This window comes from Maridesulfovibrio spiralis (SeqCode) (genome assembly GCF_048571135.1).
GTDB lineage: Bacteria > Desulfobacterota > Desulfovibrionia > Desulfovibrionales > Desulfovibrionaceae > Maridesulfovibrio > Maridesulfovibrio spiralis.
This window is the reverse complement of record NZ_CP182344.1, coordinates 2,066,240-2,123,910: the sequence shown is the minus strand read 5'-3', so window position 1 is coordinate 2,123,910 and position 57,671 is coordinate 2,066,240. Positions and strand designations below refer to the sequence as shown.

46 protein-coding genes and 1 riboswitch (2 of these 47 running past the window's edge) are annotated in these 57,671 nt (G+C 49.6%); of the genes, 19 read left to right on the top strand and 27 right to left on the bottom strand.

The genetic code is table 11. From position 1 onward, the window contains the following. The 5 genes from rodA to ACNI29_RS09465 all read right to left on the bottom strand — a co-directional run. On the bottom strand, nt 1-676 hold the 5' portion of the coding sequence (gene rodA / locus ACNI29_RS09485; RefSeq protein WP_419781965.1) for a rod shape-determining protein RodA. The gene continues 440 nt to the left of window position 1, outside the view; only the first 676 of its 1,116 coding nucleotides appear in the window; the start codon lies at nt 674-676; the stop codon falls past the left edge of the window. Then, a complete protein-coding gene (mrdA, locus tag ACNI29_RS09480; RefSeq protein ID WP_419781964.1) occupies nt 676-2,472 on the bottom strand; it encodes a penicillin-binding protein 2 in 1,797 nt (598 codons plus the stop codon). The genes rodA and mrdA overlap by 1 nt, the downstream gene beginning before the upstream one ends. Beyond that, a complete protein-coding gene (locus tag ACNI29_RS09475) occupies nt 2,459-2,920 on the bottom strand; it encodes a hypothetical protein (protein WP_419781963.1) in 462 nt (153 codons plus the stop codon). Before ACNI29_RS09475 ends, mrdA begins: the two co-directional genes overlap by 14 nt. A gap of 3 nt (nt 2,921-2,923) precedes the next feature. Next, nucleotides 2,924-3,814, bottom strand: coding sequence for a rod shape-determining protein MreC (gene mreC / locus ACNI29_RS09470; RefSeq protein WP_419781962.1), 891 nt, complete (start codon nt 3,812-3,814; stop codon nt 2,924-2,926). 222 nt (nt 3,815-4,036) lie between these two features. Continuing rightward, on the bottom strand, nt 4,037-5,077 hold the full coding sequence (locus ACNI29_RS09465) for a rod shape-determining protein (protein WP_419781961.1): 1,041 nt from the start codon (nt 5,075-5,077) through the stop codon (nt 4,037-4,039). Nucleotides 5,078-5,307: 230 nt separating this feature from the next. Between ACNI29_RS09465 and mnmL the strand changes: the two genes are divergently transcribed. Continuing rightward, entirely contained in the window at nt 5,308-6,303 is a 996-nt protein-coding gene (mnmL, locus tag ACNI29_RS09460; protein ID WP_419781960.1) for a tRNA modification radical SAM protein MnmL/YtqA, read from the top strand. Nucleotides 6,304-6,556: 253 nt separating this feature from the next. Here the strand turns inward: mnmL and ACNI29_RS09455 are convergent, their stop codons facing one another. The 6 genes from ACNI29_RS09455 to ACNI29_RS09430 all read right to left on the bottom strand — a co-directional run bounded on the left by ACNI29_RS09455 (nt 6,557) and on the right by ACNI29_RS09430 (nt 14,693). After that, the gene (locus tag ACNI29_RS09455; protein WP_419781959.1) at nt 6,557-7,741 is read right to left on the bottom strand and encodes a glycosyltransferase family 4 protein; all 1,185 of its coding nucleotides are present in this window, start codon (nt 7,739-7,741) and stop codon (nt 6,557-6,559) included. A gap of 27 nt (nt 7,742-7,768) precedes the next feature. Next, nucleotides 7,769-9,082 carry a nucleotide sugar dehydrogenase gene (locus ACNI29_RS09450; RefSeq protein ID WP_419781958.1) on the bottom strand — a complete coding sequence of 438 codons (1,314 nt, stop codon included), beginning with the start codon at nt 9,080-9,082 and terminating at the stop codon, nt 7,769-7,771. Nucleotides 9,083-9,092: 10 nt separating this feature from the next. Further along, nucleotides 9,093-11,078: a heparinase II/III family protein gene (locus ACNI29_RS09445; protein WP_419781957.1), complete on the bottom strand. Its 1,986-nt coding sequence runs from the start codon at nt 11,076-11,078 to the stop codon at nt 9,093-9,095. Between the two features lie 335 nt (nt 11,079-11,413). Further along, the gene (pstA, locus tag ACNI29_RS09440) at nt 11,414-12,262 is read right to left on the bottom strand and encodes a phosphate ABC transporter permease PstA (protein ID WP_419782101.1); all 849 of its coding nucleotides are present in this window, start codon (nt 12,260-12,262) and stop codon (nt 11,414-11,416) included. Between the two features lie 133 nt (nt 12,263-12,395). Beyond that, entirely contained in the window at nt 12,396-13,262 is an 867-nt protein-coding gene (gene pstC / locus ACNI29_RS09435; RefSeq protein ID WP_419782100.1) for a phosphate ABC transporter permease subunit PstC, read from the bottom strand. A gap of 612 nt (nt 13,263-13,874) precedes the next feature. Continuing rightward, nucleotides 13,875-14,693, bottom strand: a complete 819-nt coding sequence (locus tag ACNI29_RS09430; protein ID WP_419781956.1) for a PstS family phosphate ABC transporter substrate-binding protein — start codon at nt 14,691-14,693, stop codon at nt 13,875-13,877. Between the two features lie 227 nt (nt 14,694-14,920). Between ACNI29_RS09430 and ACNI29_RS09425 the strand changes: the two genes are divergently transcribed. From ACNI29_RS09425 to ACNI29_RS09405, 5 genes are all read left to right on the top strand, one after another. Then, nucleotides 14,921-16,273: a protoporphyrinogen/coproporphyrinogen oxidase gene (locus tag ACNI29_RS09425; protein ID WP_419781955.1), complete on the top strand. Its 1,353-nt coding sequence runs from the start codon at nt 14,921-14,923 to the stop codon at nt 16,271-16,273. A 4-nt stretch (nt 16,274-16,277) separates the two neighbouring features. Continuing rightward, the gene (locus ACNI29_RS09420) at nt 16,278-17,354 is read left to right on the top strand and encodes a M24 family metallopeptidase (RefSeq protein ID WP_419781954.1); all 1,077 of its coding nucleotides are present in this window, start codon (nt 16,278-16,280) and stop codon (nt 17,352-17,354) included. Nucleotides 17,355-17,364: 10 nt separating this feature from the next. Further along, nucleotides 17,365-17,646: a DUF4911 domain-containing protein gene (locus tag ACNI29_RS09415; protein WP_419781953.1), complete on the top strand. Its 282-nt coding sequence runs from the start codon at nt 17,365-17,367 to the stop codon at nt 17,644-17,646. Between the two features lie 219 nt (nt 17,647-17,865). Continuing rightward, nucleotides 17,866-18,639 carry a ParA family protein gene (locus tag ACNI29_RS09410; protein WP_419781952.1) on the top strand — a complete coding sequence of 258 codons (774 nt, stop codon included), beginning with the start codon at nt 17,866-17,868 and terminating at the stop codon, nt 18,637-18,639. 130 nt (nt 18,640-18,769) lie between these two features. Then, a complete protein-coding gene (locus ACNI29_RS09405; RefSeq protein ID WP_419781951.1) occupies nt 18,770-19,252 on the top strand; it encodes a methyltransferase family protein in 483 nt (160 codons plus the stop codon). Between the two features lie 101 nt (nt 19,253-19,353). Here the strand turns inward: ACNI29_RS09405 and ACNI29_RS09400 are convergent, their stop codons facing one another. Continuing rightward, nucleotides 19,354-20,121, bottom strand: coding sequence for a class I SAM-dependent methyltransferase (locus ACNI29_RS09400; RefSeq protein ID WP_419781950.1), 768 nt, complete (start codon nt 20,119-20,121; stop codon nt 19,354-19,356). Nucleotides 20,122-20,261: 140 nt separating this feature from the next. Continuing rightward, nucleotides 20,262-21,788 (bottom strand): YifB family Mg chelatase-like AAA ATPase, encoded by a 1,527-nt coding sequence (locus ACNI29_RS09395; RefSeq protein ID WP_419781949.1) that lies wholly within the window; start codon nt 21,786-21,788, stop codon nt 20,262-20,264. A 205-nt stretch (nt 21,789-21,993) separates the two neighbouring features. On the opposite strand from ACNI29_RS09395, the gene ACNI29_RS09390 reads away from it, so the two are divergent. Continuing rightward, the gene (locus ACNI29_RS09390) at nt 21,994-23,523 is read left to right on the top strand and encodes a B12-binding domain-containing radical SAM protein (RefSeq protein ID WP_419781948.1); all 1,530 of its coding nucleotides are present in this window, start codon (nt 21,994-21,996) and stop codon (nt 23,521-23,523) included. A gap of 98 nt (nt 23,524-23,621) precedes the next feature. On the opposite strand, the gene ACNI29_RS09385 is transcribed toward ACNI29_RS09390, so the two are convergent. From ACNI29_RS09385 to ACNI29_RS09355, 7 genes are all read right to left on the bottom strand, one after another. After that, nucleotides 23,622-24,053, bottom strand: a complete 432-nt coding sequence (locus ACNI29_RS09385) for a bacteriohemerythrin (RefSeq protein WP_419781947.1) — start codon at nt 24,051-24,053, stop codon at nt 23,622-23,624. Between the two features lie 85 nt (nt 24,054-24,138). Further along, complete coding sequence (locus ACNI29_RS09380; RefSeq protein WP_419781946.1) at nt 24,139-26,799, bottom strand: cobyric acid synthase; 2,661 nt, start codon at nt 26,797-26,799, stop codon at nt 24,139-24,141. 252 nt (nt 26,800-27,051) lie between these two features. Next, nucleotides 27,052-29,331, bottom strand: a complete 2,280-nt coding sequence (locus ACNI29_RS09375; protein WP_419781945.1) for an ATP-binding protein — start codon at nt 29,329-29,331, stop codon at nt 27,052-27,054. A gap of 130 nt (nt 29,332-29,461) precedes the next feature. Then, entirely contained in the window at nt 29,462-30,562 is a 1,101-nt protein-coding gene (locus ACNI29_RS09370; protein ID WP_419781944.1) for a tetratricopeptide repeat protein, read from the bottom strand. A 144-nt stretch (nt 30,563-30,706) separates the two neighbouring features. Next, nucleotides 30,707-31,309, bottom strand: a complete 603-nt coding sequence (gene lepB / locus ACNI29_RS09365) for a signal peptidase I (protein ID WP_419781943.1) — start codon at nt 31,307-31,309, stop codon at nt 30,707-30,709. A gap of 64 nt (nt 31,310-31,373) precedes the next feature. Next, nucleotides 31,374-33,179: a translation elongation factor 4 gene (lepA, locus tag ACNI29_RS09360; protein WP_419781942.1), complete on the bottom strand. Its 1,806-nt coding sequence runs from the start codon at nt 33,177-33,179 to the stop codon at nt 31,374-31,376. Between the two features lie 418 nt (nt 33,180-33,597). Beyond that, nucleotides 33,598-34,017 (bottom strand): hypothetical protein, encoded by a 420-nt coding sequence (locus tag ACNI29_RS09355; RefSeq protein ID WP_419781941.1) that lies wholly within the window; start codon nt 34,015-34,017, stop codon nt 33,598-33,600. A 131-nt stretch (nt 34,018-34,148) separates the two neighbouring features. Here ACNI29_RS09355 and ACNI29_RS09350 point away from each other — a divergent pair, with 131 nt between their 5' ends. The 5 genes from ACNI29_RS09350 to ACNI29_RS09330 all read left to right on the top strand — a co-directional run bounded on the left by ACNI29_RS09350 (nt 34,149) and on the right by ACNI29_RS09330 (nt 40,522). Continuing rightward, complete coding sequence (locus tag ACNI29_RS09350) at nt 34,149-34,325, top strand: hypothetical protein (RefSeq protein ID WP_419781940.1); 177 nt, start codon at nt 34,149-34,151, stop codon at nt 34,323-34,325. A gap of 98 nt (nt 34,326-34,423) precedes the next feature. Continuing rightward, on the top strand, nt 34,424-35,269 hold the full coding sequence (locus tag ACNI29_RS09345; protein WP_419781939.1) for a sulfide/dihydroorotate dehydrogenase-like FAD/NAD-binding protein: 846 nt from the start codon (nt 34,424-34,426) through the stop codon (nt 35,267-35,269). Next, nucleotides 35,259-36,674: an NADPH-dependent glutamate synthase gene (gltA, locus tag ACNI29_RS09340; protein ID WP_419781938.1), complete on the top strand. Its 1,416-nt coding sequence runs from the start codon at nt 35,259-35,261 to the stop codon at nt 36,672-36,674. Before ACNI29_RS09345 ends, gltA begins: the two co-directional genes overlap by 11 nt. A gap of 290 nt (nt 36,675-36,964) precedes the next feature. Beyond that, on the top strand, nt 36,965-39,355 hold the full coding sequence (cutC, locus tag ACNI29_RS09335; protein ID WP_419781937.1) for a choline trimethylamine-lyase: 2,391 nt from the start codon (nt 36,965-36,967) through the stop codon (nt 39,353-39,355). A gap of 159 nt (nt 39,356-39,514) precedes the next feature. Further along, nucleotides 39,515-40,522 carry a sensor domain-containing diguanylate cyclase gene (locus ACNI29_RS09330; RefSeq protein WP_419781936.1) on the top strand — a complete coding sequence of 336 codons (1,008 nt, stop codon included), beginning with the start codon at nt 39,515-39,517 and terminating at the stop codon, nt 40,520-40,522. 55 nt (nt 40,523-40,577) lie between these two features. Here the strand turns inward: ACNI29_RS09330 and ACNI29_RS09325 are convergent, their stop codons facing one another. Both ACNI29_RS09325 and ACNI29_RS09320 read right to left on the bottom strand, forming a co-directional pair. Further along, complete coding sequence (locus ACNI29_RS09325; protein ID WP_419781935.1) at nt 40,578-41,402, bottom strand: TatD family hydrolase; 825 nt, start codon at nt 41,400-41,402, stop codon at nt 40,578-40,580. Between the two features lie 194 nt (nt 41,403-41,596). Beyond that, nucleotides 41,597-42,580, bottom strand: coding sequence for a glycosyltransferase family protein (locus tag ACNI29_RS09320; protein WP_419781934.1), 984 nt, complete (start codon nt 42,578-42,580; stop codon nt 41,597-41,599). A gap of 314 nt (nt 42,581-42,894) precedes the next feature. On the opposite strand from ACNI29_RS09320, the gene ACNI29_RS09315 reads away from it, so the two are divergent. The 7 genes from ACNI29_RS09315 to nhaB all read left to right on the top strand — a co-directional run bounded on the left by ACNI29_RS09315 (nt 42,895) and on the right by nhaB (nt 50,508). Further along, nucleotides 42,895-44,259, top strand: a complete 1,365-nt coding sequence (locus ACNI29_RS09315) for a sigma-54 interaction domain-containing protein (protein ID WP_419782099.1) — start codon at nt 42,895-42,897, stop codon at nt 44,257-44,259. A gap of 3 nt (nt 44,260-44,262) precedes the next feature. Continuing rightward, a complete protein-coding gene (locus tag ACNI29_RS09310) occupies nt 44,263-44,598 on the top strand; it encodes a NifB/NifX family molybdenum-iron cluster-binding protein (RefSeq protein WP_419781933.1) in 336 nt (111 codons plus the stop codon). 258 nt (nt 44,599-44,856) lie between these two features. After that, nucleotides 44,857-45,219: a response regulator gene (locus ACNI29_RS09305; RefSeq protein WP_419781932.1), complete on the top strand. Its 363-nt coding sequence runs from the start codon at nt 44,857-44,859 to the stop codon at nt 45,217-45,219. A gap of 41 nt (nt 45,220-45,260) precedes the next feature. Next, the gene (locus ACNI29_RS09300) at nt 45,261-45,806 is read left to right on the top strand and encodes a CBS domain-containing protein (protein ID WP_419781931.1); all 546 of its coding nucleotides are present in this window, start codon (nt 45,261-45,263) and stop codon (nt 45,804-45,806) included. Between the two features lie 27 nt (nt 45,807-45,833). Then, a complete protein-coding gene (locus ACNI29_RS09295) occupies nt 45,834-47,315 on the top strand; it encodes an SLC13 family permease (protein ID WP_419781930.1) in 1,482 nt (493 codons plus the stop codon). Between the two features lie 142 nt (nt 47,316-47,457). Then, nucleotides 47,458-48,897: a transferase gene (locus tag ACNI29_RS09290; RefSeq protein WP_419781929.1), complete on the top strand. Its 1,440-nt coding sequence runs from the start codon at nt 47,458-47,460 to the stop codon at nt 48,895-48,897. A 120-nt stretch (nt 48,898-49,017) separates the two neighbouring features. Then, entirely contained in the window at nt 49,018-50,508 is a 1,491-nt protein-coding gene (gene nhaB / locus ACNI29_RS09285; protein ID WP_419781928.1) for a sodium/proton antiporter NhaB, read from the top strand. 88 nt (nt 50,509-50,596) lie between these two features. Here the strand turns inward: nhaB and ACNI29_RS09280 are convergent, their stop codons facing one another. The 5 genes from ACNI29_RS09280 to ACNI29_RS09260 all read right to left on the bottom strand — a co-directional run. Further along, a complete protein-coding gene (locus tag ACNI29_RS09280) occupies nt 50,597-51,478 on the bottom strand; it encodes a DMT family transporter (protein ID WP_419781927.1) in 882 nt (293 codons plus the stop codon). Nucleotides 51,479-51,608: 130 nt separating this feature from the next. Next, nucleotides 51,609-53,921 (bottom strand): methyl-accepting chemotaxis protein, encoded by a 2,313-nt coding sequence (locus tag ACNI29_RS09275; protein ID WP_419781926.1) that lies wholly within the window; start codon nt 53,919-53,921, stop codon nt 51,609-51,611. Between the two features lie 197 nt (nt 53,922-54,118). Continuing rightward, nucleotides 54,119-54,349 (bottom strand): hypothetical protein, encoded by a 231-nt coding sequence (locus ACNI29_RS09270; protein ID WP_163351445.1) that lies wholly within the window; start codon nt 54,347-54,349, stop codon nt 54,119-54,121. Nucleotides 54,350-54,516: 167 nt separating this feature from the next. After that, nucleotides 54,517-56,574 (bottom strand): ribonucleoside triphosphate reductase, encoded by a 2,058-nt coding sequence (locus tag ACNI29_RS09265; protein ID WP_419781925.1) that lies wholly within the window; start codon nt 56,572-56,574, stop codon nt 54,517-54,519. 262 nt (nt 56,575-56,836) lie between these two features. Next, nucleotides 56,837-56,996: riboswitch (cobalamin riboswitch) on the bottom strand. Between the two features lie 264 nt (nt 56,997-57,260). Then, nucleotides 57,261-57,671, bottom strand: partial view of a methyl-accepting chemotaxis protein gene (locus ACNI29_RS09260; protein WP_419781924.1) — the end only. It continues 1,824 nt past the right edge of the window; only the last 411 of its 2,235 coding nucleotides appear in the window; its start codon lies off the right edge, out of view — the gene reads right to left on this strand; it ends in the stop codon at nt 57,261-57,263.

Sequence of the window (57,671 nt, the reverse complement as noted above, 5' to 3'; positions counted from 1 at the left end):
CGCCGAGCGGATCGCTGGCCGGGTTCATGAACGAGACAATTCGCCGTTTCTGATAATCATGCAGAAAAAACCAACCGACAGGAATCAGACAGGGGCCGACTATAGCAAGGGTCTTAAATAGCTTGGGCGTCAACCCGCGGTAAAGGATCATCCCGCCCAGAATGAGCAGGATATTCAGGCCCGATCCAAGATCCGGCTGAGTAATGACCATCCCAGCAGGAACCAGCCCAACCGCGACCACATAAGCAAGCTTCTTGATATCCAACGGATCACTGCTGCGGGAAAGAATCTTGGCCCCGATGACCAAAATGGTAATCTTGGCCATCTCACTGGGCTGAAAGTTAAAAAATCCCAGATCCAGCCAGCGACGTGCGCCGTAGATGGTCTTACCTATAACCGGAACACACGCCAGCAAAGCCACAGTAACCCAGAACAGGGGCCACGCAATGGTCCGCAGATGCCGGTAATCAAAAAGCATAAACGTGATCATTCCGGCAAAACCCATCAGGCCCCAGATAAGCTGTTTCTGATAGAATGAACTTACGCTCATCCCTTCCTCCAGCCGAAAGCCACTGGCGGAATAAAGGTTCAAAACACCAACAAAGAAAAGCATGGCCGCCAGCCCGAGCAGGAACCAGTTCATATGAATAAGTAATCTGCGGTCAACGGGAGACATTACTTCCCTTCCTTTTTTTCTTTAAAAATATGATCGTAAATGGCTTTAACAATAGGGCCTGCGCCGGAAGATCCATGCAAGCCATGCTCAACCATACAAACCACCACGTAACGCTTGGTCCCTTTCTCAGCGAAACTGGCCATCCATGCGTGGTCACGATATTTGTATGGAATATCTTCATCTTTCATTTTCTTAAGCTCATCAGTGAGCTTAACAACCTGCGCTGTCCCGGTTTTGCCGCCGACAACCACCCCTTTCATACGCAGCCTGCGTGCAGTACCACGAGGTTTATCAACAGTGGCGATCATGGCATCCCGTATCAGCTCCCGCTGGGCGTCAGTGAGAGGAATCAGCCCCTGCTCTTCTGCAGGCTCTCCGGCAAGAAGTTGCGGCCTAAGCAACCTGCCGCCATTGACCAAAGAAGAAATGGACCGGGCCACCTGCAAGGGAGTAACAAGAGTGTAGCCCTGTCCGATGGAAAAGTTCAAATTTTCTCCGGGATGCCAGATTTCACCGAACCTTTTACGTTTCCATTGGCGGGTCGGAATCAAACCTGCTTTTTCATGAGGCAGTGAAATACCGGTAGGCTTGCCGTATCCGGCGGCAAAAGCAAATTCACTCATCCGGTCTACGCCGAGTTTTTTTCCAAGTTTGTAGTAGTAGACGTCACAGGACTCCACCAACGACTTTTCGAGATCAGTCTTGCCGTGTCCGCCCTTTCGCCAGCAACGGAATACATATTTACCCAACTGCATATGGCCGGGACAGAATACAGTATCTTCGGGCTTAACCACCCCGTAATGCAAACCGGCTCCTGCTATAGTCATTTTGAAAACCGAGCCCGGAGGATAAACTGACTGGATCACCCTGTTCTGAAGCGGAGTGCGCGGATCATCCCGCAGTGCGACCCACTCTTTCTGGGAAAGTCCGTCGGTAAAAGAATTGTTATCGTAGGAAGGAGCACTAACAAAAGCCAGAATCTGGCCATTATCCGGATTCATAACCACAATAGCTCCGGCTTTTCCTTCAAGCAGCTTGCCACCCAGTTCCTGTAAATCCAGATCAATGGAAAGGTCGATATCTTCCCCGGCAACGGGCGGAGTCAGGATACGCTCTTTAAGCCTGCGCCCAGTCGCATCCACCTCATTCTGCCTACGGCCCTTGATGCCCCGGAACCTTTTTTCCAACACAGACTCAAGCCCCTGCTTGCCGACATAGTCGCCGACAGCAAGATCCGAATCCGTTTCAAGCTCCTCTTCATCAACTTCGGACACATAGCCGAGCACATGGGAAAGCAGCGGCCCCTGCAAATACTTTCGCCTTGGGCGGACAACGATTTCCAATCCGGGCCAATGCAATGAGTTCGCCTCGATTATCGCCACCTGCTCAAAGGTCAGGTTGGGAACAAGGATCAGTGGTTCAAAGGGTTTTACCCTGCGTCTTAATTTTTTAAAAACTTTTTTGATTTTGGCTAGATCGACCCCGGTCCACTCGGATACGGTCTTCAAGGTTGCATCAAGGTCCTTGCTGTCCTCGCGGACAATGCCCAACGCGTAGGCAGGCTCATTGACCGCAAGCAGGTTCCCGTTCCGGTCCCTGATCAGACCGCGCGGGGCGTAAAGATTATCCTGACGCAGCTGGTTATTTCGCGCCTGTTCAGAAAAATATTCGCCCTTATGTATCTGGAGGAACCAGAAACGCAGGGCAAAAATACAAAACAAGAGCAGGATAAGCCCCTGCAAGAGCAGCAGACCGTTTTTAGGCGGTTGCTGGGCCTTGGATTCATACAGGCTCATGTTTAAACCTTTCCGGATAGATGTATTTTAATAAAAGCCATTCAACAGGAAAAATTGCGGCTTGCAGGATGCCTTCAAAAATATAGCGGTCCGGTGCCCAGACCATGTCGGCCAGCAGGGACATCATCGCGGTCAGAGAAGGATGCAAAGCTCCCAAGACAACACCGCAAAGCAAAGCGAACATCAGAGACTGCACGTCGAAAAACATGGCTCCGCAACGGTATAAGAAATAAATTGATGAATACCAGACAACAGAATAACCGAAAGGAAGACCGCCAATACCGTCCTGAATCAAGGACCAGATCAGGATCATCCAGAAAACATGATATTTTTTATCCAGCTGGATGCACAGCAGCAACCCCGGTGCGAAAAAATCTATTCCGGGGACTATTTTCTGTGCCCAGATTGCTAAAAAGCTGAAACAGACCCACCAGAAGATGGAAGACATGACCTATCCCCCTTCGGTAAGAGTGGAGTTTCCGTCCGGCAGGATTGAATTGTCTACCCCGATAGAGAAATTACTTTGCGGCACAGCCCGGTGCATAAGCAGAACTTCTTCAATATTATCAATATCAACCAGCGGTTCGGCTTCGACAGTAAGGAAAAGAGAAATATCGGAACGCTCTACAGACGTAATTTTGGCTACAGGCAAGCCCGGAGGAAACAGCCCTGCAAGCCCGGAGGTAACCAGCACTTCGCCTTCAGTGACCGGGGCATTAAGCTTCATATACTTAACACTCAACGGTTCCCCTTCCCCTTTACCGATCAGTAATCCGGTAGAACGATGAATCTGGCCACGCACGGAAATTCTACTGTTCAGATCAGTAAGCAGCATAGCCTTGGAAGCACTCAGCCCCGGCTCAACCACACGGCCGACAACGCCCAGCGGATCAATAACGGGAGTATCCTGTTTCACCCCGGAGGCAATACCTTTATTGACTATAATCGAATCAAGGGCGGCAGTGGGCCCCATGCGATGGGCAATCACCCGTGTGCCGGAGGTTTCCCAATTTTCAACAGGTTTGATTCCTAGAAGCAAACGGTAGCGTTCGGCCTTTGCGGCCTTTTCACGCAACTGCATTATTTCAAGACGCATAAGATCATTCTGGGAACTCAATTGGTCGTTGAGCTGCTTCAAGCCCACCAGATAAACATACTTATCCAAGAAATCCATGGACTGATCATGAACCCATTCACAGGGCCACAAAACCCATTTTACGATTTCAAGTCCGGTGAACCCGGCCAGACGGTCCAGCTGTCCCGACCTCAGGTTCCATGAATAAAGACTGAGATAGACAAACAGGCCAATAATGACGGCTATAGCAGCACGCTTAAGCTTCACACTTAATCCTCTGTAAAAGAAAGCGGAAATTGAAAAAACAAATCAGAAAATTAAAGCTATAACCAAAAAGACGAACACCGGACAAGAGAATTGAAGTCAGTCTCAAGTCCGGGTGCGGTTAATTTTCTGAGGACATAGCTTTTTACAGATAGAATCTGTAAAAAACTATGCCCTCAGCCGTAACTGGTGCACTCGATTCATCCGCGGCAATAGGAGCGGAACTTAATCAATAGTCACGTCTTTATAGATGTTTATTTCATCTAAAGCTCTACCGGAGCCGATAACAACGGCATCAAGGGGAGTATCCACCACGGTGATAGGCAGGTGGGTTTCCTGGCTCAGCAGCTGATCCAGTCCCTTAAGCAGTGCCCCGCCGCCGGTAAGCACGATGCCCCGGTCAACGATGTCGGCTGCAAGTTCAGGAGGAGTCTGTTCGAGTGCAACACGCACACCCTGCACAATAGAATCCACCTGTTCGGAAATTGCTTTCCTGATCTCTTCGGAGGTAATCAGGATATTCTGGGGAATACCGGTTACAAGGTCACGACCCTTAACTTCCATCTCGATTTCTTCTTCCAGCGGGAAGGCGGAACCGATCTTGATTTTGATTGTTTCAGCAGTGGATTCACCGATGAGCATGGAGTACTTACGCTTAACATGCTGCATGATGGCTTCATCCATCTTGTCACCGCCGACACGGACGGAACGTGCGTAAACAATACCGGAAAGAGAGATAACCGCGATTTCGGAAGTACCGCCGCCGATGTCTGCGACCATGTTGGAGGTAGGTTCGGTAATGGGCAGGTTAGCACCGATGGCTGCTGCCATGGGTTCTTCAATGAGATAAACCTCACGGGCGCCAGCGCTCTGTGCACTTTCCTTGACCGCCCTTTTTTCAACCTGGGTAATCCCGGTCGGCACGCAGATCATAATCCGGGGACGGACCAGCCTGCGGCTGTTGTGGACTTTTGAAATGAAATGGCGCAACATGGCTTCAGTGACCTCAAAGTCAGCAATTACGCCGTCTTTCATAGGCCTGATGGCAACAATGTTGCCGGGAGTTCGACCAAGCATCCTCTTGGCTTCCAACCCAACGGCGAGAACCTTGCTACCGCCGTTTATGTCTCTTTTGACAGCGACCACGGAAGGTTCGCTGAGCATGACGCCTTTACCTTTAACATAAACCAGTGTGTTAGCTGTACCGAGGTCGATTGCAAGGTCACTGGAAAACGAACCGAGTATCTTGTCGAAAATCGATGCCATATTAAACTGGAAACTCCAAAAAAAATGTGATTCTAAAACACCTCACGAGAGGCGGACATAAAGTCTATCAAATGAAAATCCTAGGAATTAACTAGCAGAAGAAAGTGCGGCAGGCAACACATTAGAGCACTTCTGAGACTCGTTATCTCAAGCAGTCAGTGATCAGTAAATACATCCGGATTTCAATCATATAAATTAAAGGGCTTAACCTGCCTTCACAAGGAGAATTCATGCACCGTTTTTACGGGCTGGCCGCCCGGCTTCGCCAAAGCTTCGGCGAGCGGGTCCAGAAAATCCCCCTCGATTTCGGGTTCACCTGCCCCAACCGGGACGGGCATCTTTCCCGCAAAGGATGCATCTTCTGCAGCCCGCAGGGTTCCGGTTCAGGTCTACACAAACTTTCCATGTCCATCCCCGAGCAATGGGCCCACTGGCAGGAAAAGCTTTCCAAGCTCTACACAGCAAAGCTTTACCTTGCCTACCTGCAGTCTTATTCCAATACTTACTGCAGTATAGAAGAGCTTAAATGCGCTCTCGACCAGCTTAACGGCTTGCCCGGACTGGCAGGGCTCTGCATCGGAACCCGCCCGGACTGCCTTGATAATGAGAAGCTGGCCCTGATCAAAAGTCTGGGACTCAAGGAAACATGGCTGGACCTCGGCCTGCAAAGCTCCAACAATGCAACCCTTGAACGCATCAACCGTGGACACACCGCCGAGCAATTTGCCGAAGCCGTAATAATGACCCACGCCAATGGTATCGACGTCTGTGCCCACCTAATTGCAGGGTTGCCCGGAGAATCCACAGCCGATTTCCTCGAATCCGTGCGATTCCTCAACGAATTGCCCATCGCTGGGATCAAGTTCCACAACCTCTTCGTCGGCCAAGGCACACCGCTCAAAAAAATTTACGATGCCGGGGAATACACACCCATTGGAAAAGACGAATACATCGAAGCACTGGTCGAGGCCATCTCCATCCTGCGGACAGATATAGTCATTCACCGCCTCAAGGCTGACGCCGTGCCCGGGCAACTTGTAGCGCCCGAATGGGTGCGCCAAAAACGCACCGTGCTCAACGAAATAGAACAGGCCATGAAAGCAAAAGAAATCTGGCAGGGCTGCGCGCGGCCTGATGCACCGGATGAACCGCCACTTTGGTACGGCCCCGAAGGGATGCCTCCGGCGGGTCTACCGACGGTCACCACAGGTCTCAACAGCCGCTAAACTCGAAGCAAAGCTTCTCGTTAACCGACTGTAAGGCCTCCGGGGGCCAAAGAACCCTTTTTGTAAAAAGGGTTCTCTGGACTCTCCCAAAAAATTTTATCAAGGCTTCGCCGATCAGTTTCCAAAATAGCAAAAAACAAAGACCGTAATATCTTCAAAGATATTACGGTCTTTTTCACTGTTTTACTTTAAAAATATATATGCGAAGCTTATTAAAACGTCTTTGAAAGAGAGGGGATGGGGTCTGGGGGCATCACTCAAACACATCCGAATAAGCTTTTAGTAACTTTGGTTCTTCGTACTTCCATTCCAATTCATTTCGAACGCGGTCATACCCAAGTTTACCCATTTTCTCACGTATTTCCGGGTCATCCAGCAGCTGCAAAATCTTATCGCCCATATCTTTGGGATCATTCTTGGCGGCATACAGCGATGCACCCTGTGCGGAAAAACGGCCTTCGGTGAGGTCGAACTGCACGATGGGCTTCCCTAGAGCCATGTATTCCATGATTTTATTCATGGTGGATTTGTCATTCATGGCATTAGCCCGGTCAGGATTCACGCAGATGTCGGCAGTATTAAGCATCTCAAGCAGCTCCTGATCAGGAACACGCCCTGTGAAAGTAACGTAGTCGGAAACATTGAGTTCTTCGGCCAGTCTTTTCATTTCTTCCAGCGAAGTACCGCCGCCGACCAGACCGAAATGAACATCGTCCCGCTTCAGGTCATGGACTATGTAACTTACTGCTTCCAGGAGTAGGTCCAGACCTTCCTGCTTACCCATTACACCTACATAACCGACAAGATATTTACGGCCTTTTTTGAGTGAATCGACAGCAGGGATGGTCCGCAACCGTTCAAGCATGGGACCACTGCGAACCACATGTACTTTATCAGGTTCCATGCCGCCGCGCTGTATGGCAATTTCCTTGTAGGATTCGTTGGTAGCGATGGAAACATCGGCAGACATGAAAGTCGCCTTTTCCAGCCAGACCATCAGCTTCCAAAAGAAATCACGTTTATTGAACTTTGCTTCGTAAAGCTCGGGATTGATATCGTGATGATCAAAGATAAACTTGGTTTTGTAGAGCAGCTTGAAAACCAGCGCGACGAGAAAAAGCAGATCCGGGGGATTGCAGGCATGAATCACATCAAAGCCCTGCTCTCGGCGCACCTTCCAGGCCAATCGGAACGTATGCCAGAGTGCGGCACTGTATTCCACGGCATACCCTTTCGCACCTTCGCCTTCCACGGGCAGGTTGTAGCGGTAGATATGAATCCCGTCTATTTCTTCATAGAATTCTTCATAACCCTTACCTGTCGGGCAAATGATGGAAACAGTGTATCCCGCGCCATACAAAGACTTCGCTTCCTGCCAGACCCTGCGGTCAAATGGGGAAGGCAGATTTTCAACCAGAATTAAAACTTTTCGCGCCACAAGATGCTCCGCTTTTTTATCTCTATTTTACCAGCAAATTCCGTCGATTTCCCCGTTTTCAGAGGAAGGCTCAGTTATCCTGACCAGATCGACAACCACCTGTCCGGAACGGATTCGGGACCCAATATCTTTGAATTCAGGCGAATTATTCCCGATTACAATGGTTTCGGCATGCTCCAGCACACTGTCAATATCACCAACCATGAGCTTTGAAATGTGCGGGATACGATTCATAATGTAATCGCGGTTGGCACCGAGCAGTTTGGCGGTATTCACGTTGCGGTCATAGAGGCTGAGTTCGTAACCCTTGCCGATAAGCTGCTCAATGACAGCCACCAGCGGACTCTCACGCAGGTCGTCAGTTCCGGCCTTGAAACTGAAACCGAGGAAACCGACCTTGCGGTTGTCCTTATCCATAATCAGGGACAGACCGCGCTCAATGTGACGCCTGTTACTGCGCAGGACGTTGCTTAAAAGCGGCAGGTCAACACCCAGACGGTTGGCCTTGTAGGTCAGAGCGCGTACGTCCTTGGGCAGGCAGGAACCGCCGAAAGCAAACCCCGGCTTGAGATAGTATTTTGAAATATTGAGTTTCGTATCCTGACAAAAAATGTCCATCACCTTATGGCTGTCTATGCCGACCTCTTTGCAGATAGCACCGATTTCATTGGCAAAAGCGACCTTGACGGCATGCCAGTTGTTGTCGGCATACTTAACCATTTCAGCAACTTCCATCTCGGTCCTGATCAGGGGAGCATCAATGTCGGCATAAAGGGATGCCAGCATCTCGCCGCTTTTCGGGTCGCTCTCGCCGATAACCGTCTTCGGTGGGTTGTAGAAATCATAAACAGAGGTTCCTTCGCGCAGAAATTCAGGGTTGTTGCACACACCGAAATCAACGCCCGCAACCTTGCCCGAACCGGACTCAAGGGCAGGGATAACCACGGAACGCATCGAACCGGGAAGGATGGTGCTGCGGATAACAACCACATGAAATTCATCTTTACCTTTAAGAACAGCACCTATTTCCCCGCAGACCCTTTCCACGTAGGTCAGGTCCAGACTGCCGTTGGCCTTACTCGGAGTCCCCACACAAACAAGCGAGATATCGGATTCCATAACTGCTTCTTCAGCCGAAACTGTAGCCCGCAAAATCCCGTCCTGCACAGCATCCCGGAGGATATCACCGATCTGGTCTTCGATGATCGGTGTCTGCCCGCTGTTGATGATATCAACCTTGGTCTGGTTAGGATCAACACCGATAACGCTATGCCCTTCCTTGGCCAGACAACCTGCGGAAACAGCTCCCACGTACCCCAAACCGAAAACACTAACTTTCATTGCCGTTCCTCTAATCAAAATTATATTTAAATACGGTTAAGTACTCTGTTTTGCCCGTAAAAGTACCTTTCCAAACAATAGTCGGGCAAGGAACCTTGGAATCAAAGCGTCTGGAAATCCAACCCAAGGAAATTTCATCATCACCCTGATAAAGCTCCGGTTTCATGCCTGAGTCCGGCATTGATATTTCCAGATTCACATTGGCTGAACGCACCAGAACCCTGCTATCATCAATTTCCACCCCGCAGGACTCCGCCAAGTGCCAGAAAATCTCCATTTCATGGCTTTCAGAACAATCAAGACTGTCAGACACTTCGATTTCAGTACCATCTTTCAAAAAACTGATACTGCGCGAATGTGTAACCGGGTCATCCAAACGTGAATACCCGTCATGCGTACCGCTGAAAAAATCCTCTTCAGCCGACAGACCTAAAGAGACACAGGCGGCATTGGCATGTCTGGTCCACATGAAGTTCCCACCCGATACCGACTGGTCCAGACCGTCTATGCGCACCGTGTTGTGGGCCGAAGTACCTTTGAAGTAGTCCCGCCATTTGCGCTCAGTATGATAGGCATACGTTCCCGGATCAATTAGTAATTCATTGCCCCCGATGGATAATACCATGGACAGGGCATCAGCATGCCCGTGCGCGGCAATGGAGGTAAAGCCCAGCGGCCCGGCATCAACAATCAGCTTTACCTCCCGGTCAGTCTCAAAATCACACCCAAGAATGTAATAGCCACCGTCAGGATAGCTACGCCGAAAGCCTTCTGCCTCACTCTGCTCCGATTTCAGTAATTCATTGAATCTTGATTCACCATCTTTGCCTAAAAGGCAACGGCTTTTGTCATCAAATACCCCGGCCTTCTGCGCAAAATCAGCACGGGTAAAAAGAACAGCCCCGCTGGCCAGCAACGACCTGAAAACAGAAAAGTCTTCATCCGGCACAAAGCGGACCATGACCGCATCATCGGAATCGCCGATCATGGGAATATTTAGTTTCGTGTCCGCCATTGATCCGATGAATTCTATCATCGACTCAAGCTGCATCCAATAAGCATCAGAAAAAGAGACATCATTTGACTGACCGATGAGACCGCAAAGCAGCAGCATGTCGGCTACTTCATGATGATACCAGATGCCCTGCTCCCGATTGCAGCCGTCAGGAAAATTCTGCGTAATAGCTTCCGCCTCAAGTCCGGCTTTGGCTTTCTTCTGCCAGCCGGCACTTTCCTTCCAGCAGGGCCAGACCGTGGAGCCGGCAAAAAGCCCCATGTATTCACCGAGCAAGTGGTTGTTCGCCGAAGAAAAGCGCGAAAAATAACCATTGATAAAATGACAGTGCTGATAAACAGATTCCAGCCAGCGCGAGCGGAATTTCTGTCCATCTGGTCCGGCAAAGAGAAACGAATCATCACCCCCGAGCAACTGCCACGCTAAAGCCCAGTTTACCAGCCGCACGCCGAGTTCAAGGGAACTGGTCCAATTCACGCCAAGCAGATACGGACACTCCTCAAACCACGACTGCAACAACTCCCGGCAGCCGTTAGCATACTTCTCGTCACTGGAAAAACTGTAGGCCTGGGCAAGTGTAACCAACTCCAGATGACGGTTTGGTTCCCACAGGTATTTGATATTCCCGACCAGAGCTTCATCCCGGTAGTTGAGCTTTTTACCAAAACCAAGAGGGGCGGTAATCCCGGTCAGCGGATCGCGGTTCCACTTTGGGGGAAACCCCAGATCACAATCACGGAGGGCAAAAATATTAAAACGACCGTTCAAAACACTGTCTGCCGCCCGAAGATACAAATCAGCATCAGCCACAAATATGCCGCCGTCCACAGCAGGACGGCTCATCCCTTCGGCACTATTCGGCCTGGCAACAAAACAACCCTTAGCCTGCAACTCTGTCTGGCAGGCTTTGCGCACCCGGTAGAGCACCTCCGGCACACTCATCCGCATCAAGCGGGCAATCAACCATGATATATTTTTCATCTGCACTACAAAAGAACCCTGATTTATTAAAAGGACATATAATTGAGCCGCAAGATATCATAATCACCCAACACCCGCCATTGCTCTTTCCCGAGGCGAAATCACTAGCATATCCAATGATACAACACACTCTGCAAACTGAGCGGCAAAGCCCTGATAAAACGTCTTTGAAAGAGAGGGGATGGGGTCCGGGGAAGGGGAGAGAAAACTTTGGGCGTTAGCAAAGTTTTCTCTCCCCTTCCCCCGCCGCCGGAGGCAACCCACAAAATAGAAACGGCCCGTACGTATATACGCACGGGCCGCTTCAAGCACGGTCAAGAAGGTGAGGATGAAATCTATTTGCTGCCTTTTCTCTGCATCTTTGCTCGGATGTAGATAGCCAGCATGTTCATGCTGAGTACAAGAGTAATCAGGACGAGGGATGTTCCGTACTGGATGTGTCTTGTTTTTTCGATCTCGGTCCCGGCAGTAGCCAGAACGTAGATGTGATAGGGAAGAGCCATTACATCATCAAACAGGGATTCCGGCATTTCAGGGGTGAAGAAGACCGCAGCGGTAAACATGATCGCTGCGGTTTCACCTGCTGCCCTTGAAAGGGTCAGGATAGCACCGGTGAGCATTCCGGGCAGTGCGGCAGGCAGGACTACCCTGTAGATGGTCTGCCATTTGGTTGCTCCCAGTCCGAGGGAAGCTTCACGGTAAGTCTGGGGAACGGAACGCAGTGCTTCTTCGGATGCGCCGATGACAAGGGGAAGAGCCAGCGCACCGAGAGTACAGACCCCGGCCATGATACTTACGCCCATACCCATAACGGTAACGAACAGAGAAAGGCCGAACAGACCGAAAACAACGGACGGAACACCTGCAAGGTTATTGATACCCAGACGGATGACACGTACCAGTCTGGGGGAAGTAGCATATTCATTCAAATAAATGGCAGTGGCGATTCCCCAGGGCAAGGCAATCATAAGCGCCCCGTAACTAAGGACGATGGTTCCGACGATACAGGGAAAGATACCACCGGCTGTCATGGATTCACGGGGATTCTCAGTAAGGAATTCCCAACTCATGGCCGGAAGGCCGTAGTAAAGGACAAAGCCGACTATAATCAGAAGAGCGAGACCGTTGATAGCGGCAGCGGCTTTAAACAACATGAAGACCAATTTCTGGACCTTCTCTCTCATCGAATAATTGTCTTTGCCGGGTTCCATATTGGTCTCGGCCACTTCTGCATTGCTTGCCATTATGGAATCCACTTGTTCTATTGTTTCTGCGTTATTCATTTCTTTCACCGATTATTTATCCCGTGCGTTTAAGTTACAGGGTAGCGGATCCCACCTGTTTATATTTATGGGCCACATAATCCGCGATTAGGTTAAAGGCCATAGTGAACAGAAAAAGCACCATACCAATGGCGAAAAGTGCGTAATAGTGATCACTATGAAAAGGAGCTTCACCCATTTCCGCTGCAATTGATGCAGGCATGGGACGTACCGGATCGAAGATGGAACCGGGAAGCAGCCCCGCACCGCCGGCAACCATGAGTACAACCATGGTTTCACCTATTGACCGGGCCATGCCGAGGATAACCCCGGTGGAGATGCCGGACAGGGAAGCGGGCACGATAACCTTATAAATGGACTGCCAGTGCGTGGCACCAAGCGCGAGGGAAGCTTCCTTGAGTTCTGTGGGCACGGAGTAGAGGGCATCTTCGGAGATGCTGGTGATGGTCGGAACAGCCATGAATGCCAGCATTACCGATGCGTTAAAAAGGTTAAGACCGACAGCAATGTCAAAAGTGTCCTGCAGGAAGGGGGCAACGACAACCATACCGAAAAACCCGATAACAACGGATGGCAGGGCTGCAAGCATCTCAACTGCGGGCTTGATTATATTGCGGATCTTGAGTGGTGCAATCTCAGCAAGGTAGATTGCGGTCATTACACCGAGGGGGATGGCAATCAGGGAAGAGAGCAGGGTAACCGATCCGGAGCCGACAATCAGTGGCCAGATACCGAAAGCGGGATCATCTTCGTCGGTGGGATACCATTCATGACCGAAGAGGAAATCACTGACTGAAACATGCTTAAATATGGGCAAGCCCTCAACAAAGAGAAACACCATGATCAGAAAGAGAACCATAATAGATGTGAATGCAGTGATCAAAAATATGGAATGAATAATGCGTTCAGTAGTCCGCCTGCCAAGGGAAAGGAAAGAAAGACCCAAAACAGCCAATCCTACAACACCGAGAACCCCGCTCAACACGTACCAGCCAGAGGTTCTGGAAGAGACCATATTCTCGGCACTTGCTTTAATTGAGGTCAGGATTTCAATTTCTGTTTTACCCTTGGTCATCACCTCTGCATCTGTTCGCACATGGGTATAAATCCTGTTTAACTCCGCACTGAGTTCTTTGGAACGAAGCTCTATCTCAGCCCTGCTCAGGCCGGATTCTGCTGTGGTCTCAGCAATTTCATGGCTGGAAAGCATCATGACTTTCTTCAAAGCACCTACGGCACTCTTGGAATAGTCACCCCTATGAGCAACCTTTTCGGCTGAAGAAATAAAAATCTGTTCAGCTTCGGTTCTTACGCCCAGCTTGTATGCGTAGAATCCGGACACGACTGCAAGACAAAGAAGCAGTAAACAGATATTGCGGGACGTAATCACAACTTTTCCCCTGATATAAAATTTATTTTAACTGTTAGCTTTGGAGACTTGAAATTCCGGGGGGACTAGATGAATCCCCCCGGACGTTTTATTTATTCGGACCCGGTTTTCCGGTAGCTAGTACTATTTTACAGGGATAAAACCGGTGTCGGCAGCAAGCTTCTGACCTGCAGGGCTCATCATAAAGTCGAGGAGGGCTTTGCTTTCGCCGGTAGGCTCACCCGGGGTGTAGAGATTCAGACCACGAGAGATCGGGTAGGAACCGTCTTTAGCAGTAGCAACGGAAGCATGAATACCGTTTACTTCAACACCCTTGAGTTCTTTGTTCAGGTAAGCAAGGCCAACGTAACCGATGGCTTTTTTGTTCTTGGAAACAGCCTGTGCAACAGCACCGTTGGAAGCCTGAAGGAGAGCACCGGGAAATACACGGTGTTTTTTACCGTCTTTTTTCATAACTTTGCTCTTCCAGCAGTCGTAGGTACCGGAAGAAGTGTCACGGGAGATAACAACGATCTTTGCATCTTCGCCACCGAGCTCTTTCCAGTTGGTGATTTTGCCGGTGTAAACTCCCCAGAGCTGAGCTTTGGTAAGTTTGGAAACGGGGTTGCCGGGGTTTACAACAGGAACGATGCAGTCAAGAGCAACGATAAACTGTAAGGGCTTGCGGCCGTTGTCGGTAGCTTTCTGGATTTCAGCACCTTTCATGTCGCGGGACATCATGGCGATATCGGTAGTGCCGTCGATCAGTGCTTTAGCACCGTTGGAAGAACCGCCACCGGAGATGGAGATGGAAACATTGGGGTTGGCTTTCATGAAAGCTTCAGCAGCTTTCTGCATCAGGGGCAGTACAGTAGTGGAACCTTTAACCTGAATGGAACCTGCGAATGCGGAACCTGTAAATGCCATAACCATTACAGCGACGAGAGCAATAATTCTTTTCATTTTTTCCTCCAAAAATGGACTTTAAATTTCAGACTCAGTTCATATTTACCGCGTCCGTTTTCTATCGTTGAGCAATGGTCTATCTGAACTTGGTTACAAACCTGTTACGCCCAAAAGAAAGATCCGTTACAGTGCATTTTTCTTGAATCCTCTAGACAAAAACTAGATGGCATGCGGCTTGCTTCTGTTACATGAAAAATCCAATTTTTTATCACGGAGCAAAGCCCATGAAATCCAGATATGTCATAATTGGCGCGGGTCCAACGGGACTCGGAGCGGCCCGTAGGCTTTCAGAACTTGGGGAAAAATCTTTTATTGTACTGGAAAAAAATTCCTGGCCGGGCGGCCTTGCTTCCAGTTTCGAGGACGAAAAAGGCTTTACCTGGGATATTGGCGGACATGTCATGTTTTCCCACTACGAATATTATGACAATTTAGTGGAAGAGGTATTAAAAGGGGATTATACCGAGCATCTGCGCGAATCATGGGTGCGTCTTCTCAAAAGCTGGGTTCCCTACCCGTTCCAGAACAACATACGCTACCTGCCCAATCAGGAAAAATGGGAATGCGTGCGCGGTCTGCTGCCCGGAGAACGTTCAGAAGAGACTCCCGGAAACTTTCAGGAATGGATTCATTCCACCTTCGGCAAGGGCATAGCCAAGCATTTTATGGAGCCTTACAATTTCAAAGTATGGGCCACCAAGCCGGAAAACATGTCCTTCTCATGGATAGGTGAAAGAGTCAGTGTTGTAGACCTGCGCTCTGTACTTAAAAATATCCTGCTGGAACAGGATCATCTCTCATGGGGGCCGAACAACAAATTCAAGTTCCCGCTCAAAGGTGGAACCGGCACCATCTTCCGCAAACTTGCCGAAACGATTGCGTCTTACATTAAATATAATTCACAGGTCGTGAAAATTGACAGCAAGGCCAAAACCGTCACGGACGCCGAGGGAAATGTTTACGGATATGATTTCCTGCTGAACACCGCCCCCATTGACATTCTGAGTTCCCGCTGGCTGGTCAGTCCTGCGGAAAAACTCATCAATGCAGCAGCCAGCCTCAGGCACAACAGCGTTGTGGTTGCAGGAATCGGTCTGTCTTCATCACGCCCGGATTCCCGCTGCTGGATGTACTTCCCGGAAAAGGACAATCCTTTTTACCGGGTCACCAATTTCCACAACTACTCGCCCAACAACACCCCGGAACCGGGTCAAGGCCGGGCACTCATGTGTGAAGTTTCTTATTCAAAAGACAAAATTATTGATCAGCAGAATATTCTCAAAGAGGTGGAGGACGGGTTGGTCAATACCAGCATGATTAATGAAGAAGACCGCAAAGATATCATCTCCCGCTGGTCAATTAATGTGGATTACGGATACCCTGTCCCTTGCCTGCAACGCGATGAAGCGTTAAAAGTTCTACAGCCTGCGCTTGAATCCATGAACATATACTCCCGTGGCCGCTTCGGTGGCTGGAAATATGAAGTGTCAAACATGGACCACTCGGTGATGCAGGGCGTAGAATGGGCTGAACGGATGATTAACGGACAGCCGGAAACCACATACAGGATCAGCTAAGTACATGACAATTTCCACCGCCACCTACGAACTTCGGCGGGAGAATGTCCGCAAACGGCTTAAGGACCGCGGACATCCCCCTCTTCTGGTCAGCTTCGCAGCCAACCGCTACTACCTGAGCGGCTTTGAACTTCACGATCCCCAGTGCAATGAAACAGCCGGGTGGCTTATCATTGACCCTGACGGGCGCGATTTCCTGCTCACCGACCCGCGCTATCACGATGCAGCCCGCAAAGTCTGGAATGACGAAGACATATTCATTTATTCCGGGCGAAAATACGATGCCCTGCGTGAATTCTTCAAATCCAATGAAATCAAAAAGATTTCCTACGACCCCAAATCCATTAACATTTTCGAGCATGAAAAGCTCAATGAATTCTGCGAACTTAAGCCCGTATCCGGTCTTGTTGAAGACCTGCGTTTGATCAAGGATGAAACTGAAATCAAACTCATGGAAGAGTCATGCGCCCTGAACCATAAGGTTTACGAACTGCTCGAGCCCAAACTTCAGCCCGGACGAACCGAAGCCGAAATAGCATGGGACGTGGAGCAGCTTTTCCGTAACAACGGTGCATCCGAACTTGCATTCCCCAGCATCGTCGGTATCAATACCAATGCGGCCCTGCCCCACGCCATCCCCGGTAACGACAAGCTTACTGAAGGATCGCTGGTTCTCATCGATATGGGCGGACGCATGGGCGATTACTGCTCTGACCAGACCCGTACTTTCTGGGTCGGCGACAAGCCTTCAGACCGCTTTCTCGCCGTGCGCGACCAGGTTCAGGAAGCACAGATGGAAGCCATCAAAGTGCTGCGTCCCGGACTGCCCATCCAGCACGCCTACCATACCGCCCGTGCGGTTTTTGAAAAATACGGGGTGGAAAAGTACTTTACCCATTCGCTGGGACACGGTATCGGCCTTGAAACACATGAGCCGCCAAGTGTAAGCCCCATTGCTTCAGGTGAACTGAAGCCGGGTATGGTCATCACCATTGAACCCGGACTCTACTACCCCGACTGGGGCGGAATCCGCTGGGAATATATGGTATTGATTACTGAAGACGGTTATAAAATTTTATAAAACAAAAAATATGGCCCGTAGAAAAAGAAAACCACGTCCGCGTCCGCTGCCCCCGCCGCCGGAGAATTCCAGCCGCATGTATATCCAGATTGCGCCTTCCGACATCGCAATCTTCAGGTTTCTCATGGAGGCTGTGGACAACCTCGCCCTTTTTACCATTGCCGACCGGTTCAAAGGAATTCTGCTGCTGCGCTACAGTCCGCATCAGGAAAAAGAGTTCCGTCAATTCATGAACGGCCTGAAGCAGGAAATTGACATCAAATTCCTGCCCAACCCTTCAAATCCGGCATAGACTTAATCTGCAATCTCAATCAAGACAGCCCGGCACAGAAATGTGCCGGGCTGTCTTGCGTTGATGCCCTGCCTCTAAAAGACATTTCACCGTGCAGCAACCGCAGCAGCAGATTCCATACTGCATAAATTCAATAAAAAATTATATTTACGCAATACAAATGTAACAGAGACATAATAAACGAATAATTTTAATCAAATACTCTGGACGGATTCCCCAATGAAATCTATTGCCTGCTACAACATGAAAGGTGGTGTAGGAAAAACCAGTTCTGCTGTTAATTTTGCATACCTCAGTGCTGCAAACGGGCTGAGAACTATCATCTGGGACCTCGACCCACAGGGAGCGGCAACTTTTCATTTCGGGATAGCCCCGCTGCAAAAGGCCAAACTAAAAAAACTGGTCAAAGACAAAAAGATGATCAGGACGCTGGTCGAAGCTACTCCGTATGAAAATCTTTCCGCAATCCCGGCTGGTTTTGAATACCGCAACATGGATCTGGTCATGGAGGACAGCAAGAAATCACGCAAGAAACTTAATAAAATTATTGAGTCCTTTGCTGCGGATTATGATATTTTTATTTTCGATTGCCCGCCGAGCATTTCGAATCTTTCCGATACTGTTTTCAGCACCGTGGATTATATTTTCATGCCGGTGGTTCCCGCCGCCATGCCCCAGCAGACATTTCTGCGAGTAAAAATGTATCTCGAAGAAATGGACAACCCCGGTGCGGAACTGATTCCCTTTTTCAACATGGTCGACCGCCGCAAAAGCGGACACCGCAAAATCATGTGGGACAACAAGAAAGCCTTCCCGCAGATCTTTTGCGACAACTACATCCCGGCACGCGCAGACATAGAGAGAATGGGCATGAGGCAGGCCCCCCTCCATACTTTTGCTCCTAAATCTGATGCAGCACGGGCCTTCGCAGATTTGTGGAAAGAGCTGAGGGCTAGAACCAAAATTCAAGCCCCTTCCGGGACTCTCGCATAGCACCCCATTTCAACTCTCAGTTTTTGTTGACATTTTTGCAGGAACTATTCAATTATACTCACTCACACAAAATTTACATTTAACCACAGCTGTAATACGCTGCTTGAAACGGTAAAAAGTGGAGCAAAATATGGAAGAGCGTAAAATGACTATTTTCGGAGTCGGGCTGAAAATTTTCAAGCCCACAATCATCTACGGCCTTGCCGCGTTGATCATTACCTTGATTTTTCCAAGAATTTTCCTGATGACTTTTTTACCCAGCGCGGCATTTAATATCATGGGCGGCATGCTGCTCGGTATCGGCATTGCTTTTCTTTTCATCAGCGGCGTCACCGTGAAAAAAGCCATCGCTGAGGAAAGGCTGGAAACCACCGGAACTTTTTCCATCGTTCGTAACCCGCTCTACTTTGCGTGGATCGCATTCGTCTTCACCGGAAGTGCGCTTGCCACTCAGGCATGGCTGCTTTTCGGCATGAGCGTAATCGCCTACTACAAATTCCTGCACCACATCCCGGAAGAGGAAAACATGCTTGAGGAAACATTCGGCAAAGAATATCTTGAGTACAAAAAACGGGTTCCCTCAATTGTACCGAACCTGAAAGAATTGATTTAAATTTAAATCATCATAAGAAACAAAAAAGTCTGGTCGTTTGACCAGACTTTTTTTTATTCAAATTCATAATGCGCGCTTCAACTGAAACGCCGGTGCGGCTATCATGTCCCGCCGGGACAGTGATAATGTGCCCGGTTCCTTGAGAACGGGACTTTGTCAGTTCTACTGTTGCCAACAGCGCAGGATTCAAAAGTTGGCGCATAGCGGGTGGAGCATTTCTCCATCACAATGCAGAACAAGTCCCTCGGCAGCGCACCTTCTTCTACACGCTCAATAGCCCTGATCTTAAAACCGCTGGCCAGTCCGCGAAGTTTTTCCTCACTGAAAAAATGTACCGCGAACTTCCCTACCTCGTAAAGATTTTCACCCAGATGTTCCCCGGCCCGATAATGACGGTCAAAAATTGACCGCACAGAATAAACAGCCAACCCACCCGGCTTCAGCACACGGTGCAGTTCACTCAGTGCACAGGAAATTTCAGCCATGGTCAATTCCATGCAGAAAAGCATATGTGAATAACAGGCATCAAAGGATTCAGATTCAAAAGGAAGAGGCTTGCGAACGTCAAAACAACGGGGGTCGACGTAGGGAGTGAGGGAAGAAGAAGCGGCTTTGACCTTGATCTCATCAAGGGCTTTTATGGAGTAGTCCAGAGCGGTGACTTTTATCCCCTCTCCAGCAAACAGCAAGGTATCGCGCCCTTGACCGCATCCGGTCTCAATAATTGAGCGCACATCATTTTCACGAAAAAGCTCAAGCGTTTGTTGCGCAAAAACACTGGGATTCTCTCCGAAATAATTTTCGGATTCAGTAAAAACATGATCCCAAAGTTCCTGCTGTACAGTACAGGCATTCATTACCGGCTTCATTAACCCCTCCCGTTATACAACCAGTAGAACCCTGCTCATATTACAGCCCGGAAAACTTATCAACAGCGGAAAGGTGTCAATCGTCAGCCGCCAACGTCATTTACAATCTCATAGCCGTACACTTATTTTTAATTAAGAAACTATCCTTGCCTGTCCATACTGCGATAATTGATGGCTTCAGCTAAATGGGCAACCTGAATCATTTCCGCCCCGGCAAGATCCGCAATAGTCCGCGAGATACGCAGAATGCGGGTATAAGCTCGGGCGGAAAGGCCCAGACTGCGTACCGCCTGTTCCAGAAAACCATGCTCCGCTTCACCTATTTTACAGAACTTCTCCAGCGAGGAACCGGAAAGCTCACTGTTGGTCAGCATATCCATTCCCTTGTAACGCTCCGCCTGAATATTCCGCACCCGTTCAATGTTTGCACGCATGGAAGCGGAATCCAGCCCGGAAGAATCCCGCAGGTCTTTATATTCCACAGCCGGAACTTCAATCTGCAAATCAATGCGGTCGAGCAGCGGACCGGAAAGCTTGGAGCGGTAACGGTTCACTGCCTGCGCAGAACAGGTGCAGGCATGCCGCTCATCCGTTGAATATCCGCAAGGACAAGGGTTCATGGCCGCTACAAGCATGAAATCAGCCGGATATGAAAGTGACATTGCCGCACGTGAAATGGTCACTTCCCCGCCTTCAAGTGGCTGTCGCAGTACCTCAAGTACATTTTTTTTGAATTCCGGCATTTCATCAAGAAACAGAACACCGCGGTGGGCAAGGGAAACTTCACCGGGTTTAGGATAAGCACCGCCGCCGATAAGTCCGGCATCGGAGATAGTATGGTGCGGAGCGCGGAAAGGACGGGTGACCATCAGGGATTTATCTCGCTCCAGCTGTCCGGAAACGCTGTAAATCTTGGTCACTTCCAAGGCTTCTTCAAAAAGAAGCGGCGGCAATACGGTAGGAATACGCCGGGCAAGCATGGTCTTTCCGCTGCCCGGAGGGCCGATGAAAAGCAGGTTGTGGTTACCTGCTGCGCCGATCTCAATGGCACGTTTGGCGTGCTCCTGCCCTTTGACCTCGGCAAAATCCATCCCGAAGGACTGCCGCCCGGACCAGAGCAGCTCAGTATCCACAATGGCAGGCTCAAAGGACTCTTCTCCAATCAGGAAATTCACTAATTGCGAAAGGGTCGAAACACCGTAAACACTAAGCCCTTCCACTACAGCGGCTTCATTAACATTTTCGGGGCTGACAATCAGTCCCTTAGCTCCCTTGCGCCGCGCTTCAATGGCCAGAGGAAGCACGCCGTGAACAGCCTTGACTCCGCCGGACAAAGACAGCTCCCCGGCGAGGAACCAGCCTTCAAGCTGGGACTGGTCAATGACACCTGCCGCTCCGAGTAACGAAGCCGCCAAGGGCAGGTCATAAGCGGACCCGGCCTTGCGGATATCCGCCGGGGCAAGGTTTACGGTGATGCGTGAAGGAGGAATACGGTAGCCTGAATTCTTGAGGGCCGAAAACACACGTTCCTTACTTTCTTTAACCGCACCCTCGGCCAGCCCGACCATGGTGAAAGCAGGCATGCCCTGCCGGGTTAAATCCACTTCAAGATCAACTTTAAACGCATCAATGCCCATTAGGGCGCCGCAGGAAACTTTTGCTATCATTGAACTTCCAACCCTGAAAATTGGTATATAAATTTATAATCGGCTTTTAGATATATGGATTATCCCCTCAAAGCAAGAAGCAAAGAAAATTCCTGTCCATTTTGCGCATGATTAATCCCGGCAATGATAATTTTTGCCATTATCCGATCCACCATTTATACTATCTATTGAGGCAGACCGCTTAACCAAGCAAAGGATCATCGTAATGAAAGTTTATCTCATTAAGGCATCGGCTCCCGGCCTGTTCAAAGAATATAAAAAGTATATGGGTGCGCCACCCCAGAACATTTTTTCCCTTGCCGCCGCAACGCCACGCGGGGTGACCGTGGACATGTGTGATGAAACACAGGACATGAATCCCAAAATGAACAGTGACGCAGATATCATCGTCATCTGTTTTCATACCCCGGATGCAGTCCATGCTTACAAACTTGCGGACCAATACCGCAGTAAAGGTAAAACAGTCGTCCTCGGCGGACTGCACCCGACATTCATGCCCGACGAAGCCGAAATGCATGCCGATGCCCTGCTGCTCGGCGAAGTTGAAGGAATCTGGACCAAATTACTGAAAGACTTCAAAGCCGGAACCCTGCAAAAAAGATATCAGCGCAGCAGCCCGGTGGACATGGCCAAGTTGCGCCCCTATCCCATGAATATCATCCCGGCCTCCCGCTACAAGGGAATATGGTCCGTGCTGGTTTCGCGCGGATGTGTTCACAAATGTGAATTCTGCGTTATCCCACCATTTTTCAAAGGAAAATACAGACTGCGTCCCATTGAGAACATTGTTGAGGAAATTAAAGCAGCCCCGGCACAATGGTTCGAGCTGCATTCAGACAACCTCACTGCGGATCGCGACTACGCCATAGAACTTTTCAAGGCACTCAAGCCGCTGAATATCAAGTGGGTCGGGGAATCGACCATCAAAATGGCTCAGGATGAAGAGTTGCTGCGCCATGCAGCTGAGAGCGGTTGTGAGCTGCTGCTGGTCGGCATTGAAACACCCTCCAAAGACGCGCTAAGCAGCTCCGGCAAGAAATTTGTTTCCCCGGCAGAAGTACGCGCAGCAATTGATAAATTCCATGAATACGGAATCAAGATCACTTCTTCAATAATCTTCGGCTTTGATTCACACACCCCGGATATTTTTCAGGAAAGTGTCGACTTTGTTAATGAAATCGGCATTGATGAAGTGGAATCAGTCATCCTTTGCCCCTTTGCAGGAACACCGCTTTACAAAAGGCTGGAAGCAGAAGGCAGGCTGCTGACCAAAGACTGGTCCAAGTACGATTGCAGTCAGGCAGTTTTCGAACCTAAGAATATGACTGCCAAGGAATTGGATGAAGGGGCCACATGGTTCTGGAAGCAGGTAAAAAAAAAGTCGGGGCTTTCCGGTGGTGAAGTTACCTCCAGTAAAACTAATACATCCAGCCCCCCTAAGCCTAAACTCGCCAAGAACATGAAAAGCACTAATTTGAAGTGGAAATCCATGCTGGCACTGGCCCTGATCGCTACCGCAGTGGTAATGGATATGCCGTGGCTTTGGGGAGTTCTCTTCCTGCTCTGGGTAATCATGGACCTCAAGAACAGACAGACCTACTTGCTGGAAGAAATAACCAGGGACGGAAACCCGATCCTCTACTGGATAATCGTGACCATGTGGTTCGGGTTCACGCTGGTTACGCTTAGTTGGCATCCACAGGTTTACGGGTATTTATACAGCTATACCTACTAAACCAGAATCTTTGCCGTAATCATATTACGGCAAAGATACAGTCTTGCGGCTAAAGGACTACACCCTTGCTCTTAAAACAGACCGTCACAACGCCGAAATTACTCCTTAATATTTTCAGACCAATCTTTTCCCCCTCCGTCTTTCACAAACTTCACAATCTTATAGTCTACCCGCAAAATATGATCCACAAGCCAACCAGAAAGCAGCTCTTTAACCTCTTTCACGCTGATCTTTTCCATATGAAAACGTGCGGCCTGCAAGGATTTCACACTCTGCTTAAGTGCTGCGTGCATTCTCCTGTGTTCACCAAGATCCGGGTATCCAATTTTTTCCATATACCTTTCTTCAGCATTGAAATGGTGTACCGTGTACTCCTTCAACTGCTTTAAAAGTTTATCAATGGCCGTATCCTTTTCGCCCCTTTCAAAGGCTTCCAAAACGCCATTGACCATCTCGACCAACTCCTTATGCTGATCGTCTATTTCTTTGATCCCGAGATTTAAACCGTCGTTCCACTCAACTCTGCCCATAAATCCCCCTCGGCAAGTACACTGCAAACAAAGTGAGCATACACTACTATGCAAAGCCGTTGCAACCACCAAGCATAAAACCCTGCTACCTGCCAATCCCCAATGCAGCATAAACAGCCTTCATATCGACATTTTCCCGGACTGCGGCGGCGAGTCTGTCCAACCCTTCCTCCATATTGAATACCGACTGCACCTTGCCAAGCTTGGGCAATCCCCTGCGCGCACGCAGTGAATCCACAAACCAGCGTCTGAATTCGTCAGCATCAAAAATACCGTGCAGGTATGTTCCCCAGATCAGGCCGGATTTTGAGCCGAAACCGAGTGCCTTTGATACCGGAACACCTCCGGTAATTCCCTGCGGAACTATGGCTGCACGAACGGTCGGCAGAAGCGGTTCGGTCTTGCCGTGATGGATTTCATAACCCACAACTTCCAGCTTGCTTTGGGAATGCATGCCCACGGTCCGGGTCAAAGTCTTCTCCGGGGCAAGGGTCGTCTGCAAGGGCAGCAGCCCCAAACCTTCAGCTGAACCGCCGGATTCAATTTCATCCGGGTCACTGATGAACTGGCCCAGCATCTGAAACCCGCCGCAAATACCGACGATAACGGCCTTCTCACGCAGGGCTGAAACAGCTTCAGCCAGACCCGATTCCCGCAGATGGGCAAGGTCTGAAAGTGTGGATTTACTTCCGGGTAGAATAATTGCGTCCGGACTTCCGAGATCTTCGGGTCTATCGACAATCCGCAGGTTAACGTCCGGTTCCCCCTTTAGCGAATCAAGGTCGGTGAAATTTGATATGCGCGGCAGATCAATGCAGACGACATCTACACAGTCTTTGAGTTTTCCTGTTGAGCCGGATTTCCTCAAGTCTTCCTTGAATGAAACCGAGTCCTCATCCGGCAGCCCCAGATTCATGATAAATGGGATGGTCCCCAGCACCGGCTTTCCGGTATGGCTAAGAGTAAAATCCAAAGCTGGGGTAAGCAGGGAAGCGTCACCGCGAAACTTGTTCAACAGAAAACCACAGACCATATCCCGTTCTTTCGGGTCCAGCAGATCCATGGTCCCGGCAAGGGAAGCAAAAACTCCGCCCCGGTCAATGTCCCCGGCAATCAGAACTTTGGCTTCGGCATAATCTGCCATAGCCATGTTAACGATGTCATGCTGCTTGAGGTTGATTTCAGCCGGACTGCCCGCCCCTTCGATGACCATGATATCAGCTTCGCTGCTCAGGGAATCATATGCTTCTTTGACCGCTTCAAAGGCCGTAGGCTTATACTCCACGTACTTGCCGACCTTCATATTCCCCACCGGCTTACCCATGACGATAACCTGCGAACCGATGTCACTTCCGGGCTTCAGAAGTACCGGATTCATGCGTACGTCAGGAGCCATTTTACAAGCCGCGGCCTGAGTGACCTGCGCCCTGCCCATCTCCAGACCGTCATCAGTGACAAAGGAGTTGAGTGACATGTTCTGGGCTTTAAACGGCGCGACCTTGAACCCGTCCTGTAGAAAAATGCGGCAGAAAGCGGCGGCAAGGATTGATTTCCCGGCATTGGAACAGGTCCCTTGGATCATCAGAGCCGGGGTCTTTTCCTGAGGCGGATTTGAAACTTCCATACCGGAAAAAGAACGCAGCCCGTCAATTAATACCCGGTTCTCCTCTTCGGTACGCACGGCAATGCGGAAATAGGTAGAATCAAGCCCGTCAAAGTTATCACAATGGCGAACCGCCACCCGCTGCTTCAGAAGGTGTTCGATCAGCCCGGAAGCATCCATGCCCACCCGCTGCACCTGACAAAGCATGAAGTTGGCTTGCGACGGCAAAGCCCGGATACCGGGGACTTGCAAAATGCCCTTCTGCAACTCTTCGCGCAGGCGAACTGTTGTCTCAATGGTCTTGCGCTCATACTCATCATCCGCCAGACAACGCAGCCCCACCTTCTGGGCCAGAATATTCACCGACCAGCAGGGCAGCACATTCTTGATCTCCATTATGATATCCGGGGCGGCAAAGGCCAGTCCCAGACGCAGACCGGGGATGGCATAGAACTTGGTCATGGATACAACTGTAATCACGTTCGGCGGACGCTGCCCGGCCAGCCGTTCCAGTCCCGGTACAAAATCGGCAAAGGATTCATCAATCACAAAGCGGGAGTCGGGATGCTTGCGGGCAAGTGCTTTGAGTTCGGCGGGATCAAAAGCGGTCCCGGTGGGATTGTTCGGCTGGGCCAGAAAGACAAGAGCCGGAGACACCGCCAAGAAGGATGACAGGGTATCAAAATCAGGCGCAAAAGCCCGTTGCGGATCAAGGGGAATCTGTTCGGTTTTAAGTCCGGCCAGCTTACATGACCGTTCATAGTCCACATAGCAGGGAACCGGGATAACCGCCCGCTTGAATCCACCACACCTTGCAATAGCGGAAAGAAGTTCGGAAGCACCGTTCCCGGCCACACATTCAGTCGGCCAGACCGAAAATTTCTCACAGGCGGCCAAGGTAAGCTCGGAACATTCAGGATCGGGATAACGGTCCACCTCGGCAAGGGCTTTCACTATCTCATGCTGCAACCACGGCGGAGGTCCCAGCGGGTTGATATTAGCCGAAAAGTCCACAATATCAGAAGACGGACATCCGGCAATATCAGCCAGCTGACGCATATTCCCACCGTGGGTGTATTTCCTCTTTTCAGCTTCAATGTCAGCAAGTTGTTCTTTTAAGGACTGCTCATTAAAAGACTTCATAGGCTCTCTCCGTAGGATGAAGGAAATTTATATTCAAGATATAACCGGAAACTGGCGAGGGTTCAAATAGGAGTATTACAGCAAGCTTGGGATAAACAGAAACAGACCGGACAGCACCAGCACAAACTCACATACAGGCCTTAATCAGGGAACGCACAATGAAGTATGAAGCTATCAATTTCAAGAAGAAACTTCGGTATTTCGGTAACATTGATCCAAGATTGCCTAGTTCAAAGGATAGAAGCAAAGGACCTATTGAACAATTGAAAATTTTGTCAAAATCCTTACGACATCTTCTATCTGCGTCGGCTTGGACAGATAGTCGTCCATGCCCGCGGAAATAAACTCTTCCCTATCACCGGCCATGGCGTAAGCGGTGCAGGCAATAATCGGGATATCACTGTTTTCCGCACTGACCTCGCCTGCGCGGATACGGGAAGTGACTTCCACCCCCCCCATCTTCGGCATCTGGATATCCATGAAGATCAAATCGAACTCACCTTCATTGGAAGCCAGCTTATCAAGCACTTCCTGTCCATCACCGGCCACTGAGACATGGCAGTCATATCTTTCCAGAAAAGTCTTCAGGGCCAGCAGGTTAACCTTTTCATCTTCGGCGATGAGAACCTTAAACGGCTTGATCGCATTTTGTTTTGCGTTAGCAACATGATCTCCAACTGCTCTTTGCTCCACAAGCTCAAAATCAAGACAAAAGTATACTGCTGTCCCTATATTCACTTCACTGGCAACGGCGAGACTTCCGCCCATTAATCTCAATAGTTTTTTCACAATGGCCAACCCTAAACCGGCCCCTTCATAACTACGGGCCTTGCCGGCATTGACCTGACTGAAAGAATTAAAAACAGACTCCAGCTTATCGTCCGCAATCCCTACCCCGGAATCAGAAACAGAAAACAAAACCTTATACTTGTAGGGATCGCTACTACGCAGGGGGGAAACTTCCACGAGAATACTGCCTTCCTCGGTAAATTTAAGGGCATTCCCGATAAGGTTGTTAAGAATCTGATGCAAACGGTTGCTGTCACCTACAAGTTCAGACGGCATATTCTCCGCCATATGAATCGTAAGCTCTAGATTTTTTTGAACAGCAACAGGCTTAAAAAGTGCGTAAACGGAATCCAAAACATCTTTCAGATCGAATTCATCCTCAACTATTTCCAAATGACCGGATTCGATCATGGAAATATCAAGAACATCGCTTAAAAGACCGGTCAGACGTTTGCAGGATTGCATGGCAAAATTATAATGCTCACTTTGCTGGGGAGTTAAACCCTCCATATCCATTAATTGGAGCATGCCCATAATCCCGTTGAGCGGGGTACGGACTTCATGTGACATATTGGCCAGAAATTTTGACTTTGCAATATTGGCCGCCTCTGCTTCCAACTTTGCTGCAATGATTGCCTGTTCTCTTTCCTTTCGTTCCAGAACCAGTGCGATGTTCTTGCTGAACAGGGAAAGAATATCAATATCCTCGTCCGACCAGTGGCGGTGGGAACGAACCGAATCAAACCCGACAAAGCCGACAAGGCGATCATTAAGGTGCATGGGTTCTATAAGCACGGAACGGATGTCCTGCGATTCAAGTACCGCTTTATCCGGGAGTTCATCGGGCAAACCAGAAACATCCGGTATATGATAAACCTGCCTTGCGCAAAGCTTCCCCCAGAGCATGGTTTCAGGCTCTTTCAGTTCAATATTCTGAAGATTATGAATTTGCGGTTCAATATTCTCAGCGCACCATTCATGGCTATTATCACAGACGGAAGAGTTATTTCTCATGAGGAAAACATACGCCCGGTCAACCCCGGTGAAACGACATATCGCTTCAAAGCCACTGTTCAGCCCGGCATCAAGCTGCTCCACGGAGACATCCAGAAAATCAGAAGCAACGTTACTGACAAGATTTTCAAAAACAATACGTCTGGCAAGAGATTCTTCAGCTTCTTTGCGTTTAGTAATATTCAATGCCGTGAATGATACGCCCTTTGACCAGTCTTCTGCGTCCAAGGGTCTGGAACTTAAAATGACATGTATAATCCTACCATCCTTGCGCCTGAACTTTGTCTCGACTGTTCCGAACCCTTTCTCTTTAATCTGGGAATACTTGTGCTGGGTCACATAATCAAACTCGTCATCATTGGGATAAACAATACGGGAGGACACACCGATCAACTCATCACGCCCATAACCTGTCATTTCGCAAAAATAATCACTGACTTCCAAAAAGACACGATCTGCAACCAACCCAATGCCGATAGGGGCGGCTGACAATACCGTATTGAACTGATCCTCCCTTAATTTCAGCAGTTCTGCTTTCCTTTGTTGCTTGCGGCAGAATTCGGTGTAAATATAAAAAACACCACCGGTTAATGCACCGAACACAGCAGATACCATAAAAGACGGAAGGGCCAACGGCCAGCCCATATAGGTTTTCTGTGCCGCTGAAAGCAGACACAAAACCAAAGCCCCGAAAATGGCTGCGAAAAGAAAACGCAATGTTGAAAGCATAAAGACTCCTGACTTCAATCTAACAGCCATAGGCAGCTGCTTTCAACCTCAAGTGCATATTTTTTAAACAAAACGACCAAACCATAGAAACATCGCCTTATAACTTGGACCATTAGTCATTGAATCTTTTTTAGCTCTTACCTTTCCCGGCACATATATTTCGGGAACCTACTGTCTTGGGGTGGTTTTCCGGCAACAACTTCGAATATATTCCAAGTGCCCTGCTACAGAGTTCCGCAGCCTGACCATAATCCCCATGCTTTTCACGGCAGCTGGCAAGCCTCAAACAGGCATCAGCGACAGGAACAGACTCCTCACCGTAGATCGCCACAGCGGAAGAAAGAGCTGATTTATAAAGCGGCAGGGCTTCCTTGAACTTATTGTTATGCATCAAAACATCGCCCAGCCCGGTCTGGCATTTGCTGATCACATTACGTGTACATTCGTCGGAATCACAGGCCATGCCCAGCCCCTGCTTGAACAGGGCTTCCGCCTGCCAGAAATCTCCACTGATCAGAGCCAGGTTGCCGGCCTCATAAATATGCACTACCCCCGCTTTTCCGGTCTCAATGCCCTTAACCAGCGCATCCATTGCCTGAGCATAATTAAGGTCATTTTTAGCCAATAATCCCAGATGGTAGTAAGCATCAGCCTCGCGCCGGGCATAGGCTTCACGCTTTACACCGGACTCTTTGGCAATCCTTTCCCAGATAGAACGCGCTTCGCTGCTGTCCCCGGTGGCAAGCAAAGACTCAGCGGATTCAATTTCGGTTTCGGAAACCCAGCCACGAAGAATCTCCAACTGCTCGGCAAGACCGGATATGGCGCGCATGGAGTCAGCATAACCGGATTCAATAAATAGCAGCCGCTGTTCAGCTTCTTTGAGAGCAGCAGATAATTTGCGGTTCTCAGGCAGATCCGTATCACTGAGCACCTGCAGGTCCACTTTCAGCCCCGCAATTTTATCACGCAGGTCTTCTTCATATTTTTCCAAAGTGAAATCCTTGCCGCCCATTCCGGGCATCTTGGGCTTGAGTACGGTAAAAAAAGCAATCAAAACCGCGATACCCGCCACCGCAACAGCAATGATTCCCAGCTTTCCTTCCGGGGTGATAGCCTCCCACCATTTGCCTGAATTATCAGCAGCTGAAGCTTCTTGAACGGCCAATAACAATCCAAAAACAGCAAGCCAGATCATCGGAAAAATATTTTTACCAAGAGAAATTTTCATCGTGAACTCTCCTGCAATTGGGAATTAGTATTACTATAGACAATACCAGACAAAAAGAGAGCGTCAATAACATCTGCAAAAAACTAAAGCCCCGGTACAAACGTACCGGGGCTTTCATGTATCCAGATTTCAACTTGCTGGCGATTAGTGCAGGATGTCTCCTATACGTTCCCAGCGAACTGTCTTGGGACCGCCCCAAGACCAATAGATAATCCACGCCTTTCCTAAGATGTTCTCTCTGGGAACATTGCCCCAGAATCTGGAATCGTTGGATCCATCGCGGTTGTCGCCCATAACGAAATACTCGTTTTCGGGGATTACCCGGGGCGGCATGTTATCGCGCAGCGTTGAAACGTGGGTGGTATCGGTGTACTGAACGTAAGGCTCAACAAGCTCCTTGCCGTTAACGAAGACCTTTTTGTTTTTGATCTCCACAGTATCACCGGGTACGCCAATAACCCTTTTAATATAATCCTTGCTGGGGTCTCCGGGGTATTTAAAGACTATGATGTCCTGATACTCGGGGTCACCCACCGGCACAACGACCTTCCCGGTAAAGGGAATCTTCACGCCGTAGGAAAATTTGCTTACCAGCAGATGGTCTCCGATCTGGAGAGTCTGCAGCATAGAACCGGACGGAATCTTGAAGGCCTGCACGATAAAGGTTCGGATAAAGAGAGCCAGTAAGAGTGCGATAAAGAGAGCTTCAATGTATTCCTTTACAGTGCTCTGCCATCTGGGATTCATAATTAAATATCCTTATAGTTTCCTGCACATTGCGCAGGGCGAGTCGTTTTACCTCAGAGCGTCCCTAATCTTCACCGGCTTTAAGAACTGCCATGAACGCTTCCTGCGGAATTTCAACATTACCCATCTTCTTCATGCGCTTTTTACCTTCCTTCTGTTTTTCCAGAAGTTTGCGCTTACGGGTAATATCCCCGCCATAACATTTGGCGGTAACGTTTTTCCTGAACGGGGCCACTCGTTCCTTGGCGATGATCTTGCGACCGATCGCAGCCTGAATGACGATTTCAAACATCTGGCGTGGGATGGCTCTTTTCAGCTTAAGGGCAAGTGAGCGTCCGAAAGGATATGCGGAATCCTTATGGACAATGGCTGAAAAGGCATCAACCGGATCAGTGTTGATCAGGATATCGAGCTTTACCAGATTCGATTCACGGTAATCAATAATTTCGTAGTCAAGAGATGCATATCCCTTGGTGTGTGACTTCAGTTTATCAAAGAAGTCGTACATAATTTCCGCGAAAGGAACTTCGTAAGTAATGATAACCCTTGAAGATGTCAGGTAACGCATATCCTTCTGGAGACCGCGTTTTTCTTCGCAGAGCTTGAGCACGGCACCAACATAATCGTTAGGCACGTGAATTTCAAGACGGCAGAAGGGTTCAGCCAGTGATTCGAGGTCACCGCCGTCGGGCATCTTGCTGGGGTTATCAATTTCAAGGACATCGCCGTTGTTCAACCTAGCCTGATAGACAACGGAAGGCGCAGTGGCGATGAGCTTGGCCTGAAACTCACGCTCCAGACGTTCCTGAATAATTTCCATATGCAGCAGACCGAGGAAACCGCAGCGGAAACCGAAGCCGAGGGCTGTGGATGTTTCCGGTTCAAAGGAGAACGCGGTGTCGTTGAGCTGCAATTTTTCCAGCGCGGCCTTAAGAGGCTCGTACTCGGCAGGTTCCACAGGGTAAAGTCCACAGAAAACCATGGGCTTGACTTCCTGAAAACCGGGGAAAGGATCTTCAACCGGATCAGCGGCGAGTGTTACGGTATCGCCCACAGGCGCGTCGTTGAGTTCCTTCATGCTTGCGCACAGGAACCCGACCTCACCGGCAGCCAGCTCTTGAGTCTTCTGCGGTTCAGGCGTGTAAACACCGAGAGTGGTAACATCGAAAGTACGCCCAGTGGAGTGGATCTGGATTTTGTCACCCTTCTTGAGAGTACCATCCAGAATCCTGAACAGAACCACTACACCCTGATAGGAATCATACCATGAATCGAAAATCAGGGCTTTGAGCGGTGCGTCAGGATCACCCTGCGGAGGGGGCAGATCTTTGACTATGGATTCCAGCACGTCTTCCACGTTCAGCCCGGTCTTGGCACTGATCATGAGCGGCTCGGAACAGTCCAACCCGATAACTTCCTCGATTTCCTGCGCAACACGTTCACAATCGGAGCTGGGCAGGTCCACTTTATTGAGCACGGGCACGATTTCAAGGTCGTGGTCCAGTGCCAGAAATACGTTTGCAAGGGTCTGAGCTTCCACCCCCTGAGTGGAGTCAACAACCAGCAGCGCACCTTCGGACGCGGCCAGACTACGTGAAACTTCATAACTGAAGTCAACGTGACCGGGGGTGTCAATCAGGTTGAGGATGTATTCTTCCCCATCCTTGGCTTTGTACGGAATACGTACGGTCTGAGCTTTAATGGTGATACCGCGTTCCTGTTCCAGTTCCATTTTATCAAGGTACTGGTCCTTTTTCTCACGTTCGGAAACCATTCCGGTGATTTCAAGGATGCGGTCCGCAAGGGTGGATTTGCCGTGGTCAATATGCGCGATGATACTGAAATTTCTTATTTTATCTAATTTAGCCATATGTAATAATGTCGGCGGCCTCCATGGACCGTCGGCTTATGGTTAACTTTGTTAGGTCTTCCTCCCCCGCTATTCGGAACAGGGGTAAAGGGATTTCTTATTACGGTATTTGTGAGCCGCTGTCTAATATGTAATTTCGCTCCCGGCAAGTTTAAACTGGCTAATGCTTCCCGGATACCTATGTTAACTCAGGATTTATTTTTTCAACAAAAGAAATGTTGCAATTTTGTTGCAAAAGCGATTGATTGACCCATCAATTTATATTAAAGAAAAAATCAGGTCTTTTTAAAATTAATACTGCTACTGCACTTTCATTTACAGTCAGGTACATACAATCCTTAAGGGTTACAGGGAAAAGGGGTTGCACCTTGCGGCTGAAAAAGCTGTTTTGGACTGTAAAATACGGATACTACTGGAATCAGACTTTGCCGAGAGCGCTGCCCGGAAGCGTATATTCAAGAGCGCCGGACTGTCGGGAATAGGCATTGAGTGCCCTGTTCCGCATGTAACCGGTGCTCCCGGGATTGAAATTGGCGGAATCCTCGGAAAGAGCCGTTTGGGTAAGAGAGAGCTGTTCATACACGTTTTGCACGTGCTGCTCTTCGCTCTGTGTTCGGGGGTAGGTTTTTGATCGGAATTCGCGCGAAGCCTTTCCGGCTTCGTCCGGTTCAAATTCGAGGTCCTTTGCAGTGAAGTTTACACCGAGCTTGCCGATACTGAAGCCGAATTTACGCGTGGTCACGCGTGCCTTCACCTTTTCTACTTCAGCAGCAGTCTCACCGGACCACCTCTTCGCATTATCAACATATTGGTTGATGCCTTGCGCTGCTATTCTCACTACTCACTCCATCAGGAAACCATTTCCGCGTACACAAAAAAAGGCCGATTGCCTGCATAGGGCAATCCGCCGTATCTGCGAAGTATTCGCAATCATCCCTGAAGGATACGCGGTATTTCCGGCTTCCATCCGTGGAAGCTGATGAAAATAAACATCCGTTAAGATGTATTAAGAATAATACGTCTAAGCTGATTTGGCAAGAGGGCGAGCGATGCAATCAAGCTGACGAGGCTTTACCCGGCAAACACAATAGAAAAATTTTAAAGATTGAAAAAGCAAGTGAGGGAGGCAAAAATTCAATTTTTTAACATAAAGGGAAAAGCCGGAGCCTTATAATCAGTCTGATCCTTGCAATATCGAAGGGAAAAACTTAACTTCCCCTGAAACTTAAGCAGTGTAGGAGATTATGAGCAACAAAATTCTGACAAAAAAAGCACTTATCCCCGGCCAGACATCCATGCTGGTCATCGACTGTCCTCAAATTGCCAAAAAGGCTAAACCGGGGAATTTCGTAATTCTACGCATCCATGAAAAAGGGGAACGCATCCCCCTAACCATTGCTGACACTGACAAGGAAGCGGGTACAATAACCATCGTCTACCTCGTAGTAGGTAAAAGTTCCGCTCTGCTTGAAACATTAAATGAAGGGGACTCCATACTTGATGTCTGCGGTCCTCTGGGTAAACCCACTCACATTGAAAAATCCGGTACAGTCATCTGTGTTGGCGGCGGAACTGGTATCGCCGCCATGCACCATATCGCCAAAGGCCACCACATGGCAGGGAACCATGTTGTCGCCATTGTAGGCGCGCGCAGCAAAGACATGCTCCTTTTCTGTACCGAACTGGGCTATTTCTGCCCCGAACTGCTCATCGCAACCGATGACGGTTCCACCGGACACAAAGGATTTGTAACCGACCTCCTGCGTGAACGCCTTGAGCAGGATAAGGACGTAGCCGAAGTCGTAGCCATCGGTCCCGTCCCCATGATGGAAGCGGTGGCCAAAGTCACCGAACCCTTCGGCGTCAAAACCACAGTCAGCCTGAACTCCATCATGGTTGACGGAGTCGGCATGTGCGGAGCCTGCCGTTGCAGCGTTGGCGGCGAGACCAAGTTCGCCTGTGTTGACGGCCCCGAATTCGACGGCCACGAAGTTGATTTCAATGAACTGAGAATGCGCCTCTCCCAGTATAAGGAAGAGGAAGACCTTTCAATGCAAATGTTCAGGAGCTGTAGTTGCCATGGTGAATAAACAGAACTTTACCCCCACCCGTACCCCCATGCCGGAACAGCCGGCCGATGTCCGCAACAAAAACTTCAGCGAAGTAGCCCTCGGCTACTCCAAAGAAGAAGCCATGGCTGAAGCGGCCCGCTGCCTGCAATGTAAAAAGCCGCTCTGCCAGAAAGGCTGCCCTGTTGAAATCGACATTAAAAGTTTCATCAAACACCTTGCCGACGGTGACATTCCGTCCGCATACCGGGTCATCAAGGAAACCAACGCCCTGCCTGCTGTCTGCGGCCGCGTCTGTCCGCAGGAATCCCAGTGTGAAGGTTCCTGTATCCTTGGCAAGAAATACGAACCTGTTGCAATCGGCCGTCTTGAGCGTTTCGTAGCAGACACATTCGACAGTGATTCCGCCTGTGAAATGATCACCGGTCACACTGCCTGTGCCCTGCCCAACGACCAGTTCAAGGTTGCCTGTATCGGCTCCGGGCCTTCCAGCCTGACTGTTGCCGGATACCTTGCCGCACGCGGCGTACCCGTAACCGTTTACGAAGCCCTGCACGAAGTAGGCGGCGTACTCGTCTACGGTATTCCTGAATTCCGCCTGCCCAAATCCATCGTCGCCCGTGAAGTGGGTGCGCTCTGGTCCAAGGGCGTCACCTTCCAGCCCAACTATGTCGGCGGTAAGACTGTTACCGTGGATGACCTTTTCGAAGACGGCTATGATGCCGTATTCATCGGTGTCGGAGCCGGACTGCCCTGGTTCATGAATATCCCGGGAGAAAACCTCGTCGGAGTATTTTCAGCTAACGAATATCTGACCCGCATCAACCTCGGCCGGGCCTACGATTTCCCCAACTACGACACCCCCGCCCCCAAAGCCCGTAACGTGGCGGTTATCGGCGGTGGTAACGTGGCCATGGACGCTGCCCGAACCGCCCTGCGTCTGGGTGCAGAAAATGTTTACATCACCTATCGTCGGACACAGGAAGAAATGCCCGCCCGCCTCGAAGAACTACACCATGCCATCGAGGAAGGCGTTCAGCTTGAGCTGCTCACCTCTCCCCTTGCGATCAACGGTGACGAAAATTCCCGCATCAAGTCCATGACCCTGCAGGTAATGGAACTCGGCGAACCTGATGATTCCGGCCGACGCCGCCCCATCGCAGTGGAAGGAGAAACCAAAGAACTGGAAGTGGATATGGTTATCCTCGCAGTCGGAACCGGGGCCAACCCGGTACTTCTCGAAGCCACACCGGGCCTCGACCTCAATAAGTGGGGCTACATCGTAACCGATGCCGAAACCGGAGAGACTTCCATTCCTAATGTATACGCAGGCGGTGATATCGCCGGCGGTTCCGCAACAGTAATCTCAGCCATGGGCGCAGGTCGCCGCGCGGCTAAGACCATCGCGGATAAACTGGGAGTTTAGTTTTATCGCCTCCGGCGGCCCTTTCGGGGAACCCTCCGGGGGCTTAAACCCTTTTGCAAAAGGGTTTAAGAATCCCAAAACCTTTTAGTTGTTGAGTCAAAAACCAAAGCAACTGGAAGTACCTGAAAATTATAAAGCCGAAGCAGTTTTCAGCTGCTTCGGCTTTTTTTTGTGCAAAAAAATCAACCTTCCCCTAAACTGGAGGGGGTTTGCCCTGTTTTTATTTTCTTATAAACGAAAACAATAGGAATGGATTTCAAAAACTGTTTTCGCTGAAACGGGGGTTCCATATGAAAACTGATTACACTGAAAATTTTATTACCGACAGGATCAATACACTTAAGGAAGAATACCTTAAGGTTAAGCCGAGCATTTCAATTGTACGTGCCAAGGCTTTTACAGAAGTAGCAAAAGACAATCCCGACCTGCCCCGCAACATCCGCCGGGCCATGGGTTTCAAGCGCGCCTGCGAAATCGCGCCCATGTACATTGAGGAAGGAGAGCTCGTTGTCGGTCATCCCTGCGGAAAGCCCCGTACCGGTTCTTTCTCACCCGACACTGACTGGAAACTGATCAGCGACGAACTGGAATCCATCGGCACCCGACCTCAGGACCCTTACCAGATCAGCGATGAAGATAAGCAGACCCTTCGTGACGAGATCTTTCCTTTCTGGGAAGGCAAATCCCTTGCCGAAGCCTGTGAAGCAGAGTTCCGCAAAGCCGGTATCTGGGAATTCGCAGCAGAATCCTGCGTCAGCGACCTGACCTACCACATTTCCAGCGGCGGCGGAGACACCAGCCCCGGTTATGACATCATCCTCTTCAAAAAAGGCATCGGCGGCATTAAAGCTGAAGCCGAAGCGCACCTTGAAGAGCTGGGAAAAGCTGATGCAGATCAGGAAAAAATTAATTTCTACAAAGCCGCCATCATTACCTGTGAAGGCATCCTGCTCTATGCTTCACGCGTAGCGGCTTACGCAAAAGAGCTGGCTGCCGAAGAAGGCAACGCCGAGCGCAAGGCCGAACTGGAAAAGATAGCAGAAGTGAACGAACGCGTTCCGGCCAATCCCCCCAGGACCTTTCAGGAAGCCTTGCAGTCAGTCTGGACCATCCAGTCCCTGTTCCTGCTGGAAGAAAACCAGTGCAGCACCTCGCTGGGCCGTTTCGACCAGTACGTGCTGCCCTGCTACGAAGCCAGCATCAAATCCGGGGAAATAGACCGGCAGCAGGCATTTGAATTGATGGGCTGCTTCATCCTCAAGTGCTCCGAAATGATCTGGTACACCCCGGAAGCTACCGCCAAATATTTTGCAGGGTACATGCCCTTCATCAACATGGCAGTGGGTGGCCTTAAGCGCGAAGGCGGCGACGGAACCAACGATCTGACCTACCTGATTATGGATGCCGTGGCTAAAGTCGGTGTTTACCAGCCGTCACTGGCCTGCCGTATCCACAACCAGTCCCCGCGCGAATATCTGCAAAAGATTGTTGAAGTTGTTAAATCCGGCAACGGCATGCCCACCTGCCACTTTGACGATGCCCACATCAAGATGATGCTCCGCAAGGGCTTTGATTTTGAAGATGCCCGCGATTACTGCCTCATGGGTTGCGTAGAACCGCAGAAATCAGGCCGCATCCACCAGTGGACCGCCGGGGGATTCACCCAGTGGCCCATCGCCATCGAATTCGTCTTCAACCGCGGCATTCTCAAATCCTATGGTGAAAGCATTCAGGGTCTCGATACCGGAGATCTTGATCAGTTCACCACCTATGAAGAATTCGACGCTGCGGTTAAAAAGCAGCTCGATTACATCATGGAAATCACCGCGCAGGGTTCGCTCATCAACCAGAAACTGGTCCGTAACATGACCCCAACACCCTACATGTCGCTCTTTGTTGACGGTTGCATGCAGTCCGGTAAAGACGTCACTGCCGGTGGAGCCTGCCTTTATGAAGGTCCGGGAACCATCTTTGCGGGTCTTGCCACCTATTCCGACTCCATGTCAGCCATCAAAAAACTCGTTTTTGATGACAAAAAGTACACCCTGAACCAGTTCAAACAGGCACTTGATGCCGACTGGTCAGGGTTTGAAGGAATGCGCAACGACTGTCTCAACGCACCCAAATTCGGCAACGATGATGATTACGCCGATCTCGTCACCTCGGACATCATCGACTACACCGAAAAGACCATCAACGGTCATAAATCCCTATATGCCCGTATGATTCACGGCACACTCTCCCAGTCATTCAACACCCCGCTGGGTGAGATGATCGGAGCCACCCCTGACGGACGCATGTGCGGAATGCCCCTCTCCGACGGCATGAGTCCTTCACAGGGAGCCGATACCAAAGGCCCCACCGCCGTGATAAAATCCGTAGGCAAACTGAATACGGAATCCATGAGTCTTGGAATGGCCCACAATTTCAAGCTCATGCAGGGCTCTCTTGATACACCGGAAGGTGAAAACGGGCTGATCGCCCTGCTGCGCACTGCCTCCGTGCTCGGCAACGGTCAGATGCAATTCAACTATGTTGATAACAAAACACTGCTCAAAGCCCAGCAAAACCCCGATGATTACCGTGGCCTTATTGTTCGCGTGGCCGGGTACTGCGCTTTTTTTGTAGAACTCTGCAAAGAAGTTCAGGATGAAATCATCAGCAGAACCATGCTTGATTAGTATTAAACCTCCTCTGTTCAAGCAAAATTAAAGCCCCCGTTGCATTGCAACGGGGGCTTTCTTGCAGCCATCAACTAGTGCGAAAATCTTGTACTATATTTTTATGCCAAGCCCATGTATATTGCCCCCCTACAGCCAACACCAACCCCGCGATAAGTAATGTCTATTGATAAATTTGACTTTGACGCCACCCTGCTGACCGTAAACTTTGCTACCCGTTTACTGGCCATGGAGGTTGACCCGGATGTTCTTACGGACCGTGTTCTTGAGGCATTCTGCGACCTTGGAAATTGTCAGGACGCTACTCTGGTCATGTATGACGATTACGACCAGCTAAATGGTATTGCCGCTTCCCTCCAGCAACGCAGGTTCATTATTGATGAACAGATTCCATTGACCAAAGCCATGGTGGAGGCAGCAAAATCCTTAAAACCGGTAATACGTCCGGTCTGCGACGACTCAATCTATCCCTTGCCTTCTGAATGCTGTAACTCGGAGAAGACCTGCCTCTGCGTACCACTTGTCGGCTCACGGGATCGCGTCCGGGGATTCGTCACTCTCTACCGCCCCAAAGAACAGCAGTGGGACATTTCCGAACTTTTCCAGCTGGGCATAATCTCCACAGTGGCGGCAATCTCAATAGAAAATTCAAAACTTTTTCGCCAGACAATTGAAGACAGCCTGACCGGGCTTTACATGCGCCGCTACCTGTTCATCCGCTTGCGTGAGGAAGTTCAACGTTTCATACGGCGCGGGGGTCCACTTTCGGCTATCATGATTGACATCGACCATTTCAAATCCGTCAACGACAATTACGGACACGCCACCGGGGATGTGGTTCTGCGGACAGTCGGGCGCATCCTGAATGACAGCAGCCGTCAGGGTGTCGATCTGCCCTGCCGTTATGGCGGGGAGGAATTCGTGATTCTTATGCCGGGATCAGAAAAAGAAGAAGCGGAAATAGTCGCCGAAAGGATCAGGAACGCATGTGAAACAAAGGAAATCCATGCCCCTGAAGGAATAATAAAAATAACTGTCAGTTGCGGCATAGCATCAATTGATGAATGCGAAAAACCAAGCGCAGAAGAGTTGCTGAAAATTGCAGACAGGCGGCTATATTGCGCCAAGGATTCCGGCCGCAACCGGATTATCTGCAAATTAGACTAAAATTTATTTTGAATAAGGAGAAGGATGGCCCCTTCCCCTCATCAATCTGATATTTTTAAAGGCCGAAAAATTTATACGCGTTATCTGAACAGGCTTTCCAAAGTTCATTCACTTCCAGCCCTCTCAGCTCCGCAACCTTGGCGGCAGTGAAAACCACGAACGCAGGTTCATTGCGTTTACCGCGCCACGGCTCCGGGGTCAGAAACGGGCAGTCAGTTTCCAGAACCAGACGTTCCAGCGGAATAGACTTCACCGCCTCCTGCGCAACTTCATTCTTTTTATAAGTAACCGGGCCGGGAATGGAAATATACCAGCCGTGGTCAATGATGCGCCGGGCAGTCTCAGCGTCGCCACCGAAGCAATGCCAGAGCAGCGGCTTACCGGACCAGCCGAAATCTTCAAGCACCTCAAGAGTCCGCTCATGCGCATCGCGGCTGTGGATAACCACAGGCAGATCCAGCTCTTCAGCCAACGCAAGCTGTTTACGGAAAACATCTTCCTGCACGTCGTAAGGCACGCGGTCCCAATAAAAATCCAGACCGATTTCACCCACAGCTTTCAAACGCGGATCAGCCTTGAAGGCCGCGCGCATGGATTCGATATCTTCTTCTACGAATTCTCCGGAATCATTGGGGTGCACGCCGAGCAGAAAAAAAACTTCCGGGTAATCCGCAAAAAGTCCCTTGTTTTCCTGATAGGCCTGCGGGCCCAAAAAGACGTTGCCGATCCTGCCCACGCCGCTTTCCTTGGCGCGCTGCATGATTTCCGGCAGGTCTTCACGGAAATCTTCCAGATCCAGATGGGCATGGGTTTCCACGCCCGGAACATTGATGCCCACACTCTGGGGCAATGCTCTGTTTTTATTTTTTTTCTTAGCCATTTTATTTTTATTTGATGCGCTGCGCGCTATTTGATGGAAGGATTTCGCCTCCGGCGACCCTCCGGGGAGTCTACCGACGGTCCCTGCCGGGGGCCTCAAACCCTTTTGCAAAAGGGTTTAAGAATCCCAAAACCTTTTAATAGGGGGATTTGGAAATTAGCTACGGGCGATGCCCTAAATATGATTCGAATAACTTAAAAACTTTTCCAGATTTCCAGAACAGTCTTTTCCTGTTCTTTCATAGTATATGCACGGATGGTCTGTTGCCCTGCTTCGAGTCCGCTGTCAAGGACGGGACCGCCCTCGCGCCAGAGCTTGATGGCTTTTTCAAGATTGAAGGCGGCGTCGAGCACGTCCGCATCGGCAGACCAGAAACCGTTGCCCGACCACGGTACTTCCCGCAGCGGCCACCACGGTTTAAAATTCGCGCCTTCCATCTGGCGCATGTAATCCCAGCCGCCGAAACCGCTGAAACCGACCGGAATACAGCCGCAGGCAAGGGACTCAAGCGGCGGCAGCGGACAGCCTTCCGGGAAACCTGAGACAAGGAAAATATGACAGGACCGCAAAGTATCGGCCACACCCTGCGCATCCATCCCGGCAATCTCCACCCAACGCACATCCGCGCCGGGATTGCGTGATTCAAAGATAGATTTAATCTGATTGACCAACGCTTTGTTCTTACGCGGCATGAAGGCAATTTTAATTTTTCCGCCGGGCTTTTTCTCAGGAGGATAGAACAACTCAGTATCAATACCCGGTCGCAGAATTGGCGAAACCTTGTTCACGGTCTGCTGCATGAACCATTCAACAGGATGGGAAACAGCAAGAAAGGATACCGGAAGATCAGCCCATAAAACTCCTTCCGGCAGGGATGAAAAAAGATAAGCCCAGTTCTGGCAGTAGACCACACAACGCGCCCCGGCGTTGAGTCCCGGCGCAAGGCTGTTCACCCATCCTTCAGGAACCAGCCAGAGATCATCCGGGGTCAGCTGCACCTCGTCCCAATGAATAGGCTCGGGATAACCTTCGGTCAGCTGCGGCATCCAGCTGCCTTTTTCACGCATGACAAGCTGCACGTCCCACCCGTGCCGGGCGAGAATGGAAGCGATCTGGCAAAAGACCGTAATCCCCCCGGTAGCTTTGCGCACCGGAGGTATGAATATATATGTTTTCATAATTATAGTTCCCTTTTGCCGGAACATACAACTGATTGACCTGATTGAAAAGCACCATCACAAACCAGCCTGATCCCGCGCAAACAAAGCGGCGAAGCCTCGATAAAAAGTTTTGGGAATCTTGCATTAGCCCTTAGGCGAGAGCTTCCTGCTCGAGTCTTAGGGATAACGACAGTGGAACAAACCCTTTTCCCAAAATGATTTAAGGCCCCCGGCAGACCTGCCGGAAGCCAAAAAGCACAATAGCGCATCTAATTCATTCATGTTATCAAAGCCATGTGACAAACGAATCCCCATACATAGTCAACGGCCTGATGGGCCAGCAGTTTCGTCTTCAGGACCTTTTTAACAAAGTCCCCATAGGCATTGCCGTGCTGGATATTGAAGGCCGCATCACGCTTGCCAACCGGGCATGGCAGACTATCACCGGAGCCGACCCGGTCGCCCTGTATGGTTTGAAATGCTACCTCGGCCTTCGTTGTGACTATTGTTTCAAGGGCTGCCCGGTCATGGCAGACAAAGCAGACTTCCAGACTGTTTCCGTTGACGCGGATATCATCGACCGCACCAGGACCAAGGTCCCCATCCGGCTGAACATCTCCCCCATTGTAAACAGCGACAACGTAATTTCCGGTTATGTGGAAACCATTCAGGACATCCGGCAGGTAGCCGAACTTAGCAGTTCTGCCAGCAAAGCATACTCCCTGGGCGGGTTAATCGGAACCAGCCCGGAAATGGTCAAGATTTTCAGCATGGTTCCCTCTATCGCTGCCACGGATTCTTCAGTCCTGATAACCGGGGAAACCGGGACAGGTAAGGACGTTCTGGCCGAGGCGATTCACAATGCATCCGACCGCGCCGGAGCACCGTTCATAAAAGTAAACTGCGGCGCACTGCCGGAAACCCTGCTCGAATCCGAACTATTCGGTCATGTAAAAGGAGCATTCACAGGGGCCAATGAAGACAGGCCGGGTCGCATCAAACTTGCCCATAACGGCTCGTTCTTCTTGACCGAGATCGGCGACCTGCCGCTCCCCCTGCAGGTCAAACTGCTTTCTTTTCTGGATGACAAGGTTGTTCACCCGCTGGGTAGTTCTCGGGGATTCAATGCCGATGTAAGGGTTATCGTTGCTACCCACCGCGATTTAAAACGAATGGTTGAGGAAAAGACCTTCCGCGCCGACCTGCTGTTCAGACTAAACGTAGTCCACCTACACCTGCCGCCCCTGCGTGAACGCGGCGACGATATCCTGTTGCTCAAAAATCACTTCCTCATGGAATATTGCAACAAGTTCAACAAGAAGATTAAAGGCTTCACTAAGAAATCTGCAAAAATTCTGTCAGCTTACCGTTACCCCGGAAATGTGCGTGAACTGAGCAATATAGTGGAATACGCGGTCAACTTCTGTGACCGGGACATTATCGGCTCCAATCATCTGCCAGCCTATCTCACCGAACAGGATATCCTGCGGCCAGTGACCGAATCCACCCACACGGCACATGAACGCAGAGTTCCAGTTGAATACTCCTCTGCCCAGAGCTGGGATGATGCTGAAAAACAGATGATCATGGATACTTTGGTTAAATGCGGCGGGCGTAAAGGCGAAGCCGCAAAGATACTCGGCTGGTCCCGCTCCACCTTCTGGCGCAAAATAAAAAAACACTCCATCAGCGGATAACATATGTCCCACAAGATCATGGTCCCCCTGCACAACGATGAGGTTGCCCCCCGTTTCGACCTTGCAACGGACGTGCTTCTGGCAAAATTACGCTCCGACGGCGAGATCAGCGAACGCATCATAGTACTCCCGCAGGCTTCAGCCGACGACCTCTGCGCCCTTGCAACCTCCGACCATACCGATGCTGTCGTTTGCGGCGGCATTGATGACGAACATTATCAGTACCTGAAATGGAAAGGTATCGAAGTATTCGACGACGTCATCGGGCCCATCGTCGAAGTGATGCAAACCTATAAAGCCGGAAAACTGAATTCCGGAGACAATTTTTACCTCACATAAACCTCCCTCATAACACCCTGAAAATCAATCAGCATTCAAGCCTCCAACTTACTTTTGTTTCTTTTTGTTTCAAATTGTTTCTTGAGAAACTTTTCACAATGATTCATATTGTTTCAACAAAAAGAAACAAAAAACCTTCCTGCAAAGTTAAAACTCTGTTATAAATGGAATTATTTTATCTGGCACACAGGGTGCTGTTATCTGGCGGGTGCTGCAAAGGCCGAATTCCCGGCCAGCGGCAAAGACAACGTTTAAAACATGAAAATAATGATTGTTGAAAAGGACTCGGAATTCCGTGAACATCTGGTGCTGCGACTCAGAAGTGAAGGCCTCAATATTACGGAGTCCGAAAACCTTGACGAGGCTGAAGAATTCATCCGCGAGAATGAACTGGACGGCATTGTTTTAGGTCTGTCCGGCTTCGGGCGCAGCTCTTTGAAATTCATGGAGGATGTTTCAACAACCGTTCCTGATTTGAAAGTTGTTCTAATAAACCGGCACAATAAGATTCCGCTTTCCATTGAAGCCATGAATCTGGGGGCAAGTGCTGAAATTTCAGTCCCAGTGGATATCGCCGCTTTGGTAAAAACACTGCGCAGATTCTGCGCCACGGCAAACTAAGCAGGGATACTCCATTCGGACAACCTACACAGGGGGAAAACGTGAACAGTATCAGAATTAAAGAACTCATGATTCCGGTTGAAGAATACAACCGGGTCACCAAAGAGGCTACACTGGTTACAGCCATGCAGTGTCTGGTGAAGCAGAGTGAAGACAAGAATCTGCCTCATCCCCACCGCGATCTGTTGGTGGAAGATGAAAACGGCAAGGTCATCGGCAAGATAACCATGCTCGACATTTTCAAACACATGGAACCTTCTTACTTCAAAATGGACGACCAGAAGCATCCTAATGCGCTTAACATGGATTTCGTCCAGAAAGTATACCGAGATTTCAACCTCTGGTCCGAACCGCTCAGTGAGCTCTGCCGCAAAAACGCAAATGCCACTGCCGGCGAGATCATGCACGAGCCTAAGAACACCGAACTGTTGGACGAAGAAGACAGCATAGACAAAGCCCTGCACGCCTTTATGCTCGGTGTGCACCAGCCGCTGCTTGTCCAGAAGAACGGAGAAATCACCGGGGTACTGCGCCTCGGCGATGTATTCGAAAAAGTAAGAGCCGCAATTCTCGCTTGCGAGATATAAACAGCCTAATTGCAAGGAGCTTAAAAAATGACTGCTGAAGTTGCAAACAAGCCCGGATTTGATTTCAAGAGGCTGTTCTTCATGCTGCTGGGCATCGCCCTTTTTGCCATCGTCTATTACTGCCCGGCATGGCCGGATGCAATCGACCCCGGCGGAGAACACTTCGTTCTGACCAAAGAAGCTAAAGGCGCTATCGGTGTATTTCTGCTGGCAGGTACATGGTGGGTTTTTGAAGTTGTGCCCATCGGCGTAACCTCACTGGCTATCGGTGTCCTTCAGGCCATGTTTTTCATCAGACCGCCCAAAGTGGCCTTCAAAGACTTCATGGACCCCTCGGTTCTGTTTATCTTTGCATCCATCATGATCGGTCTCGTCTTCACCAAAACCGGGCTGACCAAACGTCTTGCATACAAGATGCTCATGGTTGTCGGAGAGAAGACCAGCCGCATTTACCTTGGTGTATTCGTTGTAACCGCCCTGCTGACCCATATCATGGCTCACACCGCTGTTGCAGCGACCGTTTACCCGCTGCTGCTGGCTATCTACTCCCTCTACGGAGAAGGCGACAAGCCTACTAAATTCGGTAAGGGCCTGTTCATCGGTATGGCTTACGTGGCAGGTGCCGGTTCTATCGTAACCCTGCTCGGTGCTGCTCGTGGTGCTGTTGCAATCGGTTTCTACAACCAGATTCTGGGCAAGGACGTTACCTTTTTCGAACTGACCTACTATATGGCTCCCATCGGCTGGGCCATGGTATTCCTGCTTTGGGGCTTCTTCATGATCTTCCTGAAGCCTGAAAAGGACGTAATCCCCGGTCTTCGCGAAAAAGCAAGGGAACTCAATTCCCAGATGGGTCCGCTCTCCCGTGATGAAAAGATGGCTGCCATCCTTGTCGGCGGTGTTATCCTGGTCATGAGTCTCAGGTCATTCATCCCTGAGCTGAAGGCCATCGATAAAACTTCGATCATTCTGCTGTCGTCCATCTCGTTCTTTGTTTTCAAGATTTTGGACATCAATGACCTTGAAGATATCCCCTGGAACATCATCCTGCTGTTCGCAGGTGCTATGTCCATCGGTTTCTGCCTCTGGGATACCGGTGCAGCAAAATGGATGGCTGTAAACTGGCTGGTCCTCTTCCAGGAAGCAAGCGGATTCGTATTCATCATGTCTATCGCTTTCTTTGTAATGATGATGACCAACTTTATTATGAACGTCGCGGCTATCGCGATCTCGCTCCCGGTGGCACTGGTTATCGCGCCCTACCTCGGCGTGGCCCCGGAAGTAATCCTCTTCGCAGCTCTGGTTGTTGCGGGTATGCCTTTCCTCCTTCTGGTTGGCGCGGCTCCCAACGCAATCGCCTACGATTCCAAGCAGTTCACCACCGGGGAATTCTTTATGTACGGTGTCCCCGCAAGTATTCTGCTGATGGTCGTAACCGGTATCTTCGTCAAGTTTATCTGGCCCCTCATGGGCATGCCCGTAGAGGTATTGAAGACCTTGCCGGGTTAGTGAAGATAGGGTTATAAGGGACTATTAAACATAGGGCAGGACGGTTCCGGCAGGGCGCGCCGGAACCGTCCTACTTGTACAAACCCTGTTGCCGGTTTCCGCCTACGACTTCCGGTGCTCAACCAAAAAGCGAGAAGGATTTATGAAACAGCTTAATAGGCTTATTGACCATATTGTCAACCGAGTGAACGTTAACCTGCGCGAGCCGCTTGTGGATGTCGGTCCCTTCATCAAAAACCTTATTCCCGAAGACAGCTTCGCCCTCTACTACGCTTTCTATTCCCTGACCAACAACCACCCGCTCATGTTCAACTTCCGTCACTCCAGCCTCGGAGGAACCTACTTCCTCGGCAAGTGCAAGGTGAACCACTCCATTCTCTACAAGAGTGATATCCGTGGTGACGAGCTGAAAAGAAAAGGCTGCGTTGTTGAACTTAACGGGCAGAAGATCAAACTCCGTGATGACGAAGTCATTAAGATTCGCGACAGCTTTCTAATGAAAACTCTTGTCCACAACAACTCCCACGACCCTGAAAACCTTGAATGTTTCAAAATTTCAAACACCGTGTCTCTGCACTACGCAAACATTCACGGAACTTCTGTGGAAGGCTGTTTTCTCGAGCCTTTCTCCTCTGTTGACCTTTCCATAATGCATGACTGTGCAGTAGGCGCATACTCCTACGTGCAGGCGGGAGAACTCTCCCACAAGCGCATCAAAGCCGGTCGCATCTGGGTTAAGGCTGATGGTGCTTTTGAGTTCAACTACCAGTACCCTGAAGAGATACTCTCCAAGTACATCCGTATGGAAGACAGTAGACCCAAGGGAATCCTCATGGACTTCTTCGATGACCGCAAAGAGGACTTTGTACCTATCTACTCCTCAGTTAAACCGGAGCTGCCGATCGATGTACCTGAAGGCGCATCCGTCAGCCCTTATGCGGTTCTCAAAGGCGATTGCAAAGTCGATAAAAACGTTCTCGTGGCCCAGAGGTCTTACATTGAGAACTCTACACTCGGACCCGGCGCCAACGCACAAGAAAACTGCTACATCATCAATTCCGTATACGATGGTGAAGTTGTTACCCCTCACGGCGGCAAGGTCATCTACACCCACATGGGCAAACGTTCCTTCGTAGGCTTCAACTCCTTCCTCAACGGTAAGGAAGATGCAAAAATCGAAGTCGGCGCGGGAACAATATTGATGCCGCATACTATTATCGATACTGAAGAGCCAATTAAAATACCTGACAACTCTCTCGTTTGGGGCTATATCAGCAAACAAGAAGATCTCGAAATGCACTCGATTCCTCTCTCGGACTTCGCTGCACTCAAAGGACAGTTCCGCCTCGGCAACATGACCTTTGAAGGTATCGGAGCCAAATTTGTTGATGGATTCAGGCACCGTATCGAACATATTCTCGAAGCAAACGGAGCCTTCTGGGACGGTACCGAAGAAACCGCGGGCCATTCCCAGCAGACCCAGGACATATCCTTCAATATCCTTCAGCCCTATCCTGAAGGAGAATTGCAGGGACTGTATCCGGAACTGACAATCGACCCGTTGGTCCCCAGCGATCTGTAATTACAATGCCCCTCCCGGATAATTTCATATTTATTCGGGAGGGAATTACGCACTATTTTCCGCTAACCACGGAAAACTCAGATAACTTGGTTCCACACAAAAAGGCAAAAGGAGTAACCCGTGCCCAAAACAATGTCACAGGCATTGCAGAAAAACCTTCTTGGTAATTCTCCTGACTGGTACAAACTGACTATTATTGGATTTTTGATCCTCAACCCCATCCTACTGGCCGTTGCCGGTCCGTTTATTACCGGTTGGGTGTTGATCGGTGAATTTATTTTCACCCTTGCCATGGCCCTTAAATGCTACCCACTTCCCGCAGGCGGACTGCTTGCAGTTGAAGCGATTGCATTGGGACTGGCTTCCCCGGAAACAGTCTATAACGAGACAGTGCTGAACTTTCCTGTCATCCTGCTCTTGATGTTCATGGTTGCCGGTATCCATTTTATGAAAGACATGCTCCAGTATGCTTTCACAAAAATCATTACCCGCGTAAAATCAAAAGTAGTAATTTCACTGCTTTTCTCTCTCTCCGGTGCAGTCCTTTCCGCATTCCTTGATGCACTTACAGTTACCGCTGTTATCATCGCTGTGGCCTACGGATTCTACGGAATCTACCACCGCTTTGCATCCACCGGTAAATGTTCACTAACTGACGACTCCCTGCTCAAAGGCGAGTGTGTCAACCACCTTGCAGAATTCCGTGGTTTCCTCAGAAACCTGATGATGCACGGTGCCGTCGGTACCGCACTTGGTGGCGTATGCACCATCGTTGGTGAACCCCAGAACCTGCTCATCGGTAAAACCATGGGTTGGGAGTTCATGGAGTTCTTCTTCAGAGTTGCTCCCGTATCCATGCCTGTTCTGGCAGTAGGTCTCGCTACCTGCGTAATGCTCGAAGTTACCGGTATTTTCGGATACGGCTACCAGCTGCCCCAGAACGTGCGTGAAATCCTTGAAGAGGAGGACCGCAAAAACGACGAAGAAATGAGCCTCAAGAAAAAAGCAGCCCTGTTCACTCAGGCTTGCGCGGCTATCTTCCTCGTCCTCGCTCTGGCATTCCACATTGCAGAAGTCGGCCTTATCGGTCTGACCGTAATCGTCGTGCTCACCGCGCTTAACGGTATCACTGAAGAACACCAGATCGGACACGCTTTTGAAGAAGCACTGCCCTTTACAGCTTTGCTGGTTGTGTTCTTCGCAATCGTAGGCGTCATCCACGAACAGCACCTCTTTGCCCCGATCATTCATTATGTGCTCGGCCTTGAAGGTAAAGTTCAGCTCGCTGCCTACTACATTGCCAACGGCGTGCTCTCCATGATTTCAGATAACGTATTTGTTGCAACAGTATACGTATCTGAAACCCTGAAAGCATTCCAGAACGGCGTTATCGGTCGTGAACAGTTCGACCTGCTCGCAGTTGCAATCAACACCGGTACCAACATCCCCAGTGTTGCAACTCCTAACGGCCAGGCTGCATTCCTGTTCCTGCTGACTTCCGCCATCGCTCCGCTCATCAGACTGTCCTACGGTCAGATGGTAAAGATGGCTTTCCCCTACACCATCACCATGTCTATCACCGGCCTCGCCGCGACCTGGTACTTCCTGTAGGAACAGCCCTTACGATAATAAAATTAAAGCCCCTGCCGGGAAACCGGCAGGGGCTTTTTCATCTAAACAAGCCAGATACAGTGTAAAGCTAACTGCTTACCGCTGTCCTTCTTTTCAATAATTGCAGATTCGGCAATACAATTCCCAACAGGATAAAAATCATCCCCGCAATTTGAACAGGTGCAATGTGTTCACCAAGGACAAATGAAGCCAACAAAACCGTGGTCACCGGTTCTATGGTTGAAAAGATAGCAACCTTGGCACTGCCGATAGCGTCGACTGCACGGTAAAGGAGGCTGATTGCCAATGCTGTCGGTATCAAGCCAAGCCCGACTGCAATCAACCAGCCCTGCATATCAAGCGCAAAGACTTTCAGTGGTGAAGACAAAAAACTGAACACCAAAGCCATACAGAGAACAACGTAGGGCACAATAACCTTAGCTTCATCATTGCGGGTAAATATCTGTATCACAGTCAGGTAAATTGAAAAACAGACCATACAGGCTAAAGCATAAACAATCCCCTGAGTATCAAGCTGCCGGGCAAAAGCATTGTAAAAGACAAGCCCACTCCCAAAGATAATAAGCCCCAATGCCGCGAACACAGATCTACCAGGACGCAAATTCAAAAAAGTCATCGCAATAAAGGTCGTCATCAATGGGTAGAAATAATAGATGAGAGAAGTAGTAGAAGCCGGAATATGCTTAAGAGCCATAATGAAAAGCCATGATTGAACCGGATAGATACAGACTCCAAGGACAACAGCTTTTAGCAGCACTCTAGGGGATACTTTCAACAGGCCGGGACTTGTTACGCCAAGCCATAGAAAAAGTGCCAATGCCCCAAATGTAAAACGGTACTGGATCAGCTCAAGCGGATCCAGGCCCATCCCGAGACCAAGCTTGAAAAAAATAGCCAGAGTTCCAAGCCCCAAAGCTGACATTATAGAATAGAGCGGCCCTTTAAGCATTTAAATCTCCTAAAATCCACTGTTTAGGGCCAAAGACTATACATGCTGATCAAAAAAAACAATCTTGAAAGTAACTATAAAAAAGGCTGCCCATCGTGGACAGCCCATTTTCACAATATTCTAAGCAGAATTACCCTTGCATACGCCCGATAATCTCATCAAGTTCTTTAGCAAGCTCAGACATCCGGCTGACAGCTTCAGCAGACTCATTCATTGCCTGTGCGGTTTCCCCGGCGATGGTATTAATCTGTCCGGTGGAGCGACTGATCTGTTCACTGGCAGCGGACTGCTCTTCCGAAGCAGTGGCGATGGACCGGACCTGATCAGCTGTTTCAGAAACCTTTTCCACAATCTCTGTAAGAATGTCTCCTGACTGGTTAACAAGCTCGGTCACTTCCCCGATTGCCTTAGTAGATTTCTCGGTATTAGCGATATTGGTTTTCGCACTTTCCTGAATCCGGCTGATATATTCACCGACTTCGCTGGTCGCGTTCATGGTGGATTCTGCGAGCTTACGCACTTCATCAGCAACAACAGCAAACCCCCGTCCGGCATCCCCGGCACGGGCAGCCTCAATGGCTGCGTTAAGAGCCAGCAGGTTGGTCTGGTCCGCGATATCGCTGATCACACCCATGATATTACCGATGCCTTCTGCCTGCTGACCAAGATCAGCCATGTCTTTCTGCATCTGGTCGGACTGCTCGCGGATCTGGACAATGGTCTCAACAGCCTGTTCCACCTTCTGCTCGCCTTCCCCTGCTTTCTGCTGCGACGCATCAGCCAGCTCAGCGGCGGTGGAAGCGTTACGGGCAACTTCAAACACAGTTGAGTTCATTTCATCCATGGCGGTGGCGGCTTCACTTGCCATGACCGACTGCTCCTCTGCACCACGGCTGGACTGCTCGACCTGCGCAGCAAGAGCCTCGGAAAAACTGGAAACCTGATTGGAAACTTCCGTAGCGCTGGCAGCGGCCTCAGAGATCATAATATTATTTTCTTCAATCATGCGCTGCTGTTCACGTATTTCAGTCATATCAATCCAAACAGCAACAGAACCGAGTAAAACACCATCCATATCGTAAAATGGGGTACTCGAAATCATAAGCTGCTTGGTCAGACCGGAAGGTACCTGAAAATCAATTTCTGTCTTGATTTGGTGCTGTTCTTTGATAGCCCGGTAGGAAATCGTTTCCCGACCTGAGTCACCGTAAATAAGCTCACCGGAAGTAAGGCCTTTAACCTGCTCAGGATTAAATTTAGACTCAATTAATTCACAAAATTCATTGTTAACCCAGAGCATATTATCTTCGGGACCAACTATGGCGCAAGGCAACACCAGACCTTTAAGAACGCCATCGGAAAAGCCAAGCTTATTCTTAAGTTCCGCCACCATGAAATCAATATTTTCAGAAAGATCCTTGAGTTCGCAAACATATTTACCGGTAAGCTCTGCCTTGAAATTGCCTCGGGCAATCTCACTGGTAAAATCACGGATAACAGCCATAGGCCCGGTAACCTGCTTACGGATAGTAAAAACAATTATGCTGACAAGGAGGATGACCATGACAATCCCCATACCGATAAGCACATTACGCTCTTCAACAGCAGCACGGGTCAGGTCAGACACATAAGCAGACATGCAGACCACCCATCCGGTAGAAGGGACAACCTGAAAAGACTGAATTTTAGATCGCCCTTCCCAATCATATTCGGTTTTACCCTTGGAAGAAGCGAGGCTGTCTTTTACGAATTGGAATTTTGAAATATCTTTAAGAATAAGATTCTGACTCACTTTGTGTGCTATAATACGCCCGGAACTATCAAGAATATATGCATAACCGTCTTCACCAATGGAAATATCACCGATCATCTCCTGCGCATACTGCTGCCAGTCCAAGCCCATAAAAATGCCGCCAAGCAACTGTCCCTGCACACCTCGAACCGGAACAGCCATAACGACAATGATCCGGCCGTCCAGAACTGATTTTAGAACATCTGAAACAGCAAACTGGCTGCCATTCAATATTTCACGTACATATTGCCTCGAACTCAGGTCAGCCCCGGCGGTACTCTGCCCATTGGCTCTAAGACCGAACACGCTGCTTCCTTTAAGATCGAATGCACCCAGCATATCAATCTTGTCATTATTCTTCAGCATATTCTGGAACTGCTTCTCAGCCTCTTCTGCGGCAGCACCATCCACAAATCCGTCCTGAACATTATTGTTGCCTGCAAAAGCCTGTAAAGTACTACGGGTTTGCTTTAGAAAACCTTCGACCTCATCGACTATCTTATTATTCAGAACTTCCATGTTCTGTTCTTGAATCCCCATCACAGCAGAATTGGTCATAGAGTTGACCACGATTACAAATGCTGAAACCGAAACAATGACAATTGTCGCAATCATAATCCCAAGACCGGTGTTTATACTTTTAAAACCCATTACTGAACCCCTTAGATTTATTTAACAGTCGCCTGCTTTATTATGAAGATAAGAGGTAATTAGTTTTTAGATCAAAATGATATTATTTTTGGATCAGAATCAAACATTTATAATAGCCCCCCTACCCGCCAGAATTTCCCATATAAAAAGCCCACTCTGCAAAACACAGAGTGGGCTGAGACAGCTCTATTCTATTATTATTTTGATTTGTTGTAGTCTTCCAATAAACCGTTCATCTTATTGAGCAGTTCTCCGCGCTCTTGAGCAACTTTCTTCCACTTCTTCTTTTCACTTTTCAATGCTTCAACAGTATGAAGCAAATCCTGAATAGTATTCGCGGGGTAGCCATGCTTGGCGTAACTTCCCTTGCGAAGTTCCTCATCATTTCTCTGGCGCAGAGCGCGTAACTGGCTGGCTGATAGTATCATACTCATAAACTGTTAATGGTTCCGGTCAGTACCCAAATCTACATCCTGAAAACCGCTAACGCAAGCAATTACAAAATAATATAAATGATGCTCAGCAAAAAGTCCGGGAGAAAACTGGATTCCCCCGGACTTTTCATTTCAATATGTTTACTTCAACCGAATCAATTCTAGCATGCGCATGAATTGTAGCTGTATTCAGTCCTTTCGCGATACTCTTCCTGCTTACCCTTGTTCCAGCGGTTTACCGGACGGTAGTACCCGACAATACGGGTATAAACCTCGGCATCCTTTCCGCAGTCAGGGCATTCGAAATGCTCGCCATAGAGATAACCATGCTCCTCGCAGACCGAGAAGGTCGGAGTCACCGAGATGTAAGGAATCTTGGTATTTGTCATAGCTTTAATGATGAAGTTCTTAAGTGCGGTGGTATCGGGCACTGCTTCGCCGAGGAAGGAGTGGAATACGGTTCCGCCATTATACAGAGTCTGCAGGTCGTTCTGGTGTTCGAGAGCATAAACAACGTCCTCGGTAGCACCTACGGGCAGCAGGGTGGAGTTGGTATAGTAAGGGGTATCGCTACCGGAGGTGTAGATATCGGCATAGAGATTCTTGTCGATCTTTGCCAGACGGTAGCAGGTTCCTTCACCCGGAGTAGCTTCAAGGTTGAAGAGGTTTCCGGTTTCTTCCTGAAACTGCACGGTCAGATCACGCAGATGGTGCAGAACCCGCTGCATGAGGCGTGAACCGGAAGGGGTATCAATACCTTTACCCAGCAGGTTGTGGCAGGCTTCATTACCACCGATGAGACCGATGGTGGAGAAATGGCCCTTGAAACCGTTCTTCAGGTAACGCTGGGAGAAGGGGAACATACCGTTCTCAAAGTTGGCGGAAACCAGCTTACGCTTGTATTCCAAAGAATCCTTGGCCTGAGTAGCGTACTCGGTGATCAGGTCGAGAAAATCTTCCTCACCCTGAGCAAGATATGCCAGCTTGGGCAGGTTAAGGGTAACAACACCGATGGAACCGGTCAGGTCCCCGGCACCGAAAAGGCCACCGGTTTTCTTGCGGATCTCACGCAGGTCCATCTGCAGACGGCAGCACATGGAACGCACGTCCTCGGGATTGAGGTCGGAGTTGATGAAGTTCTGGAAATAAGGAGCACCGTATTTAGCGGTCATCTGCAGGAGCAATTCACCAACTTCGCTTTCCCACGGAAAATCCGGGGTAACGTTGTAAGTGGGAATCGGGAAAGAGAAGATACGGCCGTCGGAGTCACCTTCGAGCATGACTTCAACAAAGGCGCGGTTGATCATCTCCATTTCTTCTTGATACTCACCGTAAGTGGTATCCTGGAATTCACCGCCGATGATGACAGGCTCGTTAGCGATGTGCTTGGGCGGAACCATATCAAAGGTGAAGTTGGTGAACGGACTCTGGCCGCCCCAACGGGAGGTGGTATTCAGATTGAAAATCAGCTTTTGCACGATCTGCTTCACGCGGTCATAATCCAGACCGTCGTAACGGATGAAAGGCGCGAGATAGGTATCAACGTTGTTGAAAGCCTGTGCTCCGGCCCATTCATTCTGCAGAGTGCCGAGGAAGTTGACCATCTGCCCGGTAATAGAATCAAAATGGCGGGCAGGACCGGAAGAACAACGGCCTTTAAGGCCGAAACCGTCCAGAAGCAGGTCACGCAGGGACCAGCCGGCGCAATATCCTGCAAGGCCGAAAGAAAGATCGTGAATGTGGAAATAGCCGTGCTCGTGGGCAAGCCTGATTTCCTCAGGGTACTTTTCAAGGCAGTAACGGGCTTGAACAGCTCCGGACATGTGCAGCATCAGTCCCTGAAAGGAATGCCCCATGTTGGAGTTTTCATTTACCCGCCAGTCGGAACGGTCGAGGTAGCTTTCGATGGTTCCGGCGATGTCGAGGTATGTTTCATCCTGACGGCGAAGTTCGCGGCGCTTTTCGCGGTAGATGATGTAACGTTCAGCGACAGAGTAGAGACGGTTCTCCATGAGTACCAGCTGTACCATATCCTGAACCATTTCCTGTTCAGGTACATCAACATCTGCAAGCTTCTGCTCAACCTTGCGGCCAAGGCGCTTGCTCAGCAGGGGGTCTTTGATACCGCTTGCTTTGAGAGCTTTAAAAATAGCTTCAGAAATACGCTCAGTAGACCAGGACTCGAGACATCCGTCACGCTTAAGAATTTGTTTGGGCATTAAACTACCTGATTAAAAATTTGTCCGCACACATCACCGCCGCGCCAAAAAAAGAACGCAGAAAAGGATGCAACCTCCCCAGATTGCAAGCCCACGGACAAGCCGTGTCTTATGGTGGTGTGGCAATTGGAGCAGGTGGCCCGGAAGGCACATCCTGCAGGACTTTTGAAACCGGAAAAAAGTCAGAAACAGGGATTCCGGTAAATTGAACTGACCTGCCTCTCTATCACGCCATCCTTAATTTATGAAACAGGACTGGCATCGGGCAGGTACGCTTCAGGCCGGGGTGCTGGCTCGGGGTTGTGCACAGAATGCCTCCCTGACAGCGGCAGGACCGCCCCGGATTCAAACCGGGTTCCCGTCTTGTTCGTTTTCAAATGCTCAGAAAGCGTCAAACGAACTCCTGAAGTGCTGACGACTGAAAGCAGTCTACCAGACTCAAAAATATGGTCAAGACTCTCTAGACTATTTCTTAATGAACACCCTATCAGCCCTAGAGCCGCATGGCATAACTCATGTGGAACACAAGTTTTCCACAGTTGTTCTTTTGATGTTCAAAAGAGCTTAAGAGACTGATTTAGAAACAAAATCCTCTGCTATTTTCCCACAAAATCAGCCGGGTAAAAATACCCGGCTGAAATATTTTTTTGCAGGCCTGTAACAGCAGCTTAATTTTTATTATCGACTTAAACAGCGCGGCACTCTTCGCGCAATCCATCAATCAATGTACGCAATTCCATGGCCAGAATGGATAGATCTTTTGCGGAATCATTTGATTTCTGCATGGATTTTGTGGTCAGCTCTGCCATCTGATTTATCTTTCGGGATGAGGAGTTAATCTGATCCGATGAAACTGACTGCTGCTCAGCGGCTGCAGATATATTCTGAACCTGTCCGGTAACCCCTTCAACGAGGTTTACAATTTCCCCGAGGGCGTCCCCGGCCTGCTCAGCAAGGCGGGTGCTATCCAGTACAGACATTGCAGCCTCTTCCATACTCTGAACATTCGCATGAGAGCTGTCTTGAATTGCCTCAACCACAAGGCTGACATCCTTGGTGGCATTCATGGTCTTTTCAGCAAGTTTGCGCACTTCATC

What these genes read in the sequence shown, in the direction of transcription:
- mrdA (WP_419781964.1), bottom strand. Translation starts at nt 2,472, where the DNA reads ATGAGCCTGTATGAATCCAAGGCCCAGCAACCGCCTAAAAACGGTCTG.
- ACNI29_RS09475 (WP_419781963.1), bottom strand. Translation starts at nt 2,920, where the DNA reads ATGTCTTCCATCTTCTGGTGGGTCTGTTTCAGCTTTTTAGCAATCTGG.
- ACNI29_RS09465 (WP_419781961.1), bottom strand. Translation starts at nt 5,077, where the DNA reads ATGGCATCGATTTTCGACAAGATACTCGGTTCGTTTTCCAGTGACCTT.
- mnmL (WP_419781960.1), top strand. Translation starts at nt 5,308, where the DNA reads ATGCACCGTTTTTACGGGCTGGCCGCCCGGCTTCGCCAAAGCTTCGGC.
- ACNI29_RS09450 (WP_419781958.1), bottom strand. Translation starts at nt 9,082, where the DNA reads ATGAAAGTTAGTGTTTTCGGTTTGGGGTACGTGGGAGCTGTTTCCGCA.
- ACNI29_RS09445 (WP_419781957.1), bottom strand. Translation starts at nt 11,078, where the DNA reads ATGAAAAATATATCATGGTTGATTGCCCGCTTGATGCGGATGAGTGTG.
- pstA (WP_419782101.1), bottom strand. Translation starts at nt 12,262, where the DNA reads ATGAGAGAGAAGGTCCAGAAATTGGTCTTCATGTTGTTTAAAGCCGCT.
- ACNI29_RS09430 (WP_419781956.1), bottom strand. Translation starts at nt 14,693, where the DNA reads ATGAAAAGAATTATTGCTCTCGTCGCTGTAATGGTTATGGCATTTACA.
- ACNI29_RS09425 (WP_419781955.1), top strand. Translation starts at nt 14,921, where the DNA reads ATGAAATCCAGATATGTCATAATTGGCGCGGGTCCAACGGGACTCGGA.
- ACNI29_RS09420 (WP_419781954.1), top strand. Translation starts at nt 16,278, where the DNA reads ATGACAATTTCCACCGCCACCTACGAACTTCGGCGGGAGAATGTCCGC.
- ACNI29_RS09415 (WP_419781953.1), top strand. Translation starts at nt 17,365, where the DNA reads ATGGCCCGTAGAAAAAGAAAACCACGTCCGCGTCCGCTGCCCCCGCCG.
- ACNI29_RS09410 (WP_419781952.1), top strand. Translation starts at nt 17,866, where the DNA reads ATGAAATCTATTGCCTGCTACAACATGAAAGGTGGTGTAGGAAAAACC.
- ACNI29_RS09405 (WP_419781951.1), top strand. Translation starts at nt 18,770, where the DNA reads ATGGAAGAGCGTAAAATGACTATTTTCGGAGTCGGGCTGAAAATTTTC.
- ACNI29_RS09400 (WP_419781950.1), bottom strand. Translation starts at nt 20,121, where the DNA reads ATGAAGCCGGTAATGAATGCCTGTACTGTACAGCAGGAACTTTGGGAT.
- ACNI29_RS09395 (WP_419781949.1), bottom strand. Translation starts at nt 21,788, where the DNA reads ATGATAGCAAAAGTTTCCTGCGGCGCCCTAATGGGCATTGATGCGTTT.
- ACNI29_RS09390 (WP_419781948.1), top strand. Translation starts at nt 21,994, where the DNA reads ATGAAAGTTTATCTCATTAAGGCATCGGCTCCCGGCCTGTTCAAAGAA.
- ACNI29_RS09385 (WP_419781947.1), bottom strand. Translation starts at nt 24,053, where the DNA reads ATGGGCAGAGTTGAGTGGAACGACGGTTTAAATCTCGGGATCAAAGAA.
- ACNI29_RS09380 (WP_419781946.1), bottom strand. Translation starts at nt 26,799, where the DNA reads ATGAAGTCTTTTAATGAGCAGTCCTTAAAAGAACAACTTGCTGACATT.
- ACNI29_RS09375 (WP_419781945.1), bottom strand. Translation starts at nt 29,331, where the DNA reads ATGCTTTCAACATTGCGTTTTCTTTTCGCAGCCATTTTCGGGGCTTTG.
- ACNI29_RS09370 (WP_419781944.1), bottom strand. Translation starts at nt 30,562, where the DNA reads ATGAAAATTTCTCTTGGTAAAAATATTTTTCCGATGATCTGGCTTGCT.
- lepB (WP_419781943.1), bottom strand. Translation starts at nt 31,309, where the DNA reads ATGAATCCCAGATGGCAGAGCACTGTAAAGGAATACATTGAAGCTCTC.
- lepA (WP_419781942.1), bottom strand. Translation starts at nt 33,179, where the DNA reads ATGGCTAAATTAGATAAAATAAGAAATTTCAGTATCATCGCGCATATT.
- ACNI29_RS09345 (WP_419781939.1), top strand. Translation starts at nt 34,424, where the DNA reads ATGAGCAACAAAATTCTGACAAAAAAAGCACTTATCCCCGGCCAGACA.
- gltA (WP_419781938.1), top strand. Translation starts at nt 35,259, where the DNA reads ATGGTGAATAAACAGAACTTTACCCCCACCCGTACCCCCATGCCGGAA.
- cutC (WP_419781937.1), top strand. Translation starts at nt 36,965, where the DNA reads ATGAAAACTGATTACACTGAAAATTTTATTACCGACAGGATCAATACA.
- ACNI29_RS09330 (WP_419781936.1), top strand. Translation starts at nt 39,515, where the DNA reads ATGTCTATTGATAAATTTGACTTTGACGCCACCCTGCTGACCGTAAAC.
- ACNI29_RS09325 (WP_419781935.1), bottom strand. Translation starts at nt 41,402, where the DNA reads ATGGCTAAGAAAAAAAATAAAAACAGAGCATTGCCCCAGAGTGTGGGC.
- ACNI29_RS09320 (WP_419781934.1), bottom strand. Translation starts at nt 42,580, where the DNA reads ATGAAAACATATATATTCATACCTCCGGTGCGCAAAGCTACCGGGGGG.
- ACNI29_RS09315 (WP_419782099.1), top strand. Translation starts at nt 42,895, where the DNA reads ATGGGCCAGCAGTTTCGTCTTCAGGACCTTTTTAACAAAGTCCCCATA.
- ACNI29_RS09310 (WP_419781933.1), top strand. Translation starts at nt 44,263, where the DNA reads ATGTCCCACAAGATCATGGTCCCCCTGCACAACGATGAGGTTGCCCCC.
- ACNI29_RS09305 (WP_419781932.1), top strand. Translation starts at nt 44,857, where the DNA reads ATGAAAATAATGATTGTTGAAAAGGACTCGGAATTCCGTGAACATCTG.
- ACNI29_RS09295 (WP_419781930.1), top strand. Translation starts at nt 45,834, where the DNA reads ATGACTGCTGAAGTTGCAAACAAGCCCGGATTTGATTTCAAGAGGCTG.
- ACNI29_RS09290 (WP_419781929.1), top strand. Translation starts at nt 47,458, where the DNA reads ATGAAACAGCTTAATAGGCTTATTGACCATATTGTCAACCGAGTGAAC.
- ACNI29_RS09280 (WP_419781927.1), bottom strand. Translation starts at nt 51,478, where the DNA reads ATGCTTAAAGGGCCGCTCTATTCTATAATGTCAGCTTTGGGGCTTGGA.
- ACNI29_RS09275 (WP_419781926.1), bottom strand. Translation starts at nt 53,921, where the DNA reads ATGGGTTTTAAAAGTATAAACACCGGTCTTGGGATTATGATTGCGACA.
- ACNI29_RS09270 (WP_163351445.1), bottom strand. Translation starts at nt 54,349, where the DNA reads ATGATACTATCAGCCAGCCAGTTACGCGCTCTGCGCCAGAGAAATGAT.
- ACNI29_RS09265 (WP_419781925.1), bottom strand. Translation starts at nt 56,574, where the DNA reads ATGCCCAAACAAATTCTTAAGCGTGACGGATGTCTCGAGTCCTGGTCT.